This is a genomic window from Syntrophotalea sp., from assembly GCF_050253115.1.
GTDB classification, from domain to species: domain Bacteria; phylum Desulfobacterota; class Desulfuromonadia; order Desulfuromonadales; family Syntrophotaleaceae; genus Syntrophotalea; species Syntrophotalea acetylenica.
The window spans coordinates 1-42605 of the sequence record NZ_JBFWJQ010000007.1 but is presented as its reverse complement, the minus strand read 5'-3'; the positions used below and the strand labels follow the sequence as shown (position 1 = coordinate 42605).

Below are 42605 nucleotides of genomic sequence, written 5' to 3'. Positions count from 1 at the left end.
GCCCTGCCCGTGGTTGCCACGACCGTGGCGAAAAGTCTGGGGCTGAAGGATGGCACGCGGTTTCTCGCCGAGGACGAGGCGGTTGAGCAGGCGCGACAGGGCCGGGTTCCGCTCCTTTATGCCACTTCGGAAAACTGCATCGGCTGGATCGCCGAACATCTTTCGTTTACCGGCATCCCGGCCAAAATCGAGCTGTTCAAAAACAAGCTGAAATTTCGCGAGATGACCCGGCCGTTTTTCCCCGAGTTTTATTTTCGCGAAGTCCTCATCGAGGATCTGGCAACCGTCCGTTTTGACGATTTGCCCGTGCCCTTCATCATCAAGCCCGCCGTCGGGTTTTTCAGCATGGGGGTGCACAAGGTCGCCAGCCGAGAGGAATGGACGGCTGCGGTCGCAGCTATCCGGTCCGAGATCGACCGCACCCGCGGCCTGTATCCCGAGGAGGTGCTGGACAGTCGCGCGTTTATCGTCGAAGAGTGCATCGACGGCGAGGAATTCGCCGTGGACGCTTATTTCGATGCTGCCGGGGAGCCCGTGGTGCTGGGGATTTTTCAGCATGTCTTTGCTTCGGGATATGACGTGAGCGACCGGGTCTACATCACGTCGAAGGCCATCATCGAAGGAAATCTTGGCGCGTTCAGCGAGCTTCTGGGGCAAATCGGCAACGTGGCCGGGGTGAGGAATTTCCCTGTGCATGCCGAACTCCGACGCACCGCGGCCGGCCGGGTGGTGCCCATCGAAGTGAATCCCATGCGGTTCGGCGGCTGGTGTACCACCGCGGATCTGACCTTTCGCGCCTACGGTCTCAATCCCTATCTGTGTTATTTCTCCCGGCAAAGGCCGGATTGGCCGCGTCTTCTGGAAGGGAAGGCCGGCAAGCTGTTTGCCATTGTCGTGTTGGACAATGGCTCCGGCATCGAGGCGAAGCATATCCGGAGCTTCGATTACGACATGCTGCTTGCCCGGTTTGAGAAGCCTCTTGAATTGCGCAAGGTCGATTATCACGAGTACCCGGTGTTCGGCTTCCTGTTCACGGAAACCGCGGCGGACAATTTCGCCGAACTGGAATGGATTCTGCGATCGGATTTGCGACCGTTCATAAAAACAGGCCCGACCGATGCCCACAGCAACCTGAAAGGAAACGAGGAGCCAACATAATGGAGAAAAAATTCAAGGCTACGGATATCCAGATCGGTTTTCATCCCGACGGCTATCGTATAGACAAGACCGCCTCACCCATGGATTTTTATACAAAATGGCAGATTACCCCGGAAGGCAAATGGATAAACCCGAAGCCGACATGCTTTGATTCCATGCCGCAGGAAGGTTGGTACAAAGAGACCGGGAACCCCTGACTTGTTTCCATCCGGAAACGGCCCTTTTTCGCCGTGGCAGCGTCAATCCGCAGTCTTGCTTGTGCGGTCTCGGGTTTGATTTGCTGCCATTTCAACCGCTTGGTGCAAGTCCCTGATGCGTCAGCGTTTTCCCCGGCCCGGGCAAGGACAGCTGCGAAGCTTGGTGGGATGGATGCTAAGCACAAAAAGTCAGGACACCAAGGTTCAGAAAAAATTTACCACAGGAGGTGAAGGGTTGCGGCAATCTTCTGGTGCTGGTCGCTATTGGCGGCATCCAGGCGGTAACCGAGGGACATGGCGAAACGCGTGTTGAAGCGTGCATCGAGGCCCACGCCGATCTGGAGCCTGTCGCGGTCGAGCTTTGGTCCTTCGATATCGAAGCTGACTGTTGCGCTGCCGGCAAACCTGGCGTCGATGCGTGCGAGTTCATCGGCAAATTCGTGAACCCAGGCGGATTCAAGGGATGGCGCGATTACCATGCCGCGGATAACGTACTCTTTGTCCAACCGAACTCCCAGCCGTGAGCGCAGAGACATCTGCTTTTCGGTTTTCACGTCCAGAGCGGCGGTATCGGTGCCACTTTCGATGAAGGATTCGCGTCGGAGATGGGCGTATTCGAGGCCGGCGAAAGGCGCTATGTTCAGCCCCAGGTCAAAGGCACGTCCTCCTTCAATATCGGCTCCCCAGGTGACGCTGTCGTAGCTGGCCGATGCGGTCTGGTCGAAGGAGCCGAAGGCTACCTGGCGCTTGGCTCCGATCCGGTGCAGTCCGGCACTGGCCATGCCACGAAGATAGTATGGGCCGGGTATCCACCCTGAGTAGAGCGCAAGCTGCCAGGAGTCGATATCAAGCCCGCCGTCGGCGGTATCTGCATCGGTGTTGACGTAGCCGAAGGCCGCGCCGAGGGTGAGATCGTTGGCCAACATGCGATCGACGCCCAGAGCAGCCCCGGACGTATGATAATCCACACCGGAAGCTTCGGAGGATCGGTCGATATCGCCGTAGCCACCCAACCCCCGCACCCACAGATGACTCCCCTTGTCCGTTCCCTCAGGGCCGGCAGATACGGATTGGCTGCGGCTCGTCGTTGTGGCCAGCAGCCCCCGGTCGCTGCTGGCATCAGCCAGAAGAACCTGCCGGGTATCGGCATTGACAGCCCCGCCGGCAGACAGTCGCTCGTTCAAAAGGTTTCGGAACTGCCGGCCCGCTTCCAGGGCAAGAGTCTGGGCGTGGGCATGCTGGATGCCGGAAAGAGCATCGTAGGCGAACAATGCGCCGGTCTCGGATTCCAGGGCGAGCAAAGCTGCGAACAGTCCGTCCATACCTGATGCGCCGGTTGTTTCCAGCGAGTTCAGTGCCGCACCCACAGCCCGCTGGTTCGGGGTTCCGCCAATGGCGTCGAAGGGCCGGCGCATCAGGGAGAGGGTGGCTTCGGTGGCGGTGTATGCCAGGGCAAAATCGCAAAAGGCCAAACTCGGCGAGGCGAGAGCCAAGGTGCCATCAATGCTGTCTGCTGTCAAAATCGTGTATTCGGTATTGCCGGAATAAACTCCCGGCAAAGGCATCACGCGCAGGGTGCCGCCGTCAAGCGTCGCCGCGCCTGTGGCTGAGATCCGGTCCGCGTCGCCGGCGGCATCAACCTCCACCGCATAGGTGCCGCCGCCGGAGAAATCCACGCTACCGGAGACGTTAAGCGTGCCGATGGAGCTTCCGGGCGCGACCGTGCCACCATTGACGAGGACGCTTCCAACCCAGCCGCTGCCCGCCAGAGTGCCGCCGGTGTTGACGTAGGTGGTGAAGTTTCTGAAGACCCCGTCGATTCGCAGGACCCCGGAGCTGATGGTGGTATCGACGGCATACCAATCGTCGTAATTGCCATCAAGAATCGTGGTGCCGGGTCCAAGGTGATTGATCTCCGTGACATAAAAGGGTACGACATCTCCCCACATTGACCATCTGTCGTCTTGCGCGAAATAAAACGCCTCTTCGTTGTGATTGAAGTTGATTGCAATATTTGTATTGCTGTCCCTGTTTGACGATATCATTGAATTTATCTGGAGGGTTCCCGCGGGACCGCCATTGCCGATATTCAGCGTAACATTGCCGTACCCAAAGAGAAACTCGTCGACAACAACGCTGGCGCCATTGGCCACGGTGAGCGTGCCGGTGCCCAGGTAGCCGAGTTCCAGGCGGTGGGTTTGCAATTGCGACCCTGGGCCATCCACGATAAGGGTGCCGTCTCCTGAATTAACACCGACTTGAACCAGGGAAGTGGCCGTCAGGGTGCCACCGTTCAGAATTTCGACCTGTCCCTGTCCGTTTGTGCCGACATGGACCGTTTCGTGAGCCACCACGGCATCAGGTCCCATCAACCTGGCAATGCCGGCATTGTTCACATTCGCCTGGTCGGCGGGGTCTGATGAAATTGTCCAGTTGTCCGGATCGAGCCAGTCTCCCTCCAGCGCGTTCCAATCCCGGATATCCGCAAATGCCGGTGTCGCGGCAAGAAAAAGAGCTAACGTGAAAAGGACTATCAGGTTCCGCGTCTCAAGGCAGTAGATAAAGACGTTGATGCCGGAGGGGTTTTTTACACGGGGGCGGGGAGATGGGGATGTGCCCTTGTGTCCGCATTTGCTAGGCATGGTGTTTCTCCCGGGAAACGTGTTCGAGGTCGTAGTCATGGTGCCGATAAGCATGAAAGCAAGGTTTTGCCGCCGGTTGCCTTTCGGTCAAGGAAATAAGTTAATCGGTATCCATTCGGAAACTTGACACTACCTATATGGGAAGCCAATAAGCTTATTTTAAATAAGATATACCATGAAAAGCGTCGATATTGAGTCCTTTTTTCCGAATACGAGCGATAGATTCAGCCCGGAGGGTATTTTCGTCAACCAGTAAGCATCGCATCAAATGCGCATTGGTGTAAAATCAAAGCATAGGGAATCTCTCATTTGGCTGTGCTCGGTTTTTGCACTGCCAGCGTGGCCTAAGGTAGTGTCCACATGGGAAACGAGACATTTTCCGTTGTGGCAAGGGAACCCTGGGGGTGCGCGAAGGTGTTTAGCGGTACGCCACATAACGCGAAGGCTGGCAAAGTGGAAAGTCTTCGGCTGCCTGAAGGGCAAGGGCCAGGGCCTGGCCCGAGACACAAGAAGGCCTGCGCATTGACGCCGCCACAGCGCAGAAGCGCCGTTCCCGGATGAAAACAGGATGCGGCAACGTAATTTTTTAGTGCTATGCTGCAGAAACAGAGGAAAACTGTGGCAGCCCCGGCAGGCAGGGCTCGTCGGCTTGGCAAGGATCAGGGTTATCGATGGATCAGGATCGGTTTAGAGAAGGAGACAGCCGTGGAACGAAAAAGCTGGATACGCCTATCCGTTGGCTTGCTGGCCGTTGTAGCGTTGGCAGGGCTGTTTTTCGCGCGCGCTTCGTTCAACAGGCCTGAAAGAAGCATGTATCAGGAAGATTTCGCCGATGGCAAGGATCCTGCCGCCATGCTCGGCGGCCATCTGTTGCTGGGGAAAGATGACGGATGGTCCGGCACGGTTTCACAGGGGCGCTATGTTCTCGAGAACCGCGGCGATCCTCGGGCTATTCGTTATTGTTATCTGATTCCGAAAGAAGTCAATTGTTTTACCGAAGGCGCTCGTGCCATGGTTGCCGTGGCCCTGGATTCCCCGGGAAAAGAGGAACTCTCCGGTGCCGGCCTTCTGTTCGGGTTCGATCCGCGAACACAGCATTATATCGGCTTGATACTCACCGGCCGTCAGGGCTATGCGGTTCTGCAACGTGACGCGGAGGGTGCGCGGATCAGCATGAGCGGTACGCATGATGCGATCCGCACCGAGGGCTTCAACCGGTTGGAAATCCTCGTCGCTGAATCCATGCTGATTCTGCGCGCCAATGGCTATGACATCGGCAGCATCGGTCGCGGTGCGGTTACCGGCGAAGGGGTGGGTTTGCTGGCTGTGGGCAGCGGGCGCTTCCAATTTGACGCGCTGCATCTGGAAGGGGCGGGCAGGGATTACTCCGAGATCGAGGCGCAGCGTGATTTTCTGGTCCGGGATGACGACACTCCTGCCGACTCCGCGTTTCTGCAGCCCCCGCCGGGATACAGCAGGGTTCGGCACGGGGCTGACAGCGGTGAACTGTGGCTGTGCGACGAGGTGGGTAAGCGATCCTCGCGTCAGGCGCTGATGGACGCCGTCGAGCGTCTAGAGCCGGCATTTGGGGAACGCCCGATATTGGCGGCGGTCATTGGCGATGACCAGGACCGGGAAACGCGGGCCTTGTTCAGGGTTCACACTGTCGCCGGTGAAAAGCGTGGATTGCTGGTTGCCGTCAGAAAGGATGACGCTATGGCAGCGGCCTGCCTGTTCGATGCGCCAGCCAATCTGTCAGTAAGTTTCCCCTCCATGATTCGGACGATCGCACGGCATCTGCCTGCCTCCGTGCCAGCGAATCAGCCAGCGTCGCGGCCGGTTGATTGGCGGCAGGTGCCCTTGCCCGATGGCAGTGGCAGCATGATGCTGCCGACGGATTGGCGAATAGCTGCGGCCAGTCAAGGCATGGTGGACGCTTTGGGCATCGACGGCAGTCATGTCGCTCTGGGCATTCACGGCCCGGTGCTGACACCGGAAATGGGGGCGGCTTATCAGCAGATGCCGGGCGCCACGGTACCCGTGCCGGTGGCTCCCTACAGTGATCCGGTCACGGCACTGCAAAATCTGTTTCCCCAGTTTGGGTTGCAGTCACCGCAACGGATTTTGCGCATCCACGACAGCGCGCCAACGCCCTGGCCTCACGGTGGTCAGGCAGCTTTCGTGCATTTCGACTGGCAGCAGGGGACGGGTGCACAGGCCCGGGAGTTCACCAGCCTGGCATTGTTCGGAGTCATGCCGGGATACAACCAGTGGACCTTTTACCTGTCCATCGTTTCTGCTCCGACCCAGGTTTTCGCCCGCAATCTGCCCATGCTAATGGAAATCTGGAACAACTGGAAGGTGGCCGATCATGTGCATCGGCAGAGGCTCGACAAAGCGGCCAGCGACATGCGGGAGATCGGCGCCATTATCGAGCAGACTCATGACCGTCGGCAGCAGGCCCAGGATCGTATGGCCGCAGATTGGACGGAGGTGCTTCGCGACCAGACCTTTCTTGGCGATACCCAACTGGGTGAACGCCATGAGGTGCCTTTGACCCAGGTGCAGGATTGGGCCAGCGAGTTGAACAGACTCGCCGGCTACGAACGGTTTCGGCATATTCCCCTGCGGGATTTGCGGTGATACTTCTGCGCCGGCAGGATCAGTTTTGTCTTGCCAGCAGCGAGAAAGATAATGCTTATGTTGATTCGGACTGTGCTTCTGTCGTTGGGAGGCTTGCTGCTGGTTTCCGGCGCGCGAATGCGTATAGCCGGCGATTCGGTCTCGCAAGTTCATGCTGCCTCCAAAGTAATACCTTTTTTCTTACTCTAGGAGGCTGTCGAACTATCCATGCGCCGGCTGCAAATTCGGCTGTTTGGCCCATATTTCAGCTCCTTTTCAGCCCACAGCTACGGCTATGAACCTTCAAACGAACTAGTATCCATCCGGAAACTCCGGATGGATACAGCGTAGTTTTCATATGGGAAACGAGCTGAAATCTGTTCTCAAACATCCAAATTTTCGCTTCGACCCGGATAGTCCGACAGACTCCTGGGTTTTTGAGGGCTGCAAGCCAAGAGGACCATGGCCGGTGACCCGCCATCTGCTGATTCCGATGGTAGACCCCGGGCCTGCTATTGTTTTAGAACATCCAACGGAGATTCATGGATGCGGTTTGATTGAAAAAGTGCTCGCGATAATCCACGTCGTAGCGCGCATTGATATCAAGGCGGTCCTTTATTTTATAGATAGCACCGAGGCCGGCATGACCCACCCACGGTTCTGGATCGATTCCGTCTGTGATAAAGGGGGCATCAGGAATGCCTGCAAAAACCGTGGTGACACTTTCTCGATGGCTCAGTGTGTCGTAGCCGACACCCAGGTCACCAACAAGGGACATCCGGGGATTCAACTGGTGCACCAACTTGCCATCAATCCCGACAATCAAGGCCTCTGCCCGATTGCTTCTGACGGTCATATTTAAGGAACCGGCGCCGGTCTCATGGTAGCCATCATTCTCAATCCAGAGGTAATCGGCGCGGATGGACGGCACGAAACGGGTCTGGCTCGACAACGGGAAAACTCTCCCCAGGGCGGCTCCCAAATGGTAGGAACGGCCATCGTAATCCGACGCAGCGAAGTCAGGGAAAAATACGACCTGCCGATACCCCTTGTTTTTATGTTGGCCTGCGCCAACCTGGAAATCGATGAAGGAACGATCGTCGAATAAATAGCTGCCGTATACCACAGCCTGATACAGATCGACATCCACGCCTTGCTTTGCCATGCTGTCATCGCTGTCGATGTCACTCCTGGCGTACATGAAAGCGCCACCGATATTCAGCGATGTGGCCACGTCGCCCTCCACGCCGATAGCGAGGCCCGTTGTGTCGGCGCTGTAACCAGCCACGCCATTCCGGTCGCCCTGATCGGCCCACGAGCCAAAGGGTTTCATCCAGAGGTGGCCATTGCCGAGAAACTCATCGCCGGAAGCCAGACCTCTGTTCAGGTCCTGCCTTTGACCAATCAGGCGAACATTGGTCGTCAGGATATCGCGGACGGCCGGAAGCAGGTGGGTGAGAAATCTGGCCTCATCCGAACCTGGAACGTGAATATCCCCCAGCCCCGATAAAGTGAATGCAAATGACGCTGAAAGAGACCCGTTATAAACCAAAATGTATGAATACAGGGTTCCAGCTTGCAGGTCGATATTTGAAAGCGTCGTGTTGTTTCCGTTCTGGATGAAATACATGACATCGGACAGCGGGGTGGAAGGGGCGCTCGTGGCGGAGGGGACAAAGGGGCCAAGGGAAATATAGATGCCATTGGCAATGGTAGATCGCAGGTTGGCCGTATAGTCTGCAGCTTGCGATACATAGAAAACCCCCGTGACACAGGGAAAGGTGGCCGCGGAATAGTTCGTGAAGTTGGTTATAACCGTACCCATGGGGGAAATCGGCTCTGGGATCCTCGATCTTGGATAGGCGAAGGTGTCGCTGCCCGTTACCAAAAGATCGCCTCCGCTCACCAGCCCTGCATGCGATAAAAGCAATAGGAATACTGAAGCAAACAGCAACCATTTGTTTTTTTTGAAAAGCCGGATTTTCCCTTTTTTTAGAACGTTTCGCATGCCCACCTCGCTGATAAGAAACAGTCTTCCGGAACTTCGCTTCCTCCACTTTTGAAGAACTTCTCTTCCCATGTTCCTGTAAGGTTTGACGGCTGCGTATTTCTGGCACGGTCTCCGGGAAGGGTGCCGTTCGCCGGTCGGTAAAATACCGACAGCATTTCAGGAATTTTCGTGATCATGAGTTATTCCATGGAAAAATATTATTAGTATCCTTTGTAGGCCTTTGATTCCTCCCCGTCAATTTTTTTCTACAGGGTGTGTGAGGGGTGGGCGATGCAGCGTTCGGTTACGGTCAGGCACGAGGCAACGTAGGCTCTCCCTGCGGAACGTCGCATCTGACAACTGGCCCTCTCCGAAAAAAATTTCGAGCCGCCGGTAGGCCCATCAATCGATCGGTATTCCACCGCATGAGCATTGGTGTAAAATAAGACTATCGTGCAGTTTCGGTTCGCCGGTGGTGGGATGCTCCCCGCCCGTGGCGCTCCTGGCGGGTTTCTGTCAACCGATGCTGCCATGGATGATGAACGCAGTGTGGTCTGCCGGTTTGGCTATGTCCGGTTTTTTGGCTCTACCATTTATGTGCAAAGCGGGGATCCGCTATCGCCAGAAAGGAGCATGATGCGCGTGCCTATGAGAAGGGTGCTTCTGTCGTTGGGAGTCTTGCTGGTTTTTTTCGGTGGGGGAACCGCGCACGGTGAGGCGGACTGGTCCCTCGGCTTTTACGGCGGCAGGGCGGTGTACGATACGCTCCGGGAGGTTTTGTCCGACCGCGAATACGCCGATTCCTACGCCGCGGCCCTGCTTGTCGGCCGGGAACTGACCGGCTACCGACACTATCTGCGTCTGGAGGCCGAGGGGCAGCTCGTCAAACACTTCGACCTGATGAATCATTTCGAAGTCAACGCCCTGGTGGTGCTTCGCTGGCTGCCTTTCCCCTGGGACCGCTACCTGGATACCAGTTTCGCCGTCGGTGAAGGGCTGTCCTATGCCACGCGCGACCCGGCCATCGAGGTTGAAAAACATGGCCGGACCTCGCAATTATTGAACTACCTGCTGTTCGAGCTGGCGTTTTGCCTGCCGCAACATCCTCGTTGGGACTATTTTCTGAGGGTGCATCACCGTTCCGGGGTGTTCGGTCTGTTTGACGGCGTGTCCGGCGGCTCCAATCTGGTCGGCGCGGGTTTCAGATACCGGTTTTAGAGAGAGCGAATCGCCAAATCTCTCAACAATATCAGTGTTCCCGGGCCGGTCTGCAATGATTGAGGCCCGGCCAGCGGGCAGCCAGTTTTCGATTGCCGCCGGTGGCAAAGGATGATAAAGGCTTCAGGTGTTTGTTACCCTCGTCGTGAATTCCCCGGTCCCGATGGTTGTTGACGGGCCGGGCTTTGCTGTTGATGCGCTGCGCTGCAAATGATGCATCGCAGGGTTTTGGGGTTGATGGATGCGCTATTCAATCGAGCGACTGAAGGCCGGGCGGTGGTTTCCCTGGGGGAAAAACACCGTCCGGCTTGTGGATTTTATTGTATGTGGCACCCAGAAGGGTGGTACCACGGCGTTGGATGCCTGCCTGCGGGAACATCCAGAAATCTGCATGGCCCGGAAAAAAGAGGTGCACTTTTTCGACAACGAGGATTTTTTTCGAAAAAACAGGCCCGACTACGCTCGTTATCATGCCGCTTTCGATCCCTGTGCACCCCATAAAATTGTCGGCGAAGCGACGCCGAGCTATATGTATTGGCGCGATGCGCCCAGGCGGATCTGGGAATACAACGCGCAGATGAAAATGATCGTGCTTCTGCGCAATCCCATCGAGAGGGCTTATTCCCACTGGAATATGCAGCGCCAGAAGCAGCTCGAACCTTTGTCCTTTTGGGATGCGCTCCACAGGGAACAGGAACGGTGCCGGTCCTCCCTGCCTTACCAGAACCGCCGTTATTCCTACGTTGACAGGGGTTTTTATCTGGAGCAGTTGCGCAGGCTCTGGGAGTTTTTTCCGAAAGATCAGATTCTGATCCTTAAAAATGAGGATCTGAAACACGACCCGCGGGAGACGATGCGGAAGGTGTGCGCATTTCTGGGCGTGAGCGTTTCAGCAGAAGGCAAAATCAAAAGGGTGCATGCGCGGGCATATGCCTCTGGAATGGCGGAGCGGGAGCGGCAATACCTGCAATCCATATATGAATTTGAGATACGGCAGCTTGAACGTGTTCTGGACTGGGACTGCCAGGCTTGGTTGACCGGCGGCTGACGCCGGATTGGCGGGTTCCGCAGACTGCCGGGACCCGAATCAGAACAGGATTTAGAACGACATGCAGACCCACGTAACCGATCCCCCGGGCCAGGGCGGCCTGCGGGAAATGATCACCCTGGCGTTGCCGATGGTCATCTCCCATGGTTGTGAAACGGCGCTTATTTTTACCGATCGGGTGTTTTTGTCGCGCCTTGGTCCGGTGCCGATGAGCGCGGCCATGTCCGGTGGCCTGACCGCCTTCATGATGATGACCTTTTTTATCGGTCTGACCGGCTACGTGACGGCGCTGGCGGCCCAGTACCTTGGTGCCGGGCGCAGGGACCATTGCGCTCTGGTGGTCAGCCAGGCGGCACTGATTTCGCTGTTGGCCGCCCCCCTGATTCTGGCGGCGCGGCCGCTGGCCCACGCGTTTTTCCGTTTCGCCGATCTGCCGGTGGAGCAGGCGCTGCAGCAGCGCGTATATTTTGACATCCTGCTCTACGGGGCTGTTCTGGTGTTGCTGCGCAGCTGCCTGAGCAGCTTTTTTTCCGGTATTGGCCATACGCGGGTGGTGATGTTCTCCGCCATGACCGCCATGCTGGTCAATGTCGGTGCCAACTATGTGCTGATTTTCGGCAGGCTCGGCGTGCCACCTCTGGGGCTGCGGGGCGCTGCCTACGGCACCCTGATGGGCAGCTTCTGTGCCTTGCTGGTGCTGCTGGCCACCTATCTGGGGCGCCGGAACCGCCGTGAATACGCTGTGCTGGCGGCGCTGCGTTTCGATCGCGCGGTGATGCTCAAGCTGCTGCGCTTCGGCTCCCCGGCCGGGGTGGAGATGTTTCTCAACCTGCTGGCCTTCACCTCCATGATCATGCTGTTTCACGCTCACGGCCTGGTGACCGCGGCGGCAGTGACCATTGTCTTCAACTGGGACCTGGTCTCCTTCGTGCCGCTGCTGGGTATCCAGATCGGGGTGGTCAGTCTGGTTGGCCGCTATCTGGGTGCTGGGCGCCCGGATATCGCCGCGCGCGCCACCCGCTCCGGGCTGAAAATGGCCTGCAGTTATTCGCTGGTGATCCTGGTGCTGTTCGTATCCCTGCCGGCGGAACTGGTGGCGGTGTTCGAGCCGCACCAGGCCGACGCTATTTTCAGCCAGGCCGCGCCGCTGGCCACCGGCATGCTGCGCCTGGCCGCGTTTTACGTGCTGGCCGATGCGGTGATGCTGGTTTTCAGCGGCGCCCTGCGCGGCGCGGGCGATACCTTCTGGGCCATGTGCGCCTCGGTGGCCCTGCACTGGCTGCTGGTGCCGGTGCTGGCGCTGTTCCTGCGGGTGCTGGCGTTGCCGCCCCAGGCGGCGTGGCTGGCGCTGATCGCCTTCCTTCTAATTTTCAGCGGGGTGTTTTATCTGCGTTATCGCAGTGGCAAATGGAAGACCCTGGCCATGGCAGGACCATGAGAAAAATCGCAAAACTTTCCGTGCGGTTCCAGCTAGTATCCATCCGGAAACTCCGGATGGATACAGCGTAGTTTTCATATGGGAAACGAGCAATTTTTCGTTGTGGCAAGGAAATCAAGGGGTTGCGCGGAGGCGTACATCGGTACGCCGCACAAGCAAGCCTGCGGATTGACGCCGCCACGGCGGAAAAGGGCCGTTTCCGGATGGAAACCAGCTAGAAGTGAATAATTTTAAGTAGTTGCTCCTGTTTGCCGGATTTGATACCATGCGTCGGCAAATAACTGAATATTCGATTTTACCGTTGTGGCGACACCTTTTCGCAGACTTGCATGTGGTTTTCTTTTCAGGAGGGTAACGCATCGTGAAAATTCAGGGGAAAATAACCTTTGGCGGCGTTTTGCTGATTTTTTTGACCGCCGTGAGCATTGTCTGTGTGGCACTGTACCAGAAGGGTGTCCTTCAGGAACGCATCGACGGTGAAATTGAAACCCTGGCAGCGCAGGAGGGCGAAAAGGTCGCCCAGAACATTTATCTGATGTCCCAGGCCATGGCGGAATCCGTCACCAAGCAGGTGCATGCGAACCTGAACGTTGCCCAGGAAGTTCTGGACAGTGCCGGCGGCATTGCTCTGGCCGGCGAGACCGTAGCCTGGGATGCCGTCAACCAGTTCACCGGCCAGCAGATTGCCGTGGAACTTCCGAAAATGCATATGGGTGGCGAGTGGCTCGGCATAAATACCGAGGCCCAGGTGAAAACGCCGCTGGTGGACAAAGTCTTCGAACTGGTCGGCGGCACCGCCACCGTGTTCCAGCGCATGAACGAGGAAGGCGATATGCTGCGGGTCGCCACGAACGTGCTCAAGGAGGATGGCCGTCGTGCCATAGGGACCTTCATCCCGGCGCTGCGTGACGGCAGATCCAACCCCATAACGGAGGCCGTGCTGGCCGGAAAAACCTACGTGGGGCGGGCCTTTGTGGTGAACGACTGGTACATTACCGCCTACAAGCCGATCTGGGACAAACAGAAAAGTCGCGTGATCGGGATGCTGTATTTCGGGGAAAAGCAGGAAAACGTCGAAAGCCTGCGCAAGGGGATTCTCGATATCGTCGTCGGCCGCTCCGGGCAGGTTTACGTGGTGGGCGCGGCCGCTGATCAGAAGGGCCGTGTTCTGCTGGCCAGGGATAAGGCTGTCGAAGGCCAGAACCTGTTGTCGGCTGAGGACGCGAACGGTTCTGCCTACATTCGCAACATCGTTGAAAAGGCAGCTTCACTGAACAGCGCTTCCGGCAGCATTCCAACCTTTGTGGAAAAATACGTTCTCAAGGACGATACAGGCAAGACAGCCACCAAAATAGGTGTCGTATCCTACTACAAACCTTGGGACTGGGCGATTGTGGCTGAATACGACGCCAGGGATATCGAGGCTTTGATCGCCGGTGTCAACGGCAATCTCAACACCATGGCCCGATGGATCGTCGTGATTGCCCTGGTCGCCGGCGGCTGCACGGTGATTGGCGCGGTTTGCGGCGGGCGCGCCATCAGCAAGCCTCTGGGGGAGGCGGTAGAGATGCTGCGCGATCTGGAATCGGGCCGGCTGGATCGGCGGCTTACCATCCGCGGCAGGGATGAAATCGGCGAACTGGCAGCCACCATGAACAAGTTTGCCGACAATCTGGGCAATGAGATTCTGGAGGCGTTCCAGCGTCTGTCCGAGGGGGATTTCACTTTTGAAGCGGCAGGTCTGATCCGCGAGCCTCTGGCGAACACCAACCGGGCATTGAACGCCCTCATGGCGCAGATTCAGCAGGCCAGCAATCAGATCGCTTCGGGCTCCGGCCAGGTTGCCGACAGCAGTCAGGCGCTCTCCCAGGGGGCCACGGAATCGGCCAGCTCCATGGAGCAGATCACCGCTTCCATGCACGATCTTGAATCCAAGACCCGCAGCAACGCCGACCATGCCGTTCAGGCCAACAGCCTGGCCGACAATGCCCGCGGTGTGGCGGAAACGGGCAAGGTCCAGATGATGGAGATGGTCTCCGCGATGCGGGATATCAACGCCTCCAGTATGGATATTTCCAAAATCATCAAGGTTATCGACGAGATAGCCTTTCAGACCAATCTGCTGGCCCTGAACGCCGCGGTCGAAGCGGCCCGTGCCGGCCAGCACGGCAAGGGGTTTGCCGTCGTTGCCGAAGAGGTGCGTAATCTGGCAGCGCGCAGCGCGGTGGCGGCCAAGGAGACCGCCGAGCTTATTGAGGGATCGGTGAAAAAGACCGAGCACGGCACCGAGATCGCCGGCACGGCTGCGGCCGCCCTCGAGAAAATCGTGGCGGAAATCACCCGGGTAACCGATCTGATCGGAGATATGGCCATGTCTTCACAGGAGCAGGCCGAGGGCATTATTCAGGTCAACCAGGGGCTGGCGCAAATCGATTCCGTGACCCAGCAGAACACGGCAACCTCCGAGGAAAACGCGGCCGTGGCCGAGGAACTGTCCAGCCAGGCCGCCGGTCTGCAGGCGCTTATTGCCCAGTTCAAGCTCAAACAGGACAAGTCGTCCGCACGGCGGGCCATAACTGCCGGATAAATCGGATATCAATCTTGCAGTCTCGAACTTTCAGGGCCGCTCTGCCGGGAAAATTTCGCAGAGCGGCCTTTTCGTCAGGACGATTCATGGTGCGGAATTTGAGACAGCACCATTAAAACAAGTTTCTTGACATGAAAAATGCGAGGGACTACAAAGGGAAGCCACGGACAGGGCATGACCGTGTCCGGTAGAAGCGCGGCTTTTTCTTCAGGCAGGTTGTTTCACTTTTGTACTTGAGTGACATCCGGGTTTTGAAATAGTGCATACATTCACTGGACCGGCCGGGTTGACCGGCTGATTCAGGGACAAGGGGGCTGCCTGCCGGCAAAGACGAGGTTAACCAGATCGTGGTTAGCTTTTTTTATGCTGTTTTTTGACGCAAATATTTTCCGAGGCGATCTTTTCACCTGCAGGGTATTGAAGGGAGGCACCTATGCCCAAACGCGAGGACATCCACAAGATTCTGATCATCGGTTCCGGGCCGATCATTATCGGTCAGGCCTGTGAATTCGATTATTCCGGCACCCAGGCCTGCAAAGCCCTGAGGGGACTCGGTTACGAAATCGTGCTGGTTAATTCCAATCCCGCCACCATCATGACCGATCCGGTGATGGCGGATGTGACCTACATCGAGCCGCTCAATGTGGACGCCATCACCGAGATCATCGCCAAGGAGCGTCCCGACGCCCTGTTGCCCAACCTGGGCGGCCAGTCGGCACTCAACCTCTCCCTGGAGTTGAGCCGCAAGGGGGTGCTGGAGAATTACGGAGTCAAGGTTATCGGGGTCAATGTGGATGCCATCGAGCGTGGCGAGGATCGCCAGGCGTTCAAGGATACCATGGCTCGCCTGGGAATCGAGGTCGCGCGCAGCGAAATCGCCACCAGTGTCGAACAGGCGGAGCAGATCGCTTCCCGCATGGGGCTGCCGGTGGTGTTGCGTCCGGCCTACACCATGGGGGGCACCGGCGGCGGTATCGTCTACAACATGGAAGAACTGCAGGCCATGGTGGCCCGCGGCCTGGCGGCCAGCCTGGTCGGGCAGGTTCTGGTCGAAGAGTCGGTGCTCGGCTGGGAAGAGCTGGAACTGGAAGTGGTGCGCGACGCCAGAAACCAGAAGATCACCGTGTGCTTCATCGAGAACGTCGATCCCATGGGGGTGCATACCGGTGATTCCTTCTGCACCGCGCCGATGCTGACCATCTCCGAAGAGTTGCAGCAGCGCCTGCAGAAGTATGCCTACGATATCGTCGAGGCCATCGAGGTGATCGGCGGCACCAACGTGCAGTTCGCTCACGATCCGGCGACCGGCCGGGTGGTGGTGATCGAAATCAACCCGCGCACCTCGCGCTCCTCGGCTCTGGCCTCCAAGGCGACAGGATTTCCGATCGCCATGGTATCGGCGCTGCTGGCGGCCGGGCTGACGCTTGATGAAATTCCCTACTGGCGCGAAGGGACCCTGGAAAAATACACGCCGGGCGGCGATTACGTGGTGGTTAAATTCGCCCGCTGGGCTTTCGAGAAGTTTCGTGGTGTACAGGACAAGCTCGGCACCCAGATGCGTGCCGTGGGCGAGGTGATGAGCATCGGCAAGAACTACAAGGAAGCCCTGCAGAAGGCCATCCGCTCCCTGGAAACCGGCCGTTACGGGCTGGGCTTCGCCAGGGATTTCAACCGGCGCCCATTGCAGGAGTTGCTCGATGCGCTGAGCGAGCCGACCAGCGAGCGGCAGTTTCTCATGTACGAGGCTTTGCGCAAGGGGGCCGATATCGACGAACTGCACCGGCTGACCCGCATCAAGCGCTGGTTTATCGAGCAGATGCAGGAGCTGGTGGAGCTGGAACAGCAGCTGCTGGCGTGCAAGGGCGGCCTGCTGCCTGACGCGCTGCTGATCCGCGCCAAAAAGGATGGTTTCGCCGACCGTTACCTGGCGAAAATTCTTGGTATTCCCGAGGCGCAGGTGCGCACCCGGCGCATCGCTCTGGGGCTGGCGGAAGCCTGGGAGCCGGTGCCGGTGAGCGGGGTCGAGGACGCCGCCTACTATTATTCGACCTACAATGCACCCGATCAGGTCGGTGTGAGCGGCGGTCGCAAGATCATGGTGCTGGGCGGCGGTCCGAATCGCATCGGACAGGGGATCGAGTTCGACTATTGCTGCGTGCATGCGGCCTTTGCCCTGCGTGAGCTCGGTTTTTCGTCGATCATGATCAACTGCAACCCGGAGACGGTTTCCACCGACTACGACACATCCGACAAACTCTATTTCGAGCCGCTGACGGTAGAGGATGTACTGTCCATCTACAGCAAGGAGCAGCCCGAGGGGGTGATCGTGCAGTTCGGCGGCCAGACGCCCCTGAACCTCGCGGCGGAGCTCGAGGCCAACGGCATCAGGGTGATCGGCACCTCGCCCGCCACCATCGATCTGGCCGAGGACCGCGACCAGTTCAACCGCGTCATGCAGAAGCTGAACATCCCCCAGCCGCGCTCGGGGATGGCCAGTACCGTCGAGCAGGCACTGGAGATTGCCGCGCGTATCGGCTATCCGCTTATCGTGCGGCCCTCCTACGTGCTTGGCGGCAGGGCCATGGAGGTGGTGCATGACGAGGCGATGCTGTGTGAGTACATGGACAAGGCGGTGGATGTCTCGCCCGAACGCCCGATTCTCATCGACCAGTTTCTGGAGAACGCCATCGAGGCGGAGGCGGACGCCATTGCCGACGGCACGGACGCCTTTGTGCCGGCGGTGATGGAGCATATCGAACTGGCGGGGATTCATTCCGGCGATTCGGCCTGCGTGATTCCGCCGGTCAGCATCCCGCCGAAACATATCGATACCATCGAGGAATATACGCGCAAGATCGCGGTGGAGATGGGCGTGGTCGGCCTGATGAACATTCAGTACGCTATTGCCGATGACCGGGTCTATATTCTCGAAGCCAACCCCCGCGCCAGCCGCACCGTGCCGCTGGTGAGCAAGGTATGCAATATTCCCATGGCGCGGTTGGCCACCCAGGTGATGCTCGGTGCGAAGCTGAAGGATCTCGATCTGCAGCGGCGTCCGATTCCGCATTTCGGGGTCAAGGAGGCGGTGTTCCCCTTCAGCATGTTCCCTGAGGTCGATCCGGTACTCGGTCCGGAGATGCGTTCTACCGGCGAGGTGCTGGGGATGGCGGAAAACGCCGGGCTGGCCTATTTCAAGGCCCAGGAAGCGGCCAGCGCCCGCCTGCCGCTAAGCGGCACGGTATTGATCAGCGTGTCGGAGCGCGAGCGGGCAGGGGGGTTGGAGGCGGCGCGGCGTTTCGCCGAACTGGGCTTCGCCGTCAAGGCCACGGAAGGTACCTGCCGTTACCTGGTGGAAAACGGCGTAGCGGCTGGCGCGATTCTCAAAGAGCATGAAGGCCGGCCGAACATCACCGACGCCATCAAGAACGGCGAAATTCAGCTGGTGGTGAATACCCCGGTCGGCAAGCTCGGCGCGCACGACGATTCCTACATCCGCAAGACCGCCATCCGCTACAAGGTGCCGTACATCACCACCACGGCGGCCGCCATCGCCGCTGCCAAGGGGATTGCGGCCAAGCGGGCGGGGCGCGACGTTTTGCACAGCCTGCAGGAATACCATCGGAATATTGACGGGTTGGCATGATAGATAAAGGGGGGCGGCCCGATGCGGTCCGCTCCCCCCTTTTTTGGTTTCATCGATTTTGTCTGGTTGCCGCCACGCCGGGCTGCTGGTAGAATGGAGCGGTGAATCAACGTCAAAGGAACCATCCGTGCGCAATTCATCTTCCCGACAAAATCCTCCCAATCCTCTGTGTGCCCGCTGCCTGCGCGACTGCCGGCAGTCGCAAGGCACCCTCGTCATCAGCTGCCCCCGTTTTTTGCCGCGACCCTTCAAAGTCAAGGACTATCGGTTCGATCAGCTCGACCTTTTCAGCCCGCCACGCAAGAAATAATCAGCGGGGCACTGGCGGTTTCGGTTCAGACGCCGAGGCGCTGGAGGAACCCGGTGATGAAATGGGTGAACTTTTCCGGTTCCACCAGGAAGGAATCGTGACCGTAGTCGGACTGTATCAGGTGATACTCCACCGGCTTGCCGAGTCCTCGCAGGATATCGATCACCTCTTCCGCTTCATGGGGCGGGTACAGCCAGTCGGAGGAAAAGGCGAACCACAGGGAGGGGCACCGGATTCTTTCCAGGGCCTGCTGCCGACTTTCAAAATTCCAGGCAACGTCGTACAGGTCAAGGGCCTTGGCCAGGTACAGAAAAGCGTTGGTATCGAAGCGGTCGATAAAGGCCCGGCCGTTGTACTCGAGATAGCGCTCGACTTCGAACTGGCCAAAAAAATCGAACATGCCGTCCCGGGCCGAAAACCGCCGGCCGAATTTCAGGTGCATGGAGGCGTTGGAAAGAAACGAGATGTGGCCGATGGCGCGTCCCAGCGCCAGGCCATCCGCGGGCGGGTGTTCGGGGCGGTAATTGCCTTTTTTCCACAGAGGATCGTTGAAGATCGCCTGGCGCGCCAGCGCGTTCAGGGCGATGGCCATGGGCGAGGTGCGCCCGGTGCCGGCTATGGGAATGACGGAACGCACCACCTCGGGATACAGCACTCCCCATTCGAGGGCCTGCATGGCGCCCATGCTGCCGCCGATGACCGTGACCAGGGTGCGCAGACCGAGATGGTCGATGAGGCGTTTCTGGGCGCGCACCATGTCGCGTACCATGATCACCGGGAAACTCAGGTTGTAGGGTCGGCCGGTGCGGGGATTTTTGCTGGTCGGACCGGTGGATCCGCCGCAGGACCCGATCACATTGCTGCAGATCACATAGTAGCGGCTGGTGTCGAGCACCTTGCCGGGGCCGATCATATCGTCCCACCAACCGGCCTTGCGGTCATCGTCCGCATGTCTGCCGGCGGCATGGGCATTGCCGGTCCAGGCATGGGTGACGAGGATGGCGTTGGAGCGCTCGGCGTTGAGTTGCCCGTAGGTTTCGTAGGCCAGCGTGATGGGTGCGGCGAGCAGCCGGCCGCTTTCCAGACGCAGATCGCCGTCGAAATCGACGGTTCGGGTTTTGACGATGCCTACAGAAGAATTCTCCAAGATCAACAAACCTTCCCGGAATGCAAAACGGCCCCTCCCCGGTGATGGGAAGGGGCCGTAACGATCGAATGCGTGCTGTTGCTGACGGCTCCATCCTCATCGTTCCCCTTTATCAGGGGCAGGAATTAGCACCTGGCATCCGTACTGTCGGATCGGTTGCTGTGGTTTCGCAGGGCCCTTCCCTCCACCACTCTTGATAAAGACAGCTTTTATGTAGCGCAAACTCTAAAGGACTGGCCGGGAAATGTCAATCGTTTCTCCCGGGGCGGCTGTCCAGGCCGGTGGCGGAGCCGTGGGGCCCGTGTGAAAAGTGTCCGGTTTTGCCTGTCTCCGAAGCTCCGCTGTTTTCACGGGAAGGTTCCATTTCGAGCAGTTGCGCAAAGTTGTAACTGCCCAGGACATCGACCAGTCCGGCACGCGCTTTCTGCCAGACGCGGTTGACGGGGCAGGTTGATTCGCGCTCGCAACTGGTTTTATCGGCAAGGCAGAGATTGAGATAGATCGGGCCTTCCTCGGCCCTGATGACGTCGAGCAGGGTAATGTCGGTTGGATTCTTCGCCAGGAAAAACCCGCCGCCGACGCCGCGATGGGAGCCGACGATGCCTTCCTTGATCAGGGGCTGCAGGACTTTGGTCAGAAAGGCGGGAGTGATGTCCTGCTCCCGGCAGATGTCCTTTTTCAGGACGATTTCCTCCCGGGGTTTTGCCGCCATGAAAAGCACGGCACGGATCGCGTATTCGGTTGCTCGGGTAATGATCACGGCGCGTATTCCTGAAATATTACTTTAAAGGTTATAAATAACCCCTGGCCGCCCCTTTTGTCAACGGTCAAAAAATGTTTTTATTGCCATGTGCCAGGATTAATTTCCTGAGGGTAAACAGCTGGCAACCCAATGGCATCTGGTTTATGATGTAGCCGCTTATTGTCCGCTCCGCCCGTGCGAAATGGCAGGGGGACGGAGTTGCGCGAGGGAAGCGAAATGAAAATTTTGCTGATGCACATCCAGGATGCGGCGCCCGGGCCTTTGGTGCCGCCGTTGGGGATGGCCTGTGTGGCGGCTGCCGTGCGTCGCGCCGGTTACGCGGTGTGGCAGGTCAGTCTGCGGTCCGGCGAGCTGGGATTGCGTCTTCCCGCCCTGCTGTCCCGCCTGAAACCCGACGCCATTGGTCTGTCGGTGCGCAATGTCGATAACCAGAGCCTTGAACGGCCGGTTTTCTTTCTGGAGAGCGCCCGGCAGGCCGTCGCGCTCTGCCATCGTTACAGCCGGGCTCCCGTCATTGTTGGCGGAGCCGGTTTCAGTGTCTTCGGTCAGCGCGCCCTCGATTATTTGCGTGCCGATTATGGTATCTGCGGGGAGGGGGAGGCTTCCTTCGTGGAACTTCTTCAGCGCCTGCAGCCTCGGCAAAGCCCTTCCGGGCTGCGCGGAAGACTGCCGGCGCGTGAGGTTTTGATTTCCGACACATCCCCGGATTTGTCCACAAGGCAGATACCGCGTCCGGGGAAGGATCTGCTGTTGCCTCCGCCAGGCCTGTCCGCCGATTTGTGGGTGCCGTTTCAGACCCGGCGCGGCTGCGCCATGGACTGCAGCTACTGCGCCACCGCTGCCATCGAGGGACGCGCCTTGCGTCGCCGTCCGGTCGCGCAGGTCGTCAGTAGTCTGCATGAGTATCTGGATCGCGGCTATCGACGGATTTTTTTTGTCGACAATACCTTCAATCTGCCGGAGAGTTACGCTTTGGCGTTGTGCGAGGCTTTTCAGGCATCCGGTCTGCGCTTCGAATGGAAGGCCATCGTCTATCCCTGGCGTGTCAGCACAAAGCTGGTGCGGTCCATGGCCGCAGCCGGCTGCACGGAGGTCAGTCTCGGTTTCGAGAGCGGCTCCCGTGCGGTTCTGGAGGCCATGCACAAACGCTTTTGCCCCGAGGATGTCGATACGGTCTCGCGCCGACTGCGGGGCCATGGTATCAGACGCTTGGGATTTCTGTTGCTGGGGGGGCCCGCGGAGACCCGGGAGACCGTCATGGAAAGCCTGCGCTTTGCCGACCACCTGGATTGTGATGCGCTCAAGATGACCGTCGGCCTGCGCATCTACCCCGGCACCCAGCTGGCGGCCATGGCCCTGCGGGACGGCATCATAACCGCCGCCAGCGATCTGCTGCGTCCTGCTTTTTATCTGGCTCCCGGGTTGGCGATATGGCTGCCGGAAATTGTCGCCGAATGGATGGCGGACCGGCCGCACTGGTCCTGATGAAACAGCACCAAAGCGGCGAGAATTCTTTGCGATCATGCTCTGCGGAGGAATGGTGAACGGTAAATTTTTTGTGTGGATATGGCTGGCAGGGCTGATCATTTTGCAGCCCGCCCTGGGTTGTGCCAGGCAGGTCGTGAGCTGCGATAGCCTGTTTTTGTGGCGTGACGGTACGGCCAGGCAGGCCATCGCCGGGTTTGTGCGCAAGGTAACCGATCCGGAGGATGCTGCGTATGTGCCGCCGCAGGACCGTATTGTCACCATCGATTTGGACGGGACACTGGTGTGCGAGCGACCGCTGCCGCTGGGCATGCTGATTGCTGAGACCCTGCTCAGGGAGGCTGCCGCCGCGCCGCAGCTGCAGGGCCGTCAGCCTTTCGATGCCGCCCGCCAGGACGGATTGAAGCGCATGCGGCGTGATCATTTCGAACTGTTCTTCGGTCTGTCCGGTGCCGGATTCGAGGAACAGGCATTTCGCGCCAGGCTTCAGACACTGGTGCGGGACCAGCGCCATCCCCGGTTTGATCTTCCCTATCGCGAGCTTTTCTACCGTCCCATGCTGCAGCTGGTCGACTATCTTTTGCGCCACGATTTTATTGTCTACGTGCTTTCCGGCTCGGATCAGACCCTGGTGCGCCTGTTGTGTGCCGAACAGCCGGAACTGGCGGCACTGCCGCCGGTCCGCTTCATCGGTACCCTGGTGGCCCTGGATGTCGATTTTGCATCCGGCAAGCCGGTTTACTATCGCCTGGCACGGGAACTGGAGCCTGTCAACCTGCGTCGCGGCAAGGCTCTTAACATTGTCTACCGCATCGGTCAGTATCCGATCCTGGCCATCGGCAACAGCGACGGCGATTGCGCCATGCTTGCCGCCACCCATGCCGCACCCTATCCAGCGACCTTGCGACTGCTGTTGCATCATGACGATGCCGAACGCGAATACGCCTATGGCGCGGCAGGCAAGACGATATCATGCCAGGGCAACGGGGAGGCCGGCCTATGCCGGGATCTGGCAGGAGACGATATCGTGGACATCAGCATGAAACGGGACTTTTTGCAGGTTTTCGCTACCGGCGAAGCCGGCGCTGCCTATTGGGAGCCAGAAAAATAGCGGTCGCCACCGGCAATGCGAAGCTCCAAATCAGAGGGCGGCTCGGCGGCCTTGTCTGGCCGAGGAATTTTTGGGCTTGACGACATATTTAAATCCGAATATCATGATTTAAAAATATTAAAAGGAGTGTCCTGATGCGTAACGCCGCTTCATCCGCCCTGCGAGCCCCTTATAAATGGGCTCTGGGTCTTGTCGTGCCCCTGGTTCTGGCTTTGGGGTGGAAATATCCGTTATTGGGATTTATCGTGCCGGCAGTCATGGTTTCCGCCATTGTCACGGGGTTTTTCCGTGGCCGCTGGTTCTGCGGTCATCTTTGCCCGCGGGGGGCTTTTTTCGACAGCTGGCTGCGGCTGATCGGCGGCCGGCGTCCGATTCCGCCGTTTCTGCGCAGCATCAAATGGCGGCCTCTGGTTTCGGTCACCATGATCGGCTACATGGTCTGGCGCATCGGTGCCGCGGCCGGCGACCCGCTGCACTGGGGACATGTTTTCTGGGAGATGTGCCTGTTGACGACCCTCATCGGCGTGCCGCTTGCCCTGGTGTTCAGGCCGCGTGCCTGGTGTGCCATGTGCCCCATCGGAACCCTGCAGATGGCGGTCGGCGGTCACCGCGAACGGTGGCGTCTGGATGCGGCGGCCTGTGTCGGGTGCGGGGCCTGCCAAAAGTCCTGCCCGTTGTCCTTGCCCGTCGTCAGGGACAAGGCTCGTGGCATTATCGGTGACCGCGATTGCCTGAAGTGCGGCGAATGCGCGCGTGTCTGCCCCACCCGGGCGATTGCGCCTCCGGGGCCGTGATCAGGCACCGCTGGTCGCAAGCAGGGTGGCGACCGCTTCGGCAAGCCGTCGGTAGCCCTCGGCATTGGGGTGAATGGGGTCGCTTTTAAGGGTGTTGTCGCTCAGAATTGCGGGCAACGCCTCCTCTTCCAGCGGTATCCGGTAACGTTCTGCGATATTGCGATAAAAGTCGGGGGGGCGCAGGCGGATGCCCGGTTGCGGCACGGCGAGCATCACTACCTGGGCTCCGCTGCGGCGGATCATGTCGATCATGGCGGCAAGATGGCCGGAGGTTGTCTGTTTGGCGATGCGGCGCAACAGGTCGTTGCCGCCGTGGCACAGCACTACCAGGTCGGGACGGTGGCGCCGCAGCAGGCCGGGCAGGCGCTTTGCCCCTTCGGCACTGATTTCCCCCGGAACACCGGCGTTGACCGTGCGCCAGCCGGTCAGTTCCTGTAGCCTTGAGGGATAGCTTGCCTGCCTCGGGGCACCGTTGCCGGCTGTCAGGCTGTCGCCGAAGGCGAGAATCAACGCATCGGCCGGCAACGGTTGCAGACGGGGCGTCCGGTCGCGGCAAGCCGTATTTGCTGCCATGATACACAGTACCGTCGTCAGTAAAAGGATCGTACCAAGGGTTTTGCGGTTGCGGTGCGGCATCTCTTTCTCCCTCTTCGGCCCGGGCGGCCTGCCCGGCATCACGGTCTTCTCTCAAGTTTATCGGGTGCGCGGCGTATTTTGTCAAGCTGGCTGCGCCGCTGCTCGCCTGTGGGGCTTTTCTAAACCCGCCGGATCTGCCATAATCGCCCTGGCTGAAAAATTGATGCATAAGCGGAGCGCAATAGTTCCGGATAGAAGAGAGTGTTTGCATGGCTTTGTTGAGTTTGCAGAATGTGTGTCTCGCTTTTGGCGGGCCGGCACTGTTCGAGGATGTCAATCTACACATCGAGAGCGGTGACCGCATCGGTCTGCTGGGCCGCAACGGCTGCGGCAAATCGACCCTGTTGCGGCTGATTGCAGGAGAACTGCAACCGGACAGCGGCGGCGTGATCTGTCGCCAGGGCGTGCGGATTGCCACACTGCCGCAGGATGTTCCCGCCGATTTGACCGGAACCGTTTATGAGGAAGTGCTGTGCGGACTTGGCGCCGCGGGACGGGAGCTGCTGAACTATCACCGCCTGGCCCGGCAGGTGCGTGACGGGGACGAGAGCCGACTGGCGGATCTGCTTCATTCCCAGCAGGCTCTGGAGACATCGGGCGCCTGGCCGCTGGAACAGCTGGTGGGGCAGGTTCTGTCGCATCTGCATCTCGATGGCGAAGTGCCTGTTGCCGAACTTTCCGGCGGTGTCAAACGGCGCGTGCTGCTGGCGCGCGCGCTGGTGGGGGAGCCGGATATGCTGCTGCTGGATGAACCGACCAACCACCTGGACATCGATACCATCGACTGGCTTGAAAGCTTTTTGAAGCGGTCCTCCCTGACGCTTGTGTTTGTAACGCATGATCGCGAGTTTCTCAAGGCGCTGGCGACCCGCACCGTCGAGCTCGATCGCGGAAGGCTGTTTGATTTCGCCTGCGATTACGAGACCTTTTTGCGCCGTCGGGAAGAGGCTCTGCATGCCGAAGATCAACAGTGGCAGCGTTTCGACCGCAAGCTGGCACAGGAAGAGGTGTGGATCCGCCAGGGAATCAAGGCACGACGCACCCGCAATATGGGGCGTGTGCGCGATCTGCAGCGTATGCGCGAGGAGCGCCGGCAGCGGCGCGACCGTACCGGCAAGGCGCGGTTGCAGCTGCAGGAAGCCGCGCGCAGCGGCAAACTGGTGGCCGAGCTGGAAGGGGTCTGTTTCGGCTACGGTGACAACCCGGTGATCCGGGATCTGACCACGACCATCCTGCGGGGTGATCGCATCGGCATCATCGGTCCCAACGGCGCCGGCAAGTCGACCCTGCTGAAACTGATTCTCGGCCAGATGGAGCCCCAGCAGGGGCAGGTACGCCTTGGCACCAATCTGGAAATTCTCTATTTCGATCAGTTGCGCGAGCAGCTCGATCCCGATGCCACGGTGCAGCAGAATCTGTCCGGCGACCAGGATACGGTGCTGGTGGGCGGCAAACCCCGGCATGTCTACGGCTATCTGCAGGATTTTCTTTTTACCCCGGATCGCGCCCGCACACCGGTGCGCATTCTCTCCGGCGGCGAGCGCCATCGCCTGCTGCTGGCCAAGCTGTTCACCCGCGAGGCCAATGTGCTGGTACTCGACGAGCCGACCAACGATCTCGATCTGGAAACCCTGGAGCTGCTGGAGGAGTTGCTGTCCGACTTCGCCGGCACGGTACTGCTGGTCAGCCATGACCGGGCGTTTCTCGACAGGGTGGTGACCGGCACCCTGGTTTGGGAAGGCGAAGGCCGGTTTGTCGATTATGTCGGCGGCTACCAGGACTGGTTGCGGCAAAGACCGCTGCCGGACCCGGAGCCGGTGCCGGCGAAAGTGGCCAAAGGTAAGCCGGAACGCTGCCGTCCCCGCAAACTGAGTTTCAAGGAGCGGCACGAGTTGGAGGCTTTGCCGGCGCGCATCGAAGCGCTCGAGACCGAACAGGCAGGCCTGCATGAGAAACTCGCCGATCCAGCTTTCTACAAGGAGCAGGGCGATGCGGTGCCGCTGCTGCGAGAACGCATGACGCGGCTCGATGTCGAACTGACGGCCTGTTTTGCCCGCTGGGAAGAGTTGGAGTCGCTGGCGGAATGAGGCCGACGGCATCGCGCAGGGGAAACGGGCGTGACCGGATATTGTCAAGGGAGAAAGTGATGGTGCCTGCGGTTTTGCTGGGTTTGTACCTGCTGCTGTTTGCGGTGCTGGGGATTGCGCCTTATGATCGCGGCGTCTGGCTGGCCGAGAACCTCCCGATCGTGGCTATTGTAGTGTTGCTGGCGGCGACCTTCCGGAAATACCGGTTTTCCGATCTCGCATACCTGCTGATGGCGTGCCTGATCTTTCTGCACACCATCGGCGGGCATTTCACCTTTGAGCGTGTGCCTTTCGACTGGGTGACGCAATGGTTCGGCTTTCAGCGCAACCATTACGACCGCATGGCCCATTTCACCGTCGGATTTTATGCCTATCCCTGCGCCGAACTGCTGTTGCGCCGGCGTCTGGTGGCCTCGCGCGGGGTTCTGCTGCTGTTCCCGGTTTTTTTTATCGTGACGGTGGCAGCCGGCTATGAACTGTTCGAGTGGCAATACGCGGTGCATGCCGACCCGGACGCCGGCATTGCGGTGCTTGGATCCCAGGGGGATATCTGGGACGCGCAGAAGGACATGCTGGCTGATACCCTGGGAGCGGTTGCCGCCATCGGCCTGTTTGCGATCCGGCACTGGCGGCAACTGGCGCGGCTGCGTTTTGACCGGCGCGCGGATGAAACCCCCTGAGTCATCGCTACGGGTCACTGTCCATGTGCTGACAGTCAGGGCTCTGCCACCTGTTACGATGCCAGCAGCGAGTCGCGATCGTTTTCACCAAGGAGTCTGCAGATGAATACAACCCCTTCTCTGAACGCTTTCAATGGCGCTTCGCATTATGTGCTCGACGATGAACTGGCCAAAATCGTCAACGTGTCGATAGCTCTCGAATTGCCGCTGTTGCTCAAGGGCGAGCCCGGGACCGGCAAGACCCGCCTGGCCCACGCCATCGCCGAGAGCCTGGATATGCCGCTGATCGTGCTCAACGTCAAATCGAGCATGAAGCTGGTCGAGGCGCTGTATCAGTACGATACCCTGACGCGCCTTAACGACAGCCGTTTCTCCGATTCCAGCCGCGATGTCAGCTGCATCGAGGATTACATCCGCATGGGCAAGATCGGCCAGGCCTTCACCGCCGAGCGGCGGGTGGTGCTGCTTATCGACGAAATCGACAAGGCCGATACCGATTTCCAGGATGACATGCTCGATGTGCTGGACCAGATGCAGTTCGATATCATGGAGATCGACAAGACTGTCACGGCCCGTCACCGGCCGGTGGTGATCATTACCTCCAATTCCAAGAAGGATCTTTCGGACCCGTTTCTCGGCCGTTGCAATTTTCATCACATCGCCTTTCCCGACGCAGAGATGATGAAGCGCATCGTCGCGGTGCATTTCCCCGATCTCGACCGGAGTCTGCTGGAAAGCTGCCTTGCCGCATTCTACCGCCTGCGCGATGTCGAGGGGGTGGAGAAAAAACCGGCCACCCGCGAATTGCTGAACTGGCTGCGTGCCATGCTGGCGGATCCTGACATCGATGCTTCGTCCCTGGACAGGGGGGCGCTGCCCTATCTCGGCATCCTGTTTAAAAAGAGTGCCGATTTGCGTGCGGCGCAGACGCTGGTTTCGGCCTGACAGGGGGACTGGTGTTCAGACCGTTTTTCCATGCCCTGCACGATGCCGGCATTCCGGTGACTCCGACCGCATTTCTGCGCCTGCAGCGCGCTCTGAACATGGGACTGATCGCTTCGCTGGATGATTTGTATGTGGTGGCCAGAACCCTGCTAATCAAAAGCGAACGGGATTTTGATACTTACGACAGGATGTTTGCGGCATATTTCGGGGGTGCAGACCAGAGTGACGCGTCACCCGCCGACATCGACGAGCAGATCCGCCTGCGTATTGAAAAGTGGCTGAAGAACCCCAAAAAGCCTGATCAGGTGGCGCAACCGGGCGCCGAACAGGCGGAGCGTCTCAGCCCCGAGGCGTTGGAACAGTACCTGCGCGACCGCCTCGAAGATCAGAAAGATGAACACCATGGCGGCCGCAAATGGATTGGCACCGGCGGCGTGTCGCCAGTGGGTCATTCGGGGCAACGTCCCGGCGGCATGCGTATCGGCGGCATCTCCCGCAATCGATCCGCCATGCAGGTGGCTCTGGAACGCCGCTATCGGGACTATTCGCGAGGCGCTCCCCTGACCCGGGCACAGGTTGGCGAAGCGCTGCAGCGCCTGCGGCACCTGATGCCGGAGGGGCCTCGCGATGCCCTGAGCATCGACAAAACCATCTATGAGACCATGCGCAACGGCGGCGAAATCGAGCTGGTTTTCGATCGGCGGCTTGCCGACCGCCTGAAGGTGATCCTGCTTATCGACAATGGCGGCTGGTCCATGGAAACCCACGTGCCGACGGTGCAGATTCTTTTTAACCATGCGCGGGATCAGTTCCGGCATCTTGATATCCATTACTTTCACAATACGATCCACGAACGGGTCTGGAACGATCCCGGGCGGATGCACGCGCCGGTTCCCTTCGAGCAGCTTCTGGCCCGCGATCCCCAGAGCCGTGTGATCATTGTCGGCGATGCCAGCATGGCCCCCGAGGAACTGTTGCATGCCGGTCCTGGCCTGACGGTGCGCCGCATCAGCCGCCAGGCCGGCATCGAGCGACTGCGGTTGCTTGCCAAAACCTACCGCCACGCCGTATGGCTGAATCCCTTGAGTCCGTCCCTGTGGCCCTACGGGCAGACCATAGGCCTGATCCGACAGATTTTTCCCATGTTCAGCCTGAGCCTGGACGGCCTGGAGAAGGCTGTTTCCCACCTGATGTGCCTCTGATTTCCCGACCCGCCGGCGTTGCGTCGACCTCATAAAAAAGTGCGGCCCGCCACCCGCCACAAGAGTGTGGCGCCGGTCAGGGAATGTCACACTCCTGACGCGAGATCCGCTGTTCCGGCACGGCGCCAGCGCCTGCGGGATGGATGCTGTCGCCTTTTTTTTAATGAAATTCCTGATCTTTGCACGGTTCAGAAAGAAAAAGTCCCGGATAAACCGTATACGGCACCGGGCTTGCGTATGTCCGACCGTGGGCCCCAAATACGCCCGTCTGTTTTTATCGCAGGTCATCATGCATCGCAGTCTGGGAAACAAGGAAAGGGACAGTTTTTATGCAATTCAAGTCGGTACAGTTGAAAATTGCCATGATTGCCGGCCTCTGCCTGTTGTCGGCTGTCGTGGTGCTGGTGGTGTATGGACTTTTCGCCGCCAGAAACACGCAGAACATGGTTTCCACGCAGGTCTCCAGCCTGCTCAAGGAAACCAGCATGCAGAACATGCAGAATCTCGCCGGGGAGCAGGCCGGTGAGATCCGGGGCCAGCTGGAACTGGCGCTGGATGCCGCCCGCACCATGGCCAATACCTTCGAGGTCAGCAAGCAAGGCTCGGGCAATCTGCAGATCGGCCGTGACCAGCTCAACGCCGTACTGCTGCACGTGCTGAAGGCCAACAAGGGTTTCAATGGCACCTATTCCTGCTGGGAGCCGAACGCCATTGATGGGCGCGACGGCGATTTTCGCGTCGACCGGGACGGCAACAATCCGGTGACGGGCCGATTCACCCCGTATTGGACCCGGGACGACAAAGGCAACATCGCCGTGCAGCCCCTGGTGGAATACGATACCTATGACAAGCATCCCAATGGTGTGCTCAAAGGCGGCTGGTACATCATCCCGCGGGAGAAAAACCTGGAAAGCGTGCTTGGTCCTCTGCCCTACATCGTTCAGGGCAAACAGGTGTGGCTGGCCACCATGTCGGTGCCCATCATGGTCGACGGCAGGTTTATCGGCGTCGCCGGGGCTGACTACAATCTGGATTTTGTGCAGAGAATCGCTACCGAGGTGGACAAGGAACTGTTCGGCGGCGAGGGGCAGGTGTCCATTATCGCCGATAATGGTCTGCTGGTTGCGCAGAGCGAAAACCCCGATATGATCGGCGGCCACTTCAATCAGGTTATGGCCGAGGGCTGGGAAGCTGTCTTCAAATCCATTCAGGGCGGTGAAGCCATGGTGCGCAGCAATGCCGACAACGGCATGATCGAGGCGATTTCACCGATTGTCCTGGGCAACACCGGCAAGCCCTGGTCGGTGATGATTCAGGTGCCGGAGAAAATCGTGCTGGCCGAGGCCATGGCGCTCAACAACCAGCTCAGCGATCGTGGCCGCAGCAGCGCTTTCTGGCAGGTGATCGTCGGGGCAGGCGTGGTGGGCCTGGCGGTGTTCCTGCTGTGGCTGGCTGCCGGTGGCATCGCGCGTCCCATCCGCCGCGCGGCGGAACTGGCCGATACCATCCGTGCCGGGGATTTCTCCCAGCGTCTCAGCCTCAATCAGCAGGACGAGGTCGGCCAGCTGGCCGTTGCGCTGAATGGAATGGCCGACAGTCTCGAAGGGGCGGCCAAGATCGCCGAGGAAATCGCTGCAGGCAATCTCGATGTCGAGGTCAAGCTGGCTTCCGACAGGGATCAGCTCGGTCGCGCCCTGCGCACCATGACCGATAACCTCAACGATGTTCTGACACAGGTGCAGGCGGCCGGCGAGCAGATCGCCTCGGGTTCCGGTCAGGTGGCCGACGCCAGCCAGTCCCTGTCGCAGAGCGCTACCGAAGCCGCTGCCTCCATGGAGGAAATCAATGCCTCCATGACGCAGATGGCGTCGCAGACCAAGCTCAATGCCGACAACGCAGAACAGGCCAACAGCCTGGCCAACAACGCTCGCCAGGGCGCCGCGGACGGCGCGCGGCTGATGGAGGAAATGCTTGCCGCCATGCGGGAAATCAACGCGTCCAGCGAAGATATCTCCAAGATCATCAAGGTTATCGACGAGATCGCTTTCCAGACCAACCTGCTGGCTCTGAACGCTGCCGTCGAGGCCGCCCGCGCCGGACAGCACGGTAAAGGTTTCGCGGTGGTCGCCGAGGAGGTCCGGACCCTGGCGGCACGCAGCGCCACCGCCGCCAAGGAGACCGCCGAACTGATCGAGAACTCGGTGGGCAAGACCCGCAACGGTACCGACATCGCGGACAAGACCGCCGGCGCTCTCAAGGAGATCGTTGGCGGGGCGACCAAGGTGTCCGACCTGGTTGGTGAAATTGCCATGGCTTCCAACGAACAGGCCCAGGGCTTTGCCCAGGTCAATCAGGGGCTGAACCAGATCGATGGTGTGACCCAGCAGAATACCGCAAATGCCGAGGAAAGCGCCGCCGCTGCCGAGGAACTTTCCGGCCAGGCCATGCAGCTGCAGCAATTGCTGCACCGCTTCAGCCTCAAGGGCCGCAGCTCGTCGACTTCCCGGCGCCTGGCGGCGGAACGCTCCCAGCTGGCGCTCCCCGAAGCCTGATTCAAAAGCTCTATGCTCGAAGCGGACAGGCCCGGCCGGGCCTGTCCGCAGACATGCAGCAATGCCCGCCTTGTCCAGCGACTCCGGTTGCCATGCGAGGCGGGATTTTTTTTTTGCATAACAAAAGCCGCTTCGATCGAAAGCGGCTTTTGTTATGTCTCTTATCTGCGGAAAGGCCCCGGTTATTTTTCTTCCTTGCGCAGCCGGGGCAGAGCCAGGGCGTATTCCCGGTTGAGCTGGGCGATGAATTTGACGCTGATGCCCTTGGGGCAGGCGGCCTCGCAGTCGTAATGGTTGCTGCAGTTGCCGAATCCTTCCTTGAGCATGGCCTCGGTCATGCCACATACGCGGTGGGCCGCTTCGGCCCTGCCTTGGGGAAGCCTGGCCAGTTGCCCGACCTTGGCGGCCACGAACAGCATTGCCGAACCGTTGGGGCAGGCAGCCACACAGGCACCGCAGCCGATGCATTCGGCGGCATCCATGGCCGTATCGGCGTCTTGTTTGGGGATCAGTATGGCGTTGGCGTCGGGCACGCCGCCGGTGCTTACCGAAACGTAACCTCCAGCCTGCATCAGGCGGTCCATGGCGCTGCGGTCGACAACCAGGTCTCTGATGATCGGAAAGGCCCGTGACCGCCAGGGCTCGATGTAGATTTCGTCACCATCCTTGAATTGGCGCATGTGCAGCTGGCAGACGGTGGTTCTGGCCTGGGGGCCATGGGCGTCGCCATTGATGACCTGGGAACAGGTGCCACAGATGCCTTCCCGGCAATCGTGGTCAAAAGCGATCGGTTCGATGCCCTGTTTGATCAGCCCTTCGTTGACCACATCCAGCATCTCCAGAAAGGACATGTCCGCGCTGACGTCGGTGGCCTTGTAGGTGGCCAGATATCCTTTGTCCTCGGGGCCTTTCTGCCGCCATACGTGCAGTGTCAGGTCCATTATTTATAACTCCTTACAGCCAGTTCCACGTTTTCAAACGTCAGCGTTTCCTTGTGCAGTTCGGGGATGCGGCCTTCTCCCTGGTACTGCCAGGCGGCCACATAGGCGAAATCGGTATCGTTGCGCAGTGCTTCGCCGTCACTGGTCTGGTGCTCGACGCGGAAATGACCGCCACAGGACTCTTCCCGATGCAGGGCGTCCCGGGCCAGCAGTTCGCCGAATTCGAGGAAGTCCGCGACGCGGCCCGCTTTTTCGAGTTCCTGGTTGAGTTGCTGACCGCTGCCGGGGATGCGGACATCCTGCCAGAATTCCTCGCGCAGTTCGGGAATGGCCTGCAGGGCGTCCTTCAGGCTGGCGGCGCTGCGTGCCATGCCGACGTTCTCCCACATGATATGACCAAGTTCGCGGTGGAATGCGCCGACCGTTCGGCTGCCGCCGATGGCAAGCAGCTTTTCGGTCAGTTGGGTCGTTTCCTCGTGGGACTGTCGGAACGCTTTATGGGACGTGTCGGCCTGGTTGGGATCCGTACGCGCCAGATAGTCGGCGATGGTATAGGGGACAATGAAGTAGCCATCGGCCAGACCCTGCATCAGGGCGCTGGCGCCAAGGCGGTTGGCGCCATGGTCGGAGAAGTTGGCCTCGCCGAGGACGAACAGTCCCTCGATATTGCTCTGCAGGTTGTAGTCGACCCACAGTCCTCCCATGCTGTAGTGAGGCGCGGGATAGATGCGCATCGGTTGCTGGTAGGCATTCTCGTCGGTGATGCGCTCATACATGTCGAACAGGTTCCCGTAGCGTGCACGAATGGTGTCCTCGTCAAGGCGTGCGATGGCGTCGCCAAAATCAAGATAGACGCCGCGCCTGCCCGGACCGACCCCGAAGCCGGCGTCACAGACTTCCTTGGCGGCCCGCGACGCGATGTCGCGCGGCGCAAGGTTGCCGAAGCTTGGATACTTGCGTTCCAGATAGTAATCGCGCTCGCTTTCGGGGATGTCCCGGGGCTGGCGCTCGTCCCCGGCCTTTTTCGGTACCCAGATACGCCCGTCGTTGCGCAGTGATTCGGACATCAGGGTCAGTTTGGACTGGTGGTCGCCGGTGACCGGTATGCAGGTCGGATGGATCTGGGTAAAACAGGGGTTGGCGAAAAACGCTCCCTTTTTGTAGGCGCGCCAGGTGGCGGTGACGCTGCATCCCATAGCGTTGGTCGACAAATTGAAGACATTCACATAGCCGCCGGTGGCGAGAATGACGGCATCGGCGGCATGGCAACGGATTTCACCGGAGACCAGGTCCCGTACCGTGATGCCTTTGGCCTGGCCGTCCACCAGCACCAGGTCGAGCATTTCCGTGCGTGGAAAGATCCTGACCGTGCCGGCGGCCACTTGCCGTGACAGGGCCTGATAGGCGCCGAGCAGCAACTGCTGGCCGGTCTGGCCGCGGGCGAAGAAGGTGCGGGATACCTGCGCGCCGCCGAAGGAGCGGTTCTCCAGATAGCCGGCATAATCGCGGGCGAAGGGCACGCCCTGGGCCACACATTGGTCGATGATGGCGTTGCTGATCTGGGCCAGGCGGTAGACGTTCGCTTCGCGGGCGCGGAAGTCGCCCCCCTTGATGGTATCGAAAAACAGGCGAAAAATGCTGTCGCCATCGTTCTGATAGTTTTTGGCCGCGTTGATGCCGCCCTGGGCAGCGATGGAGTGGGCGCGGCGGGGGCTGTCCTGATAGCAGAACGCGTCGACGCGGTAGCCGAGTTCACCGAGGGTGGCGGCAGCGGAGGCCCCGGCGAGGCCGGTGCCGACGACGATAACCCTGTATTTGCGTTTGTTGGCCGGATTGACCAGTTTAAGGTCCTGGCGGTGCTTGTCCCATTTGTTCGCCAGGGGCCCGGTTGGACATTTGCCGTCGAGTATCACAGTAAACTCCCTACTTTATGACGAGGCCTGAATAAATCAGGACCGGAATGGACGCGAAGCCGGCTGCAATCAAGGCCGCCACGACATAGCTCAGTCGCTGCAGCCAGGGCAGGGTCGCGTCGTTGTTGAGGCCGGCGGTCTGAAACAGACTGGCGAAGCCATGACTGAGATGGAAGAAAAGGGCTGCCATGGCGATGATATAGGCAAGGGCGAAGCCGAAATGGCGGAAGTTTTCCACGATCATGAGAAATACGTTCGGCAGGCCGCTGTTGAGCACTTCAATGGGTGGACCGATGGCGTGAAAGGTGAAATGCAGCAGGTGGAAGCCGACAAAGATCCCCAGCAGCGCGCCGCTGTAAATCATGGTCCGTCCTGCCATGCTGCTGCGCTGATGATTTTTCCGCTTGTAGGCGATCGGCCTGGCTCGCCGGTTCTCCAGGGTGAGAACGATTCCGAAAGCGACATGCAGGCCGAAAGCGATCAGCAGACCGGCGCGGAATACCCATAAAAGCATGCCGACTGCGTGAAGGTGCTCGGCGTATGTATTGATTCCTTCCGGGCCGAGATAGATGGTAAGGTTGCCAAGCAGGTGGGCTGCCACGAAGCCAAGCAGGGCTACGCCGGTGGCAGCCATGAACAATTTGCGCCCTACGGCACTACGAATCATGTCGTTCAAAGGCATGGTGCGGATATTCCTCTGGATGCTGGTTCAATGGAGTGATTCAGCGGTTTAAGGGTTCTGGTTTCGGGTTCGGATGGTCTTGTCTGACCGCCTCGATCACATTCCCCGGATGCGACGCGGCACAGCTAAGGCAGCGTGTATACTAATCAGCTTGGGGGGAAATTGCAAAAAAAATATCCGTGTGCGGGTTGCCGGACCTGCTGCCGGCTGATCGATCCGCACGCCGTCACCCTGCCGGCGGTTTTCTAAAGATCATGTATTTTTTGATAAAGTTATGCTACCATGTCGAGCTTGAAGAAAAAATAACCAGATATAATGAAAAAAAACTGGTTCGGAGGAGCGCCCTTGCGCAGGCCAGGCGCCGTTTTCCGGTTTGGGTGTCCGGACCGTTGTTTCAAGGAGATGTTGCCGGTATGATGTGGATAGTCCATATTGCTGGACGATTTTTTCAAAAACTGGGCGGCGACTTTCTTTCCTATCTTGAGCAGGCCGGTCGCATGGGGATTTTCCTCGGCGCCTGCCTGGCAAGCGCGGTGCGGCCTCCATACAAGCTCAACCCCGTCGTTCGGCAAATGCATTTTATCGGCTCCCGGTCCACCTTCGTCATTCTTTTTACCGGGGCTTTTACAGGCATGGTGCTGGCTTTGCAGGGCTATTACACGCTGCGCAAGTTCGGTTCCGAAGGTCTGCTCGGCGCCGCGGTGGCTCTGAGCCTGATTCGTGAGCTCGGTCCGGTTGTCGCGGCGCTCATGGTGGTCGGCCGCGCCGGGTCGGCAATCTGCGCCGAGGTCGGGATCATGCGCAATTCGGAGCAGATCGATGCTCTCGAATGCATGGCCATCGATCCCTACAAGTACCTGATGGCGCCCAAGTTTATCGCGGGCATTCTGTCCATGCCGCTGCTCACGGCTATTTTCGACATGGCCGGCATCGTCGGGGGCTATCTGGTCGGCGTCACCATGTTGGGGGTTAACAAGGGCGCGTATTTTCAGCAGATGTATGCCAGCGTGGTCTGGAACGATGTCGAAATGGGGCTGGTCAAGTCCCTGGTTTTCGGACTGCTGATTATATGGATCGGGGCCGCCAAGGGATATTTCCTCCATCTGGAGCGTTCCGGCGGCTTCGGTGCCGAAGGGGTAAGCCGGGTTACGACCGATGCGGTTGTCCTGTCTTCGGTCGCTATCCTGGTCTGGGATTATCTTCTCAGCGCCATCATGCTGTAATCCTTCCGGCACGGATTTCCGTCAAAGACCAGATGCGAGCTTGTTCAGCGTGCCGGTTTGTCCATAAATAGCAGGGACGGCTTCATGACTCAGGAAAAAACCAGAATCGCCATCGAACTGATCGATGTGGAACGCGCCTTTGGCCGCCAGCAGGTTCTCAGAAAAGTAAATCTGACGGTGCGCGAAGGGACCACAACGGTCATCGTCGGTCCCAGCGGGCAGGGCAAAAGCGTCATTCTTAAGCACATGCTGGGGCTGCTCCGGCCGGACAGGGGCAAGGTTCTGGTGTACGGCCAGAACCTCGCGGACATGTCCAAGAGGCAGATGAAAGTGGTTCGCAAGGATTTCGGCGTCCTGTTTCAGAACGTGGCGCTGTTCGATTCCATGACGGTGTACGACAATGTGGCGCTGCCGTTGCGGGAACGCACCGACTTGTCCGAAGACGCGATTCGAGACAACGTTGAAGAAAAGCTTGCGCTTATGGATCTGGCGGATATGGGTCCCAAGTTTCCCGCCCAGCTCAGCGGGGGCATGAAAAAACGCGTTGGTCTGGCGCGGGCCCTGGTCATGCAGCCGCGCATCGTGTTTTTTGACGAACCCACCACTGGTCTGGATGTCAGCAAAAGCAACGAAATCTACAGGCTGTTCCACAAAACCCAGGCAAAGCTGAAATATACGGCCGTAATCGTCAGCCATGATGTTCCGAAAATTTTCAAGTTGGCTGATTATGTCGCCCTGATTCACGAAGGCCAGATTCTCGGCAACATGTCGCCGGAGCAGTTTCAGCTTTCCGACCACCCCGTCATCAAGGCCTTTGTCGAGGAAACCATGGGGCCGATTTATTCCAGTGAAAGGGAGGAAAGGTTTTTTTATGAAGAGGTTTAACGTTGAGATGGCTGTCGGCGTTTTCCTGGTGGCCGGGTTCATCTGTTTTGCCTATCTTTCCGTAAAGCTGGGCGATGTCGCGCTTTTCAGTGAAAAGACCTACCCGGTCAGTGCCCGGTTCGGATCGGTTTCCGGACTCAAGGAGGGCGCGATTGTCGAGTTGGCCGGCGTCAAGATCGGCACCGTCACCGATATTGCCCTTGATCCTGAAAGTTACGAGGCGCTGATCAGCCTGGCTATCGATGCCGATGTAAAGCTTCAGGAGGACGCCATTGCCTCCATTCGCACCACCGGCATCATCGGGGACAAGTATGTCGAGGTGTCGCCGGGAGGGCTCGATGATTATATTCAGCCCGGCGGGGAGATTGTCGAAACCGAGTCCGCCGTCAGTATCGAAAAACTGGTAAGTAAGTATATTTTCGAGAAAAAATAGCGCGGGGAGGCAATATCATGCGACACTATGTGATTCTGGTGCTGTTCGCCACGCTCGTGGGTGTATTTCCTGCCGGTAAGGTTGGAGCCGCCGAAGATCGGGCCGCCGCGGTTGTCGAATTCCCTGCCGCGGCGGAGGCTGTTGTGTCTGCAGCCGATGCCGGTGCAGCGGAGACTGTTCCCGGTCAGACTGCGGGTGAACCGCAGGGAGAGGCAGCCGATGAGGATTTTGTGGATGAAGAGGACTTCACCAACGGCGATATCGAAACACTGCACATTGCCGATCCTATCGAGCCTTTCAACCGCGGCATGTTCTGGCTGAACGACAAGCTGTATTTCTACCTGTTCAAGCCGATCGCCCGCGGCTACCGCGTGGTTCCCGAGCCGGCGCGCAAGTCGGTCTCCAATTTTTTTTCCAATCTCGGCACGCCGGTGCGTTTCGCCAATGCGCTGTTGCAGTTCAAGTTGGCCGATGCCGGTTCCGAACTGGGACGCCTGGTGATCAATTCAACCCTGGGCATCGGCGGGCTGTTCGATCCGGCCAAGGCGTGGTTCGATCTGGATCGCAAGGACGAGGATCTGGGGCAGACGTTCGGCCGTTATGGTGTCGGTTCCGGATTCTACATCGTCTGGCCGGTTCTGGGGCCTTCCAATGCCCGGGATACGGTAGGCATGGTCGGAGACTTTTTCATGGATCCTTTGCATTATGTCGAAATGAAACCTGCCGAACGCCTCGGTTTGACAGGGCTTGAGAAAGAAACAGATCTTTCGCTCGACAAGGATACCTACGAGAGCGTCAAGCAGGAGGCTTTGGATACCTATCTGTACGTCCGCAACGCTTACGAGCAGTACCGTGACGGCAAAATCAAAAAATAAAGCGCAATGAAACAAGGAGAACGGTTATGAAAACCAGGCTTGGCACGCTGTGTGCGCTGATGCTTGCAATGTGTGTGTGGGTGACGCCGATCCTGGCTGTCCCCGGGCCGACGGAACAGCTACGGGCCACCCTCGACCAGATTATTTCAGTGCTGCGCAACAAGGAACTGTCCCAGGAGGCCATTCTCGACCGGGTGGAAGTTCTGGTGCGCTCCAAGTTCGATTTCGAAGCCATGTCCCAGCGGACCCTGGGTATCCACTGGAGAAACGCGAGCCCCAGGCAGCGGGCGCGTTTTATCGAGCTGTTTTCCCAGTTGCTTGAAGATACCTATCGCGGACGGATCCGCAATTACACCTATCAGGACGAGCGGGTCGAATACGTCGGTGAGCAGGTGCGCGGGACGCGGGGGCAGGTGGATACCCTCGTTATATCCAGCAAGGAGATACCGGTCAGCTATCGCGTGCGACTCAAAGGCGGCCAATGGCTGGTATACGATGTGATCGTCGAGGAAGTGAGCCTGGTCAGCAACTATCGCAGCAGCTATAACGAAATTATCCGCCAGGAAGGGTTTGACGCCCTGCTCAAACGGCTTGAAAATAAAGTCCGTGAATTGCAGGCGGGCAATACTGCCCAAAAGGTCCCTTCCCCGAAACAGGGAGCGTAACCGGCGTGAACGTTGATGCGGACGCCAGCATGGCGGAAGGCTTGTCGGAAGACGTGCGTGGGAGCCTGAAGGACCTGCATATTTTTTCCGAAGAGGAGATAGGCTGCCTGCTTCCTTTTGTCAAGGAGCGCAGGCTCTCCGCAGGTGAGACTTTATGGGTGGAGGGACAGCCGGGAAATTACCTGGTGCTGGTTCTTTCCGGTCATCTCGAAGCCAAGAAAGATACCGAGTTTCCGGGCAAGCAGGTGGTTGTCGCCGTATTTGGACCGGAGGCGGTTGTCGGGGAATTGTCTTTCATGAATCAGAGCCCGAGGGCCGTCAGTGTTGTCGCTCTTGAAGATGTCCGTCTGGCGCAGATTGCCAACGATGCCTTCGAAAGACTCCTTGCCGAGTGCCCCGGCCTGGGGATGAAACTATACCGCGTCATCCTGCTGGCCCTCGCCAGTCGCCTGAAAAAATCCTATGAACGTCTGGCCTCCATCTTTTGAGTTCGTGAGTCTTTTTGCAAAAAAGCCGGGCCTGAGGTCCGGCTTTTTTGCGTCCGCTATCAGGGAGCGTGCAGCTGGAAGTGGACGGGGACGATCACTGTATCCTGCCGTGGTATGCCATTGCGTTGGGCGGGGCGAAACCGCCAGTTGGATACCTGCTGCAGGGCCGTGTCGTCGAGGATTCCGTATCCCGAGGATTTTTCGACCCTCGCCGACAGTACCTGCCCGTTTTCCGATACGGAGACGCGCAGCAGCACCTCACCCTGCCAGCCCCGGCGGCGAGCGGTGCGCGGGTAGGGCATGGCGGGGTTGTCGCCGTAGCCCAGCGGCGTGGCGCGGGTGACACCTTTTTTTGCCTTGACGCCGGCTTCGCCATGACCGTTGCTGCCAACACCAAAGCCGCCTGCCTGGCCCGGCTCTCCCCCCACTAAAGACGATCCGGCGGCACCTGCGTCCTGTTCGCTTGATGCATTGCTGCCGGTATCCGCGTTTGCACCGGCTGCGGATGCTGCCGGGATTGCGGAAGCCATGGATGAGGAGGATGGGGTGGTAACAGCCGAAGGCGCTGGAGCTTGTCGGCGGGATACAGCCTTTTTGGCGGGAGCGGCGACTGGTTTGATGACTCGTGTTTTTTCGCTTTGGATGGGAGCTTTCGGCGCGGCAGGCGACATTCTGGGCGAAGGCTTATCGGCGGCGGGCAATTCACTGCTCCCTGCCTGCCCGTTCAAGGTGCCGGATCCCGACGAGCGAAGATCAACGACCAGATGGGTGTTGTGACCAACTTTCCAGGATGGCGGCATGGGCCAGAGAGTCAAGGTCGCGGCGTGAATGCCCATGGACAGGATGAGCCACAGTATGAAGGATTCATGCGATGCAGGCATGATTGTCCGGCTCCTCCCTTTTCGATGTTTCCGGGCTTTATCACGGCCTTCCGGCAGGTGGTTTTGCCGGAAGGCCGTTGCTTCAAACCCGGCCTGTTTTCGTGGTTCCAAGGCCTTAATTCTCTCGCTTACAGTTTAAAACGTAATGCTGGCACCGGCATAGCCGGCTATGCCGGGTGATCCGAATCCGTTTGTTTCCTCATAATCCTCGTCAAAGAGATTTTCCACCCGGCCATGAATGCGCAGGTGCGGGTTGACCTCATAGGAAAGAGCGAGGTTGACCACCGTGTACCCGGCAAGTGTTTTGGTCTGACTCCAGTTGTACAGGTCAAGATCGTCCCGCTCACCGAAATAGAATATATCGAGATTGGCATTGCCGCGATCAAGGAAACGATAGTTGACGTTGAGGTTGTATTTATGCCTTGGGCGACGGAGAAGTTGCTCGCCTGTGTTGCGGTTTTCCGTATCGGTGTAGGTGTAGCTGGCGGAAAGCGTCAGGTCGTCGACGGGACGCACCGATGCCGTCAATTCGAGCCCCTTGGTTTGGGCTTCATCGATGTTTTCATATTCATATTTGAAACTCGTCATGCTGTAAAAGGTGTTGATGAGGTCCTCGAAGTGGTTTTCAAAATAGGTTGCGCTCAAAAGGACCCTGTCGTTCCACAGTTGCTGCTCAAGGCCAATATCCCAGCCCCGACTCTTTTCCGGGGCCAGATCGGGGTTGCCCAGAACGTAGGTGGAGTTTTCATAAAGCTGGGCAAGAGTCGGAGCCTTGAAGGCGGTACCGAAAGTGCCTTTGATGCGGGTTCCGGTCGGACGAAACAGGTAGCTGCTGGTGATTCGGTAGGTCATGCGTGCGCCGAATTCTTCGTGATCATCGACACGCAGTCCTGCGGTGGTGATGAAATCCCGCCAGAGCCTGATTTCATCCTGGATATAGTAGCCGTAGGTTTCGGCGGTGGCTTTGTCGAATCTGTCGTTGGTATTCCAGAGAGGATCGGCATAGATGTAAACGGATGTGCCGCTGGCCTCTTCCTTTTCATACTCGAGTCCAACGGTCAAGGTGTTGGTCGGGTGCAGATAAAGGTTGTGCTGCCAGTCACCTTTGTAGAGTCGGCTGTCATAGGTCGTCATGCTGCTGTCGAAGGGGTGAGCCGGGTCGGTGTCATCGCGGTTTTCACGATCGTAATCGCTCAAGGAAAAGCCGAGTTTTTGCTCCCATCGGTCGTTCAGCAGCATCAAGCGCCCCTGCAGTCGCAGAAAAAGCGATTCAGAATCAAAAGTATTGTTGGGGTCATCTCCAAAGGGGCCGGCAAAGGTGTCGAGGTCTGCTTCCGCGTCGATGTATCTCAGAAAAAAGTCCA

At 58.9% G+C, this 42605-nt stretch carries 33 protein-coding genes and 1 riboswitch; of the genes, 23 read left to right on the top strand and 10 right to left on the bottom strand.

Annotated elements, in window-relative coordinates; translation table 11 throughout:
• Positions 1–1158, top strand: a 1158-nt coding sequence (locus tag AB7E65_RS01700; protein WP_428745156.1) for an ATP-grasp domain-containing protein, incomplete at its 5' end; no start/stop codon positions are given.
• Positions 1158–1355: a hypothetical protein gene (locus tag AB7E65_RS01695; protein WP_428745155.1), complete on the top strand. Its 198-nt coding sequence runs from the start codon at positions 1158–1160 to the stop codon at positions 1353–1355. The genes AB7E65_RS01700 and AB7E65_RS01695, both read left to right, overlap by 1 nt.
• A gap of 215 nt (positions 1356–1570) precedes the next feature.
• On the opposite strand, the gene AB7E65_RS01690 is transcribed toward AB7E65_RS01695, so the two are convergent.
• Positions 1571–3997: an autotransporter domain-containing protein gene (locus tag AB7E65_RS01690; RefSeq protein WP_428745154.1), complete on the bottom strand. Its 2427-nt coding sequence runs from the start codon at positions 3995–3997 to the stop codon at positions 1571–1573.
• Between the two features lie 705 nt (positions 3998–4702).
• Here AB7E65_RS01690 and AB7E65_RS01685 point away from each other — a divergent pair.
• A complete protein-coding gene (locus tag AB7E65_RS01685) occupies positions 4703–6640 on the top strand; it encodes a hypothetical protein (RefSeq protein ID WP_072286330.1) in 1938 nt (645 codons plus the stop codon).
• A gap of 499 nt (positions 6641–7139) precedes the next feature.
• On the opposite strand, the gene AB7E65_RS01680 is transcribed toward AB7E65_RS01685, so the two are convergent.
• Positions 7140–8627, bottom strand: coding sequence for an autotransporter domain-containing protein (locus AB7E65_RS01680; protein ID WP_428745153.1), 1488 nt, complete (start codon positions 8625–8627; stop codon positions 7140–7142).
• 624 nt (positions 8628–9251) lie between these two features.
• Here AB7E65_RS01680 and AB7E65_RS01675 point away from each other — a divergent pair.
• From AB7E65_RS01675 to AB7E65_RS01650, 6 genes are all read left to right on the top strand, one after another.
• Positions 9252–9827, top strand: a complete 576-nt coding sequence (locus tag AB7E65_RS01675; protein WP_320361958.1) for a hypothetical protein — start codon at positions 9252–9254, stop codon at positions 9825–9827.
• A gap of 241 nt (positions 9828–10068) precedes the next feature.
• Positions 10069–10875, top strand: a complete 807-nt coding sequence (locus tag AB7E65_RS01670) for a sulfotransferase domain-containing protein (protein WP_428745152.1) — start codon at positions 10069–10071, stop codon at positions 10873–10875.
• 61 nt (positions 10876–10936) lie between these two features.
• Positions 10937–12313, top strand: a complete 1377-nt coding sequence (locus AB7E65_RS01665) for an MATE family efflux transporter (protein WP_428745151.1) — start codon at positions 10937–10939, stop codon at positions 12311–12313.
• 361 nt (positions 12314–12674) lie between these two features.
• The gene (locus AB7E65_RS01660; protein WP_072502106.1) at positions 12675–14900 is read left to right on the top strand and encodes a methyl-accepting chemotaxis protein; all 2226 of its coding nucleotides are present in this window, start codon (positions 12675–12677) and stop codon (positions 14898–14900) included.
• Between the two features lie 433 nt (positions 14901–15333).
• Positions 15334–18543, top strand: a complete 3210-nt coding sequence (gene carB, locus AB7E65_RS01655) for a carbamoyl-phosphate synthase large subunit (RefSeq protein WP_320361098.1) — start codon at positions 15334–15336, stop codon at positions 18541–18543.
• A 127-nt stretch (positions 18544–18670) separates the two neighbouring features.
• Complete coding sequence (locus tag AB7E65_RS01650) at positions 18671–18853, top strand: hypothetical protein (RefSeq protein WP_072286325.1); 183 nt, start codon at positions 18671–18673, stop codon at positions 18851–18853.
• A gap of 25 nt (positions 18854–18878) precedes the next feature.
• On the opposite strand, the gene metX is transcribed toward AB7E65_RS01650, so the two are convergent.
• Together metX and AB7E65_RS01640 are read right to left on the bottom strand one after the other, a co-directional pair.
• Positions 18879–20000: a homoserine O-acetyltransferase MetX gene (gene metX, locus AB7E65_RS01645; protein ID WP_320361099.1), complete on the bottom strand. Its 1122-nt coding sequence runs from the start codon at positions 19998–20000 to the stop codon at positions 18879–18881.
• A gap of 93 nt (positions 20001–20093) precedes the next feature.
• Positions 20094–20203: riboswitch (SAM riboswitch) on the bottom strand.
• A 44-nt stretch (positions 20204–20247) separates the two neighbouring features.
• Positions 20248–20760: an RrF2 family transcriptional regulator gene (locus tag AB7E65_RS01640; RefSeq protein ID WP_428745150.1), complete on the bottom strand. Its 513-nt coding sequence runs from the start codon at positions 20758–20760 to the stop codon at positions 20248–20250.
• Between the two features lie 219 nt (positions 20761–20979).
• Here AB7E65_RS01640 and AB7E65_RS01635 point away from each other — a divergent pair, with 219 nt between their 5' ends.
• The 3 genes from AB7E65_RS01635 to AB7E65_RS01625 all read left to right on the top strand — a co-directional run bounded on the left by AB7E65_RS01635 (position 20980) and on the right by AB7E65_RS01625 (position 24153).
• Complete coding sequence (locus AB7E65_RS01635; protein ID WP_428745149.1) at positions 20980–22248, top strand: B12-binding domain-containing radical SAM protein; 1269 nt, start codon at positions 20980–20982, stop codon at positions 22246–22248.
• Between the two features lie 52 nt (positions 22249–22300).
• Positions 22301–23359 (top strand): HAD family hydrolase, encoded by a 1059-nt coding sequence (locus tag AB7E65_RS01630; RefSeq protein ID WP_428745148.1) that lies wholly within the window; start codon positions 22301–22303, stop codon positions 23357–23359.
• 134 nt (positions 23360–23493) lie between these two features.
• Entirely contained in the window at positions 23494–24153 is a 660-nt protein-coding gene (locus tag AB7E65_RS01625) for a 4Fe-4S binding protein (protein ID WP_072286322.1), read from the top strand.
• Here AB7E65_RS01625 and AB7E65_RS01620 read toward each other — a convergent pair whose 3' ends face one another.
• Positions 24154–24789, bottom strand: coding sequence for an arylesterase (locus tag AB7E65_RS01620; RefSeq protein ID WP_072286321.1), 636 nt, complete (start codon positions 24787–24789; stop codon positions 24154–24156).
• Between the two features lie 209 nt (positions 24790–24998).
• Here AB7E65_RS01620 and AB7E65_RS01615 point away from each other — a divergent pair, with 209 nt between their 5' ends.
• From AB7E65_RS01615 to AB7E65_RS01595, 5 genes are all read left to right on the top strand, one after another.
• Entirely contained in the window at positions 24999–26876 is a 1878-nt protein-coding gene (locus tag AB7E65_RS01615; RefSeq protein ID WP_428745147.1) for an ATP-binding cassette domain-containing protein, read from the top strand.
• A 59-nt stretch (positions 26877–26935) separates the two neighbouring features.
• Positions 26936–27556, top strand: coding sequence for a DUF2238 domain-containing protein (locus AB7E65_RS01610; RefSeq protein ID WP_072286319.1), 621 nt, complete (start codon positions 26936–26938; stop codon positions 27554–27556).
• A 102-nt stretch (positions 27557–27658) separates the two neighbouring features.
• Complete coding sequence (locus AB7E65_RS01605) at positions 27659–28501, top strand: AAA family ATPase (RefSeq protein ID WP_072286318.1); 843 nt, start codon at positions 27659–27661, stop codon at positions 28499–28501.
• Between the two features lie 11 nt (positions 28502–28512).
• Entirely contained in the window at positions 28513–29703 is a 1191-nt protein-coding gene (locus AB7E65_RS01600) for a hypothetical protein (protein WP_072286317.1), read from the top strand.
• Positions 29704–30032: 329 nt separating this feature from the next.
• On the top strand, positions 30033–32255 hold the full coding sequence (locus AB7E65_RS01595; RefSeq protein WP_072286316.1) for a methyl-accepting chemotaxis protein: 2223 nt from the start codon (positions 30033–30035) through the stop codon (positions 32253–32255).
• Positions 32256–32437: 182 nt separating this feature from the next.
• On the opposite strand, the gene AB7E65_RS01590 is transcribed toward AB7E65_RS01595, so the two are convergent.
• The 3 genes from AB7E65_RS01590 to AB7E65_RS01580 are packed head-to-tail and all read right to left on the bottom strand — an operon-like array spanning position 32438 to position 35791.
• Positions 32438–33196, bottom strand: coding sequence for a succinate dehydrogenase/fumarate reductase iron-sulfur subunit (locus tag AB7E65_RS01590; protein WP_072286315.1), 759 nt, complete (start codon positions 33194–33196; stop codon positions 32438–32440).
• Positions 33196–35109: a fumarate reductase/succinate dehydrogenase flavoprotein subunit gene (locus AB7E65_RS01585; protein ID WP_072286314.1), complete on the bottom strand. Its 1914-nt coding sequence runs from the start codon at positions 35107–35109 to the stop codon at positions 33196–33198. The genes AB7E65_RS01590 and AB7E65_RS01585 overlap by 1 nt, the downstream gene beginning before the upstream one ends.
• A 10-nt stretch (positions 35110–35119) precedes the next feature.
• Positions 35120–35791: a succinate dehydrogenase cytochrome b subunit gene (locus tag AB7E65_RS01580; protein ID WP_428745146.1), complete on the bottom strand. Its 672-nt coding sequence runs from the start codon at positions 35789–35791 to the stop codon at positions 35120–35122.
• A gap of 413 nt (positions 35792–36204) precedes the next feature.
• On the opposite strand from AB7E65_RS01580, the gene AB7E65_RS01575 reads away from it, so the two are divergent.
• The 6 genes from AB7E65_RS01575 (at position 36205) to AB7E65_RS01550 (ending at position 40360) form a co-directional block, all read left to right on the top strand.
• Complete coding sequence (locus AB7E65_RS01575; protein ID WP_428745145.1) at positions 36205–37014, top strand: MlaE family ABC transporter permease; 810 nt, start codon at positions 36205–36207, stop codon at positions 37012–37014.
• 84 nt (positions 37015–37098) lie between these two features.
• Positions 37099–37899, top strand: coding sequence for an ABC transporter ATP-binding protein (locus tag AB7E65_RS01570; protein ID WP_072286313.1), 801 nt, complete (start codon positions 37099–37101; stop codon positions 37897–37899).
• Positions 37886–38332: an outer membrane lipid asymmetry maintenance protein MlaD gene (mlaD, locus tag AB7E65_RS01565; protein ID WP_072286312.1), complete on the top strand. Its 447-nt coding sequence runs from the start codon at positions 37886–37888 to the stop codon at positions 38330–38332. The genes AB7E65_RS01570 and mlaD overlap by 14 nt, the downstream gene beginning before the upstream one ends.
• A 17-nt stretch (positions 38333–38349) precedes the next feature.
• Positions 38350–39207 carry an MlaA family lipoprotein gene (locus tag AB7E65_RS01560; protein ID WP_428745144.1) on the top strand — a complete coding sequence of 286 codons (858 nt, stop codon included), beginning with the start codon at positions 38350–38352 and terminating at the stop codon, positions 39205–39207.
• A gap of 26 nt (positions 39208–39233) precedes the next feature.
• Positions 39234–39872 (top strand): MlaC/ttg2D family ABC transporter substrate-binding protein, encoded by a 639-nt coding sequence (locus AB7E65_RS01555; RefSeq protein ID WP_072286310.1) that lies wholly within the window; start codon positions 39234–39236, stop codon positions 39870–39872.
• A 5-nt stretch (positions 39873–39877) separates the two neighbouring features.
• Positions 39878–40360 (top strand): Crp/Fnr family transcriptional regulator, encoded by a 483-nt coding sequence (locus tag AB7E65_RS01550; protein WP_072286309.1) that lies wholly within the window; start codon positions 39878–39880, stop codon positions 40358–40360.
• A 59-nt stretch (positions 40361–40419) separates the two neighbouring features.
• On the opposite strand, the gene AB7E65_RS01545 is transcribed toward AB7E65_RS01550, so the two are convergent.
• A complete protein-coding gene (locus AB7E65_RS01545) occupies positions 40420–41241 on the bottom strand; it encodes an energy transducer TonB (RefSeq protein ID WP_428745143.1) in 822 nt (273 codons plus the stop codon).
• A gap of 135 nt (positions 41242–41376) precedes the next feature.
• On the bottom strand, positions 41377–42605 hold a 1229-nt coding region (locus tag AB7E65_RS01540; RefSeq protein ID WP_428745142.1), incomplete at its 5' end, for a TonB-dependent receptor plug domain-containing protein.

Excerpts from the sequence above, each read along its gene's own strand:
- AB7E65_RS01560 (WP_428745144.1), top strand. The coding sequence starts at position 38,350 with ATGCGACACTATGTGATTCTGGTGCTGTTCGCCACGCTCGTGGGTGTA.
- AB7E65_RS01695 (WP_428745155.1), top strand. The coding sequence starts at position 1,158 with ATGGAGAAAAAATTCAAGGCTACGGATATCCAGATCGGTTTTCATCCC.
- AB7E65_RS01610 (WP_072286319.1), top strand. The coding sequence starts at position 26,936 with ATGGTGCCTGCGGTTTTGCTGGGTTTGTACCTGCTGCTGTTTGCGGTG.
- AB7E65_RS01670 (WP_428745152.1), top strand. The coding sequence starts at position 10,069 with ATGCGCTATTCAATCGAGCGACTGAAGGCCGGGCGGTGGTTTCCCTGG.
- AB7E65_RS01595 (WP_072286316.1), top strand. The coding sequence starts at position 30,033 with ATGCAATTCAAGTCGGTACAGTTGAAAATTGCCATGATTGCCGGCCTC.
- AB7E65_RS01620 (WP_072286321.1), bottom strand. The coding sequence starts at position 24,789 with ATGCCGCACCGCAACCGCAAAACCCTTGGTACGATCCTTTTACTGACG.
- AB7E65_RS01680 (WP_428745153.1), bottom strand. The coding sequence starts at position 8,627 with ATGCGAAACGTTCTAAAAAAAGGGAAAATCCGGCTTTTCAAAAAAAAC.
- AB7E65_RS01545 (WP_428745143.1), bottom strand. The coding sequence starts at position 41,241 with ATGCCTGCATCGCATGAATCCTTCATACTGTGGCTCATCCTGTCCATG.
- carB (WP_320361098.1), top strand. The coding sequence starts at position 15,334 with ATGCCCAAACGCGAGGACATCCACAAGATTCTGATCATCGGTTCCGGG.
- AB7E65_RS01615 (WP_428745147.1), top strand. The coding sequence starts at position 24,999 with ATGGCTTTGTTGAGTTTGCAGAATGTGTGTCTCGCTTTTGGCGGGCCG.
- AB7E65_RS01570 (WP_072286313.1), top strand. The coding sequence starts at position 37,099 with ATGACTCAGGAAAAAACCAGAATCGCCATCGAACTGATCGATGTGGAA.
- AB7E65_RS01590 (WP_072286315.1), bottom strand. The coding sequence starts at position 33,196 with ATGGACCTGACACTGCACGTATGGCGGCAGAAAGGCCCCGAGGACAAA.
- AB7E65_RS01625 (WP_072286322.1), top strand. The coding sequence starts at position 23,494 with ATGCGTAACGCCGCTTCATCCGCCCTGCGAGCCCCTTATAAATGGGCT.
- AB7E65_RS01555 (WP_072286310.1), top strand. The coding sequence starts at position 39,234 with ATGAAAACCAGGCTTGGCACGCTGTGTGCGCTGATGCTTGCAATGTGT.
- AB7E65_RS01580 (WP_428745146.1), bottom strand. The coding sequence starts at position 35,791 with ATGCCTTTGAACGACATGATTCGTAGTGCCGTAGGGCGCAAATTGTTC.
- AB7E65_RS01575 (WP_428745145.1), top strand. The coding sequence starts at position 36,205 with ATGATGTGGATAGTCCATATTGCTGGACGATTTTTTCAAAAACTGGGC.
- AB7E65_RS01665 (WP_428745151.1), top strand. The coding sequence starts at position 10,937 with ATGCAGACCCACGTAACCGATCCCCCGGGCCAGGGCGGCCTGCGGGAA.
- AB7E65_RS01635 (WP_428745149.1), top strand. The coding sequence starts at position 20,980 with ATGAAAATTTTGCTGATGCACATCCAGGATGCGGCGCCCGGGCCTTTG.
- AB7E65_RS01630 (WP_428745148.1), top strand. The coding sequence starts at position 22,301 with ATGGTGAACGGTAAATTTTTTGTGTGGATATGGCTGGCAGGGCTGATC.
- AB7E65_RS01690 (WP_428745154.1), bottom strand. The coding sequence starts at position 3,997 with ATGCCTAGCAAATGCGGACACAAGGGCACATCCCCATCTCCCCGCCCC.
- AB7E65_RS01605 (WP_072286318.1), top strand. The coding sequence starts at position 27,659 with ATGAATACAACCCCTTCTCTGAACGCTTTCAATGGCGCTTCGCATTAT.
- mlaD (WP_072286312.1), top strand. The coding sequence starts at position 37,886 with ATGAAGAGGTTTAACGTTGAGATGGCTGTCGGCGTTTTCCTGGTGGCC.